At 44.0% G+C, this 57,671-nt stretch carries 53 protein-coding genes and 1 pseudogene (2 of these 54 only partly in view); 33 read left to right on the top strand and 21 right to left on the bottom strand.

The window, feature by feature from the left end; all coding sequences use genetic code 11:
• Nucleotides 1–23, bottom strand: the 5' portion of a protein-coding gene (locus Q5H80_RS09495; RefSeq protein ID WP_304564578.1) for an amidohydrolase. Its footprint begins 1,708 nt before the window's first position; 23 of the gene's 1,731 nt are visible here — the first part of the coding sequence; the start codon lies at nt 21–23; the stop codon falls past the left edge of the window.
• Nucleotides 24–345: 322 nt separating this feature from the next.
• On the opposite strand from Q5H80_RS09495, the gene Q5H80_RS09490 reads away from it, so the two are divergent.
• Nucleotides 346–864 carry a lipocalin family protein gene (locus tag Q5H80_RS09490; RefSeq protein ID WP_304564577.1) on the top strand — a complete coding sequence of 173 codons (519 nt, stop codon included), beginning with the start codon at nt 346–348 and terminating at the stop codon, nt 862–864.
• A 93-nt stretch (nt 865–957) separates the two neighbouring features.
• Here Q5H80_RS09490 and Q5H80_RS09485 read toward each other — a convergent pair whose 3' ends face one another.
• Both Q5H80_RS09485 and Q5H80_RS09480 read right to left on the bottom strand, forming a co-directional pair.
• On the bottom strand, nt 958–1,332 hold the full coding sequence (locus Q5H80_RS09485) for a hypothetical protein (protein WP_304564576.1): 375 nt from the start codon (nt 1,330–1,332) through the stop codon (nt 958–960).
• Nucleotides 1,333–1,415: 83 nt separating this feature from the next.
• On the bottom strand, nt 1,416–1,721 hold the full coding sequence (locus tag Q5H80_RS09480; protein WP_304564575.1) for a monooxygenase: 306 nt from the start codon (nt 1,719–1,721) through the stop codon (nt 1,416–1,418).
• Between the two features lie 165 nt (nt 1,722–1,886).
• Between Q5H80_RS09480 and Q5H80_RS09475 the strand changes: the two genes are divergently transcribed.
• Nucleotides 1,887–2,798, top strand: a complete 912-nt coding sequence (locus Q5H80_RS09475) for a LysR family transcriptional regulator (RefSeq protein WP_304564574.1) — start codon at nt 1,887–1,889, stop codon at nt 2,796–2,798.
• Between the two features lie 22 nt (nt 2,799–2,820).
• Here Q5H80_RS09475 and Q5H80_RS09470 read toward each other — a convergent pair whose 3' ends face one another.
• On the bottom strand, nt 2,821–3,435 hold the full coding sequence (locus tag Q5H80_RS09470; RefSeq protein WP_304564573.1) for a TetR/AcrR family transcriptional regulator: 615 nt from the start codon (nt 3,433–3,435) through the stop codon (nt 2,821–2,823).
• Between the two features lie 203 nt (nt 3,436–3,638).
• Here Q5H80_RS09470 and Q5H80_RS09465 point away from each other — a divergent pair, with 203 nt between their 5' ends.
• Together Q5H80_RS09465 and Q5H80_RS09460 are read left to right on the top strand one after the other, a co-directional pair.
• Nucleotides 3,639–4,751, top strand: coding sequence for an efflux RND transporter periplasmic adaptor subunit (locus Q5H80_RS09465; protein ID WP_304564572.1), 1,113 nt, complete (start codon nt 3,639–3,641; stop codon nt 4,749–4,751).
• A gap of 8 nt (nt 4,752–4,759) precedes the next feature.
• Nucleotides 4,760–7,858: an efflux RND transporter permease subunit gene (locus Q5H80_RS09460; RefSeq protein WP_304564571.1), complete on the top strand. Its 3,099-nt coding sequence runs from the start codon at nt 4,760–4,762 to the stop codon at nt 7,856–7,858.
• Between the two features lie 169 nt (nt 7,859–8,027).
• On the opposite strand, the gene Q5H80_RS09455 is transcribed toward Q5H80_RS09460, so the two are convergent.
• The 3 genes from Q5H80_RS09455 to Q5H80_RS09445 form a co-directional block, all read right to left on the bottom strand.
• The gene (locus Q5H80_RS09455; RefSeq protein WP_304564570.1) at nt 8,028–8,747 is read right to left on the bottom strand and encodes a lipoprotein; all 720 of its coding nucleotides are present in this window, start codon (nt 8,745–8,747) and stop codon (nt 8,028–8,030) included.
• A gap of 611 nt (nt 8,748–9,358) precedes the next feature.
• Nucleotides 9,359–10,348: an efflux RND transporter periplasmic adaptor subunit gene (locus Q5H80_RS09450; protein ID WP_304564569.1), complete on the bottom strand. Its 990-nt coding sequence runs from the start codon at nt 10,346–10,348 to the stop codon at nt 9,359–9,361.
• Nucleotides 10,348–10,989 carry a magnesium transporter gene (locus Q5H80_RS09445; RefSeq protein ID WP_304564568.1) on the bottom strand — a complete coding sequence of 214 codons (642 nt, stop codon included), beginning with the start codon at nt 10,987–10,989 and terminating at the stop codon, nt 10,348–10,350. The genes Q5H80_RS09450 and Q5H80_RS09445 overlap by 1 nt, the downstream gene beginning before the upstream one ends.
• A 946-nt stretch (nt 10,990–11,935) precedes the next feature.
• On the opposite strand from Q5H80_RS09445, the gene Q5H80_RS09440 reads away from it, so the two are divergent.
• On the top strand, nt 11,936–12,871 hold the full coding sequence (locus Q5H80_RS09440) for a LysR family transcriptional regulator (protein WP_304564567.1): 936 nt from the start codon (nt 11,936–11,938) through the stop codon (nt 12,869–12,871).
• A 19-nt stretch (nt 12,872–12,890) separates the two neighbouring features.
• Nucleotides 12,891–13,016, top strand: a pseudogene (locus Q5H80_RS09435) (EamA family transporter); the annotation flags it as partial.
• 103 nt (nt 13,017–13,119) lie between these two features.
• Here Q5H80_RS09435 and Q5H80_RS09430 read toward each other — a convergent pair.
• The 4 genes from Q5H80_RS09430 to Q5H80_RS09415 form a co-directional block, all read right to left on the bottom strand.
• Entirely contained in the window at nt 13,120–13,548 is a 429-nt protein-coding gene (locus Q5H80_RS09430; protein ID WP_304564566.1) for a MarR family winged helix-turn-helix transcriptional regulator, read from the bottom strand.
• Nucleotides 13,549–13,670: 122 nt separating this feature from the next.
• Nucleotides 13,671–14,165, bottom strand: coding sequence for a peptidylprolyl isomerase (locus Q5H80_RS09425; RefSeq protein WP_304564565.1), 495 nt, complete (start codon nt 14,163–14,165; stop codon nt 13,671–13,673).
• A gap of 238 nt (nt 14,166–14,403) precedes the next feature.
• Nucleotides 14,404–15,003, bottom strand: a complete 600-nt coding sequence (locus Q5H80_RS09420; RefSeq protein ID WP_304564564.1) for a thiol:disulfide interchange protein DsbA/DsbL — start codon at nt 15,001–15,003, stop codon at nt 14,404–14,406.
• 92 nt (nt 15,004–15,095) lie between these two features.
• Nucleotides 15,096–15,455: a hypothetical protein gene (locus tag Q5H80_RS09415; protein ID WP_304564563.1), complete on the bottom strand. Its 360-nt coding sequence runs from the start codon at nt 15,453–15,455 to the stop codon at nt 15,096–15,098.
• Between the two features lie 313 nt (nt 15,456–15,768).
• Between Q5H80_RS09415 and Q5H80_RS09410 the strand changes: the two genes are divergently transcribed.
• The gene (locus Q5H80_RS09410) at nt 15,769–16,725 is read left to right on the top strand and encodes a glycosyl transferase family protein (RefSeq protein ID WP_304564562.1); all 957 of its coding nucleotides are present in this window, start codon (nt 15,769–15,771) and stop codon (nt 16,723–16,725) included.
• A 273-nt stretch (nt 16,726–16,998) separates the two neighbouring features.
• Here Q5H80_RS09410 and Q5H80_RS09405 read toward each other — a convergent pair whose 3' ends face one another.
• Nucleotides 16,999–17,232: a hypothetical protein gene (locus Q5H80_RS09405; RefSeq protein ID WP_012604416.1), complete on the bottom strand. Its 234-nt coding sequence runs from the start codon at nt 17,230–17,232 to the stop codon at nt 16,999–17,001.
• A 287-nt stretch (nt 17,233–17,519) separates the two neighbouring features.
• Here Q5H80_RS09405 and Q5H80_RS09400 point away from each other — a divergent pair, with 287 nt between their 5' ends.
• From Q5H80_RS09400 to udp, 4 genes are all read left to right on the top strand, one after another.
• Complete coding sequence (locus Q5H80_RS09400; protein ID WP_009847166.1) at nt 17,520–17,936, top strand: CBS domain-containing protein; 417 nt, start codon at nt 17,520–17,522, stop codon at nt 17,934–17,936.
• Between the two features lie 188 nt (nt 17,937–18,124).
• A complete protein-coding gene (locus tag Q5H80_RS09395) occupies nt 18,125–19,588 on the top strand; it encodes an MATE family efflux transporter (RefSeq protein ID WP_304564561.1) in 1,464 nt (487 codons plus the stop codon).
• 175 nt (nt 19,589–19,763) lie between these two features.
• Complete coding sequence (locus tag Q5H80_RS09390) at nt 19,764–22,121, top strand: zinc/cadmium/mercury/lead-transporting ATPase (protein WP_304564560.1); 2,358 nt, start codon at nt 19,764–19,766, stop codon at nt 22,119–22,121.
• A gap of 319 nt (nt 22,122–22,440) precedes the next feature.
• Nucleotides 22,441–23,199, top strand: coding sequence for a uridine phosphorylase (gene udp, locus Q5H80_RS09385; RefSeq protein ID WP_009847163.1), 759 nt, complete (start codon nt 22,441–22,443; stop codon nt 23,197–23,199).
• A gap of 228 nt (nt 23,200–23,427) precedes the next feature.
• On the opposite strand, the gene Q5H80_RS09380 is transcribed toward udp, so the two are convergent.
• The gene (locus tag Q5H80_RS09380) at nt 23,428–24,594 is read right to left on the bottom strand and encodes a DUF1887 family protein (RefSeq protein ID WP_304564559.1); all 1,167 of its coding nucleotides are present in this window, start codon (nt 24,592–24,594) and stop codon (nt 23,428–23,430) included.
• A 195-nt stretch (nt 24,595–24,789) separates the two neighbouring features.
• On the bottom strand, nt 24,790–26,781 hold the full coding sequence (locus Q5H80_RS09375) for a methyl-accepting chemotaxis protein (RefSeq protein ID WP_304564558.1): 1,992 nt from the start codon (nt 26,779–26,781) through the stop codon (nt 24,790–24,792).
• Between the two features lie 275 nt (nt 26,782–27,056).
• Here Q5H80_RS09375 and hinT point away from each other — a divergent pair, with 275 nt between their 5' ends.
• The 7 genes from hinT (at nt 27,057) to Q5H80_RS09340 (ending at nt 34,223) form a co-directional block, all read left to right on the top strand.
• A complete protein-coding gene (gene hinT / locus Q5H80_RS09370) occupies nt 27,057–27,407 on the top strand; it encodes a purine nucleoside phosphoramidase (protein WP_009847160.1) in 351 nt (116 codons plus the stop codon).
• Between the two features lie 524 nt (nt 27,408–27,931).
• Nucleotides 27,932–29,323, top strand: coding sequence for a COG3014 family protein (locus tag Q5H80_RS09365; protein ID WP_304564557.1), 1,392 nt, complete (start codon nt 27,932–27,934; stop codon nt 29,321–29,323).
• Nucleotides 29,323–29,706, top strand: coding sequence for a YcfL family protein (locus tag Q5H80_RS09360; RefSeq protein ID WP_009847158.1), 384 nt, complete (start codon nt 29,323–29,325; stop codon nt 29,704–29,706). Before Q5H80_RS09365 ends, Q5H80_RS09360 begins: the two co-directional genes overlap by 1 nt.
• A gap of 138 nt (nt 29,707–29,844) precedes the next feature.
• Nucleotides 29,845–30,435 carry a penicillin-binding protein activator LpoB gene (gene lpoB, locus Q5H80_RS09355; protein ID WP_009847157.1) on the top strand — a complete coding sequence of 197 codons (591 nt, stop codon included), beginning with the start codon at nt 29,845–29,847 and terminating at the stop codon, nt 30,433–30,435.
• A gap of 369 nt (nt 30,436–30,804) precedes the next feature.
• The gene (locus Q5H80_RS09350) at nt 30,805–31,671 is read left to right on the top strand and encodes a phosphotransferase (protein WP_304564556.1); all 867 of its coding nucleotides are present in this window, start codon (nt 30,805–30,807) and stop codon (nt 31,669–31,671) included.
• 96 nt (nt 31,672–31,767) lie between these two features.
• Complete coding sequence (gene ycfP, locus Q5H80_RS09345; protein WP_012604408.1) at nt 31,768–32,307, top strand: alpha/beta hydrolase YcfP; 540 nt, start codon at nt 31,768–31,770, stop codon at nt 32,305–32,307.
• A gap of 626 nt (nt 32,308–32,933) precedes the next feature.
• Entirely contained in the window at nt 32,934–34,223 is a 1,290-nt protein-coding gene (locus Q5H80_RS09340) for an NAD(P)/FAD-dependent oxidoreductase (RefSeq protein WP_304564555.1), read from the top strand.
• 109 nt (nt 34,224–34,332) lie between these two features.
• On the opposite strand, the gene Q5H80_RS09335 is transcribed toward Q5H80_RS09340, so the two are convergent.
• The 4 genes from Q5H80_RS09335 to Q5H80_RS09320 form a co-directional block, all read right to left on the bottom strand.
• Nucleotides 34,333–34,878 carry a GNAT family N-acetyltransferase gene (locus tag Q5H80_RS09335; RefSeq protein WP_304564554.1) on the bottom strand — a complete coding sequence of 182 codons (546 nt, stop codon included), beginning with the start codon at nt 34,876–34,878 and terminating at the stop codon, nt 34,333–34,335.
• A 137-nt stretch (nt 34,879–35,015) separates the two neighbouring features.
• The gene (locus Q5H80_RS09330; RefSeq protein WP_304564553.1) at nt 35,016–35,783 is read right to left on the bottom strand and encodes a peptidoglycan binding protein CsiV; all 768 of its coding nucleotides are present in this window, start codon (nt 35,781–35,783) and stop codon (nt 35,016–35,018) included.
• A gap of 63 nt (nt 35,784–35,846) precedes the next feature.
• Nucleotides 35,847–39,308: a transcription-repair coupling factor gene (mfd, locus tag Q5H80_RS09325; protein WP_304564552.1), complete on the bottom strand. Its 3,462-nt coding sequence runs from the start codon at nt 39,306–39,308 to the stop codon at nt 35,847–35,849.
• A 6-nt stretch (nt 39,309–39,314) separates the two neighbouring features.
• Nucleotides 39,315–39,884, bottom strand: coding sequence for a hypothetical protein (locus tag Q5H80_RS09320; protein WP_009847150.1), 570 nt, complete (start codon nt 39,882–39,884; stop codon nt 39,315–39,317).
• A gap of 227 nt (nt 39,885–40,111) precedes the next feature.
• On the opposite strand from Q5H80_RS09320, the gene lolC reads away from it, so the two are divergent.
• Genes lolC through lolE form a run of 3 tightly spaced genes read left to right on the top strand, consistent with a single transcriptional unit; the run spans nt 40,112 to nt 43,250 of the window.
• Nucleotides 40,112–41,320, top strand: a complete 1,209-nt coding sequence (lolC, locus tag Q5H80_RS09315; protein WP_304564551.1) for a lipoprotein-releasing ABC transporter permease subunit LolC — start codon at nt 40,112–40,114, stop codon at nt 41,318–41,320.
• The gene (lolD, locus tag Q5H80_RS09310; RefSeq protein WP_086049727.1) at nt 41,313–42,005 is read left to right on the top strand and encodes a lipoprotein-releasing ABC transporter ATP-binding protein LolD; all 693 of its coding nucleotides are present in this window, start codon (nt 41,313–41,315) and stop codon (nt 42,003–42,005) included. Before lolC ends, lolD begins: the two co-directional genes overlap by 8 nt.
• Nucleotides 42,006–43,250, top strand: coding sequence for a lipoprotein-releasing ABC transporter permease subunit LolE (gene lolE, locus Q5H80_RS09305; protein WP_304564550.1), 1,245 nt, complete (start codon nt 42,006–42,008; stop codon nt 43,248–43,250).
• 200 nt (nt 43,251–43,450) lie between these two features.
• Here the strand turns inward: lolE and Q5H80_RS09300 are convergent, their stop codons facing one another.
• On the bottom strand, nt 43,451–43,963 hold the full coding sequence (locus tag Q5H80_RS09300; RefSeq protein ID WP_009847146.1) for a DUF2062 domain-containing protein: 513 nt from the start codon (nt 43,961–43,963) through the stop codon (nt 43,451–43,453).
• A gap of 17 nt (nt 43,964–43,980) precedes the next feature.
• Here Q5H80_RS09300 and Q5H80_RS09295 point away from each other — a divergent pair, with 17 nt between their 5' ends.
• From Q5H80_RS09295 to pyrF, 11 genes are all read left to right on the top strand, one after another.
• The gene (locus tag Q5H80_RS09295; RefSeq protein ID WP_304564549.1) at nt 43,981–46,284 is read left to right on the top strand and encodes a DNA internalization-related competence protein ComEC/Rec2; all 2,304 of its coding nucleotides are present in this window, start codon (nt 43,981–43,983) and stop codon (nt 46,282–46,284) included.
• A gap of 31 nt (nt 46,285–46,315) precedes the next feature.
• The gene (gene msbA, locus Q5H80_RS09290) at nt 46,316–48,064 is read left to right on the top strand and encodes a lipid A ABC transporter ATP-binding protein/permease MsbA (protein WP_304564548.1); all 1,749 of its coding nucleotides are present in this window, start codon (nt 46,316–46,318) and stop codon (nt 48,062–48,064) included.
• Nucleotides 48,065–48,078: 14 nt separating this feature from the next.
• Nucleotides 48,079–49,086 (top strand): tetraacyldisaccharide 4'-kinase, encoded by a 1,008-nt coding sequence (lpxK, locus tag Q5H80_RS09285; RefSeq protein WP_304564547.1) that lies wholly within the window; start codon nt 48,079–48,081, stop codon nt 49,084–49,086.
• The gene (locus tag Q5H80_RS09280; protein ID WP_004736429.1) at nt 49,067–49,246 is read left to right on the top strand and encodes a Trm112 family protein; all 180 of its coding nucleotides are present in this window, start codon (nt 49,067–49,069) and stop codon (nt 49,244–49,246) included. Before lpxK ends, Q5H80_RS09280 begins: the two co-directional genes overlap by 20 nt.
• Nucleotides 49,246–49,992, top strand: a complete 747-nt coding sequence (gene kdsB, locus Q5H80_RS09275; protein WP_009847141.1) for a 3-deoxy-manno-octulosonate cytidylyltransferase — start codon at nt 49,246–49,248, stop codon at nt 49,990–49,992. The genes Q5H80_RS09280 and kdsB overlap by 1 nt, the downstream gene beginning before the upstream one ends.
• Nucleotides 49,993–50,270: 278 nt before the next feature.
• Nucleotides 50,271–50,951, top strand: a complete 681-nt coding sequence (gene cmk, locus Q5H80_RS09270) for a (d)CMP kinase (protein ID WP_122046371.1) — start codon at nt 50,271–50,273, stop codon at nt 50,949–50,951.
• Between the two features lie 106 nt (nt 50,952–51,057).
• Nucleotides 51,058–52,728, top strand: coding sequence for a 30S ribosomal protein S1 (gene rpsA, locus Q5H80_RS09265; RefSeq protein WP_012604398.1), 1,671 nt, complete (start codon nt 51,058–51,060; stop codon nt 52,726–52,728).
• A gap of 121 nt (nt 52,729–52,849) precedes the next feature.
• The gene (ihfB, locus tag Q5H80_RS09260; protein WP_010439923.1) at nt 52,850–53,134 is read left to right on the top strand and encodes an integration host factor subunit beta; all 285 of its coding nucleotides are present in this window, start codon (nt 52,850–52,852) and stop codon (nt 53,132–53,134) included.
• Between the two features lie 129 nt (nt 53,135–53,263).
• On the top strand, nt 53,264–53,536 hold the full coding sequence (locus Q5H80_RS09255; RefSeq protein ID WP_304564546.1) for a LapA family protein: 273 nt from the start codon (nt 53,264–53,266) through the stop codon (nt 53,534–53,536).
• A 12-nt stretch (nt 53,537–53,548) separates the two neighbouring features.
• Nucleotides 53,549–54,724: a lipopolysaccharide assembly protein LapB gene (gene lapB, locus Q5H80_RS09250; protein WP_122046370.1), complete on the top strand. Its 1,176-nt coding sequence runs from the start codon at nt 53,549–53,551 to the stop codon at nt 54,722–54,724.
• A gap of 122 nt (nt 54,725–54,846) precedes the next feature.
• Complete coding sequence (gene pyrF, locus Q5H80_RS09245) at nt 54,847–55,542, top strand: orotidine-5'-phosphate decarboxylase (RefSeq protein ID WP_304564545.1); 696 nt, start codon at nt 54,847–54,849, stop codon at nt 55,540–55,542.
• A 106-nt stretch (nt 55,543–55,648) separates the two neighbouring features.
• Here pyrF and Q5H80_RS09240 read toward each other — a convergent pair whose 3' ends face one another.
• Both Q5H80_RS09240 and Q5H80_RS09235 read right to left on the bottom strand, forming a co-directional pair.
• Nucleotides 55,649–56,443, bottom strand: a complete 795-nt coding sequence (locus Q5H80_RS09240) for a tRNA-(ms[2]io[6]A)-hydroxylase (protein WP_304564544.1) — start codon at nt 56,441–56,443, stop codon at nt 55,649–55,651.
• Nucleotides 56,444–56,546: 103 nt separating this feature from the next.
• A complete protein-coding gene (locus Q5H80_RS09235) occupies nt 56,547–57,311 on the bottom strand; it encodes a hypothetical protein (RefSeq protein ID WP_009848859.1) in 765 nt (254 codons plus the stop codon).
• 322 nt (nt 57,312–57,633) lie between these two features.
• On the opposite strand from Q5H80_RS09235, the gene cysB reads away from it, so the two are divergent.
• A protein-coding gene (gene cysB, locus Q5H80_RS09230; protein WP_009848858.1) for an HTH-type transcriptional regulator CysB crosses the window boundary here: on the top strand, nt 57,634–57,671 show its beginning. The gene runs 937 nt beyond the window's last position; 38 of the gene's 975 nt are visible here — the first part of the coding sequence; its start codon is at nt 57,634–57,636; its stop codon lies off the right edge, out of view.

The raw sequence follows: 57,671 nt of genomic DNA, 5'->3' as shown, positions 1-57,671 counted from the left end.
GGCAAAGTGAGCTTATTGTTCATTATTATTTATTCCATGTTCCACTGTTTAGTCAGTATAGAAAGCGAGTGATAAGAATCATATCGCGAATTTTTAATAATAAAGTGTCCGTAGTTGCTCTCCTGATTAAGTTAACTTGCCGTATATTTTGCGGTGACTCCCACTTAGCACCGAACATCAATGAAACATCACTGATTCTTTCGCAGACTAAACCATTCACATAAGATTCTGAATAAATGACAGTTAGGTGAACTTTAAAAATGGATTTAACGTATTACCAAGGATGTAAGTTTATGTTTTCACAAGGCTTACTCGCATTACTAATAAAAACAAGCCGAGGTTAGGATGAAAAAAATATTATTGCTGCTTAGTGTGATTCTATTGGGTGGTTGCGTGGGCATGCCTGAAACAGTAAAGCCCGTTCAACAGTTTGAATTGGATCGATACTTAGGAAAATGGTACGAAGTGGCTCGTTTGGATCACTCGTTTGAGCGTGGCTTAGACAACATCAGTGCCGAATACAGCCTACGTGATGATGGTGGCGTTAAGGTAATTAACCGCGGCTATTCGGCTGAAGATGGCGAATGGAACGAAGCGGAAGGCAAGGCGTATTTTGTCGAAGGTTCTGAACAAGGCTATTTGAAAGTGTCTTTCTTTGGCCCTTTCTATGGCGCTTATGTGGTATTCGAGTTGGACAAAGAGAACTACCAATACGCGTTTGTTTCGGGCCCAGATACTGACTACTTGTGGTTACTTTCAAGAACACCAGAGGTTGCGCCAGAAGTGATGGAGAAGTTCAAAGCGATGTCTAAAGAGCGCGGCTTCAATACTGATGAATTGATTTACGTTGAGCACAGAAAATAAGCTGAGCACGCTAGGTTAACGATAGTTGATTGAGAAAAAGGAACAGGTGATGAGTGCATCTGTTCCTTTTTTATTGGTTTGGTTTTGTATGAACTAGCCTTGTCGACGAACCTGCAACACGCTGAGCACCGATAGTGAAATGAAGAATGCTGGGTCGCTCCAGCCAAAGCCAACAAAGATTCCTGTAAACGCTGCATACAATGTGATGATGGCGCCAAGCATATTCGTAACCACCAAACCTTGGATGAGTTTTTTAGCTGATACTCCGGGTTCAATGTCTCTAAGTAACCAGCTTATCGCGGCAATACCACCAAGGAAGATACTGGTGTGCTGAGAGAGAAAATAGGCGTGCTTATCGTTAATTTCTACGCCGTACATAGGCCACATGACCGTTGGTAGGAAAAACAACGCGAAGGCAAACCCTGCGTAAATGATGCCGTGTAGGCTTAAAAACGTTTTATTGTTCATTAGTATTCTCTCTATTTCGCGTCTTTCACTATTCTGCATTCATTGCACGATGACTATTTTCTACTCAGGAATATACAGCTGAATTAGCCGTTGATTGGGCCTTTGTTAATGGTAGTTAACGGCTGGTTTACGTCAAAAATCATGCCGTGAACTTCATCCACGCCCATCGCTTTTAAGCGTGCGGCATGCATTGTTAGGTAATTTTCTGCGCTGAGTTGGTCTTCGAAAAGGTAGACACCACCGCCCAGTTTTTTGGCTTGGTTTTCTGTCCAGATTTTCCAGATCATGCCTGGTTCATTGTTGATAGATTTTGCTAGGTCAACCAGTGCGTTCGACATCTCTTCGCCAAATGGGCCGTTAAATTCAAAGTCGACTTGTAGTAGTTTCATTGTGTTTCTCCGTTTAACAAATTCCGCTAAAAATAGGTGTTTAAGACAAACAAGCCATTCTCGTTTGTTGTTGAGATTTATATTGCCTGTTGAAATAGATATTACCTGTAAAAAACAGACAGAAAAGTTCATAATATAGTTAATAACTGTCAGGATTTTAGACCGATGAGATTGAAAACTACCCTTGACCAATGGCAAACCCTTTACGAGATTGACCGCGCAGGCAGTATTCAGGCTGCGGCACTGCAATTGAACAAGAGCCACACCACGCTGATCTATGCGCTGAGAAAGTTGGAGGATCAATTAGGCGTGACTTTAGTGCAGGTTGAAGGTCGTCGGGCTGTGCTATCGGAAGACGGAAAGTCACTGCTGCGCCGAGCGAGTAGCATGTTGGAACAAGCTCGCGAGCTAGAGTTGATCAGTGAACAACTGGCGAAAGGTGTTGAGTCTGAAATTGTGGTGGCGGTTGATCACTTGTGTTGTCTTAAACGTCTTTATCAACCGATGGCTGCATTTTTGGCGGAGAACAACACCACATCAATACAAGTGATTGAAACATCACTGTCTAAAACAACGGAAATGGTCACCCAAGAACGAGCCGATGTGGCTATCATCAACCTGCCTATTACTAATTATTCAGCAGAAGCCTTTGGTTTTACGATGATGGAGCCAGTAGTTGCTAGCTCACATCCGTTAGTAAGTGCCGTTTCAGTGTCGTTGAATCAACTGTCGTCTTTGCCACAAATAGTGGTGAGGGATTTAGGTGCTCAAGCTAACCAAGGCAGCAAAAAGCAAGGGAACAAAAAGGATGTAGGCTGGTTAAAGTCGAGTCAGCGTATTACGGTCGATAATTTCGATCATGCGTTTGGCGCGGTAGAGCAGGGAGTCGGGTATTGTCGACTACCAAAGCACATTGTTGAAAGTCGAGGAAGTGACAAGCTCACGGTGTTGAATGTGGAAAATGGCAGCGGATACCAAGTCCCGCTTCATCTCACTTTGCCAAAAGGAGCAAAGACAGGCTCTGCTGCAAAACGGTTCTACGAGTTACTTCTTGAGTCAGCTGCTCCTGCTAACTAACCTTCATTCATTTGGGCTCAAACTAGCGAGGTTGGTTGCCGTTTAAGAATAGTGCAACACATTCACGCGTGTAATTCAGTCTTTCATTATCAGACTCGCCGCTGTCGTGTCCGAAGAATGCCCAATAAGCCGACTTACCATGAAACATCAGTAACAATTGTCGTGCAGCAATGATCGGTGAACTTGATGTTGCAAGCGCTAAGTCACCCGAATCTATTTTCGACTGCAAATAATCAGCGAGTAACTTAGTGGTCTTCTGTGGCCCAGTTTCTAAATAGATTGAGGCGATCTCTGGATGCGTATTCGCTTGGCTAATGGCATTTTGGAAGGTTTGTCTAGATTGCTCATCAAGTAACAAATCTTGAAACTTCACACCAAACTTCACCAATTCTTCTTCCAAAGTGGCATTCATATCAAAGGCAGCAGGACTGAGTTCTCGCTCCGCACATCTGGTTTGCATGCAGGTTTCGAAAAGTTCGTCTTTGTTTTTAAAGTGGGAGTAGACCGTTTGCTTAGAAACGTTCGCTGCTTTGGCTATCTGATCCATATTGATCTTGAAGCCATGATCAGAGAAAAGTTGGCTTGCTGCGGTTAAGATCTGAGATCTCTTCTGTTCACTCTTGATGATTTTAGTCACGTGCTGTTTCTCGTTACTTGCTTGGTACTTGGTGTTGCTCAGTTCAATGCATTTCGTTCTGCGCTAAGCATTATGCTTTTTGTGATGGTTTTATCAATCATTAATGATGAAACTTATTTTTAACACAATCAAACTAGACAGTCTAGTTTGATTTGGTTAGTCTAAAAAAGAACATAATTGAGTACCGCATAGGAACAGTACGTATGTATAAATTGATGAAGGGAAGCGCAGTGGCAGTGGCGTTGTCGGCTTTTCTTGTTGGATGTGGCGAAAAGGAACAGGCCCAAGAGTCGGTTGATTCAACCACTGAAACGACTTCGAGCGTCCAAACCATTTTAACCGTGGAAACGATGGCCTTGGTGCAATCTTCCTCTTATGCGGTACAGCGTGAATATGTTGGTGTGGTAAAAGCAGGGCAACAGGCGAATCTTGGTTTTGAATTGGCGGGTAAAGTAAACGAGATTCTGGTGGATGTCGGTGACACAGTAACCGAAGGTCAACCCTTAATCCGGTTAGACACCCAGCTGTTGCAGACTGAATCGAGCCAACAGAAAGCGCAAGCTGAAGAAGTCAAAGCACAACTGAGCCTTGTGGCGGCAAACCTGAAACGTCAACGCTCACTGAAAGCAAAGGGCTTCAGTGCCGAGGCTGAGATTGATTCTCTTACTAGTGAACAACGTGTATTGCAGGCGAACTTGCTGCGTATTGATGCTTCAGTAAAAGGCAATCAATTGAAGCTAGTGAAATCGACAGTTCTTGCTCCTTATTCTGGCACCATCGCAACCCGTTTTGTCTCGCTTGGAGATGTGGTGAATGTAGGGAATCCAACTCTTACACTGCTCGCTTCTGAGGGCAAAGAGGCCTTCATCGGTATTCCTGCTCATCAAATGAAAAAGGTGACTTCACTTTCCGCACCAAGTATTCGAGTCGGGCGAGAGGATTTTGCTGTGAGCCTGTTGAATCCGGGCGCAATGGTCGACACACAATCCCGCAGCGTCGGCTTACGTTATCTGTTCCCCGAGCAATCTTCGGTATTGGAAGGGCAACTTGCCTATCTTCAGTTTGATGAACAGATTGATGACCAAGGTTACTGGGTGCCATTAACCGGTTTGATTGATGGTTTGCGCGGTGTGTGGAACATCTTTGTCATTGGTGAAGGCAACAAAGTTGAACGACGAAGTGTTCAGGTGTTGTTTGCTAACAATCAACAAGCGTATGTGAGTGGTGCAATCGAGGATGGCGAACAGGTGATCGCAAGTGGTTTACATCGCTTGGTTCCTGGTCAAATCGTGAAGCCAGTCAGCGTAGCTGAGTAGGTAATAGTATGAAAATTATAGAGACTATTTCCAATACGCGACTGCTCATCTTGATGACAGCGCTGCTGATGGTGAGTGGTATTTCTGCGTTCATGACGCTGCCGCGTGCAGAAGACCCGGTGATCATCAACCGTTACGCCAACATCACAACCAGCTTTCCCGGAGCCAGCGCAGAACGTGTAGAAACGCTAGTCACTGAGGTGATTGAGAACAAGTTGCGTGAGTTGAGTGAAGTTAAACTCGTGAGTTCAACCTCAAGGCCGAGCGTGTCTATTGTCACGTTAGAATTGAATGACACTATCACCGAGCCAGAACCGGTTTGGTCGCAAGCGCGTGACAAACTATCTGACATCGAATCCATATTACCTGCGGGTTCGCATTCTCCCGATCTCGACAGTGACCATACCTACGCTTTCACGACCATTGCTTCTCTGACTTGGTCTGGTGCAGGCGAGCCAGATCGATTAACCCTCGGCCGTTATGCCAAAGAGCTCGCCAAGCGATTAAGAACCTTGTCGGGCACTGAATTCGTTGATGAATATGGGATGCCACAAGAAGAGATTCAAATCAGTTTACGTACTGCGGACGCATCGGCGTTAGGGCGTTCAAGTACCAATATTGCTGAGTCGCTAGAAGGGGCCGATGCGAAAAACTCTGCGGGTGAATTGGTGAGTGCTTATTCCCGTTTTGGCTTGGAAATTGAGTCTGAACTGGACTCTATTGAGCGTATCAAGCAAGTGCCAATTGCCACCGACAGCAATGGTCACATTATCCGTATGGAAGACATTGCTTCGGTGAAACGTGGTGAGAAAACCCCTCAAGATCAGATTGCCATTATCGATGGTGAGCCGGGTGTGATTGTCGCGGCAAGAATGCATCCTGATCTGCGAGTCGATAACTGGACGTCACGAGCTAACGCTCTGATTGGCAAGTTTGAGCAAGAGTTACCAAGTAACGTTAAGGTGACAGTGCTCTTTAATCAGCAAGGTTATACCGAGACTCGCTTAGACGATTTAGGCAAGAGCTTGATGATCGGCTTTGGTCTGATTTTGGTTGTTCTGTTTGTCACTTTAGGCGTGCGTGCAGCGATCTTAGTCGCGATTTCCCTGCCGTTAACCTCATTATTAACCCTGTCAGTTATGAAAATGACCGGTCTGCCGATTAACCAGATGTCGGTGACGGGCTTAATTGTGGCGCTCGGGATCATGGTCGATAACGCGGTGGTGATGGTCGATACCATTCAAGCGTATCGTTTGAAAGGGCAGCACCGAGCGGAAGCGACCATGAATGCATTGAAGCATTTATGGGTGCCGTTATTAGGCTCAACCTTAACCACCGTATTGGCGTTTGCCCCGATTATCTTGATGCCGGGTGCATCGGGTGAGTTTGTCGGTGGTATAGCGATTACCGTTTCTTTCTCGTTGATCGGTTCTTACATTATCTCGCACACCTTAATCGCAGGCTTGGCGACTAAGCTACTGCCCAAGCAACTCAGTGATGTCGATAAGAAAGGTCAACACCATTGGTACATGACGGGCTTAAGAATCCCAGCATTAACACGTTGGTTCTCATCTTCTGTTCGATTTGGTGTGACGCATCCAATCATCACTATAGCTCTTGTGTTATTGGTACCGTTTACCGGTTACTGGAGTATGTCTCAGCTGACAGAGCAATTCTTCCCGCCATCAGACCGAGATATGTTTGAGATTCAGGTGTACATGCCGCCTCAAGCAAGCATTTATGCGACCAAGAATATCTCTGAGAAAATAGACGATATCATTCATCGCTATCCAGAAGTGGAGCGCATTGATTGGCTAGTGGGCGCTAACTTCCCATCTTTTTATTACAACTTGCAAGCAAGGCAAAACAACGCGCCGTACTTCTCGCAAGCAATGGTGAAAACAGAAAACTTTGAACAAGCCAATGCGCTAATTCCAGAACTTCAAAAGGTGCTAGATAAAGAAGTACCACAGGCGCAGATCTTGGTGCGTAAACTGAACCAAGGGCCTCCATTTACCGCGCCCGTTGAACTGCGTGTGTATGGTGAAAACCTCGATACGTTGAAAGCGATTGGTGAGGATGTGCGATTGATTCTGGCAGGAGTTCCTCATGTCACTCACACAAGGGAAACGCTGCAACCGGGTACGCCAAAGGTGTGGTTGAAGGTCGATGAAGACACCGCAAAACTTAACGGAATTTCACTCAATCAGTTTGCGGGCATGTTGCAAACCACGCTGACTGGTCGTGAAAGCGGCTCGGTAATTGAGGGCAGTGAATCTGTACCAATCCGTGTTCGAGTTGCGGATGACGCGCGTGAAAACTTGGCGCATTTGAGTAATATTCGCTTGCCGATAAGCTCTGAGGTGTACTCAACCGGTATCAATGTTTCTACTTTAGCTGAGCTTGAATTAACGACAAGCCGTGGTGCGATTACTCGTCGTAATGGGCAGCGTGTTAATACCATCGAGGGTTACATTGAAGCGGGTGTCTTACCTCAAACGGTACTTAATGAATTCCAAAAACGTTTAGAAAGCTATCAGATGCCATCAGGTTACACGATTGGTTTTGGTGGTGAATCCGCTGAACGAGATAATTCAGTCAACAGCCTGATCTCGAATGTCGCAGTCGTGGTGGTATTGATGGTGTTGGTGGTAGTGATGTCGTTCAATTCGTTTCGAATGAGCAGCATCATCTTCATGGTAGCAGGATTGGCTGGTGGTCTAGGATTGTTGTCTGTTTGGATTTTCGGTTATCCGTTCGGCTTTACGGTGATCATCGCAATGCTTGGTATTGCAGGCTTGGCGATCAATGCCGCCATCGTGATTTTGACGGAGCTGAAATTGGATGAACAAGCCTCATCAGGTAATGTGGATGCGGTAGTCGAGGCGGTAATGTCGTGTACTCGACATATCAGTTCGACCACAATTACAACTGTTGGTGGCTTCATGCCATTGATCATTGCTGGTGGTGGTTTCTGGCCTCCGTTTGCGGTCGCTATTGTTGGTGGAACCGTGTTAACCACGCTTATTTCATTCTACTTTGTGCCTGTGGTTTATCACTTGATGACCAAAAATCAACGTAAAACCATCGCGACTCAAGCTGCATAAGTTATCTTTAGCTGGCTTATTGGTGATTTCACGAAAAAGCCTTTGTAGAGACCCGTTGGATTAATAACGAAGAACACCTCCTTATGGGAGGTGTTCTTTTCTCTAACTTTATGCACACTAAATCGCGCTACACTTCATTCGATATATTGTTTCGAATAAAGAGTTACGATTATTTGGTTAGTGTATCTGTAGATTGATTGTAAGTGTAATGAATAGCAACCGCAGGAGTACTATTAACAAGAAAGTCAACTTCTTGTTTATTATAGTTATAGTTCAGGTTTATTTCATCAATATTTGTTCCTACAACAGTTAATAGTGTTGAATCTTTCTTTCTCGATAAGTTGAAATTTTGCCCCTTAAGCCCTGTAGAGGAAGCGTAATGGCCATCTGATTTGATATCGAAGTTTATATCGATTTTTTCACCATAAACGCCAACATCTGTTTTTTGGTATACACCCTCTGATTTTTCAATAACATTAATTGGCATTGGTTTGGTGATTACGTCAGAGGTTACAGACATATTGAAGCCTGATTGGTCAAATCTTGAAACAGTAACGAATATTTTGTTTCCGTCTGGCAGTGTATATTCTTTCTCTGCAGTACCATTGTCCGTAAAGTGCTTAAAGGCAAAGCCACTGTTGGAATATTTCCAAATATCTCCAATGACTGGTTTAAGATACTCAGAGCGTTCATACGTTGCGTAAATTGCAGTTCTTAACAGGTTTTCTATATCTAGAGATACGGGGTCTGCTGCGCTATTCAAAAATGTTATATCTGTGTTGTAGATTGGTGCTTTTTTCTGTTTTACCGGAGCTTTAGCTTCGTCTTTTTTGTTACAGCCAGATAAAACAGCTAGCGCTAAAGTAGCTAGTAATAATTTTCTTTTCATTTTGACTCAATGTATTCTAGATAGTTATTGTTGAATCCAGCATGTTATATCCTTTTCTGTATAAATATCAATTTGGTCACTTTTACGGATAATTAACAAATATTTAAATAATTGTTGTTTTGTTTTATCTTTTGTTAATTATTGTTGGTTTGTAATCTGAGTGTCATGAAATCCACACCTATTGTCAGTGGTTTCATCTTTTTCCTTGTTGGGTTTGGATATTTTAATTACCTAGCTTACTTTGCTTACATTGGCTACTTACTTTTCTTTACTTACGAGGTGGGTAATAATTAAATGGTTAACCAACAATCGTTTGTTTTTATATTAATAAATTATTTTTTCTTCAAGTGGTGCCATAATCCTTTACTAAGTCTACTTAAGTAATTATTTGGTACATTACTTAAGAACCATTCCGCCAGTATGAGCGTAGCCTTGATGGTAAAGAGTCTAAAGTTAAGGTTGTTGAATTCATCGTACTCTCTGGCTGTGACTGATACAAAAATGCCCTGAAATTCAGGGCATTAATTTGAAATTAGTGGCTGTTAAATGATGTAAGTATTTATCTAGTGTCTAGTCGCTACGAAGGGCTTAAATTACTAAGCGGTTAAGTGTTACCAAGCACCTAAGTATGACTTGTAAGATTGAAGGCGAACCGTTGCTGCACCGATAACATCAATGAAGCCCCAGAACGGATGTGGCTTCTCTGCCGAGATCCAAGCCGCGCCAGTTGAACCAATCGGGATGTTGTAACCTTCTGGTTCGATGATCTTAAGTACAATGGTACGGCCTAAACCATTACCGTTTCTTACTACGTGTTGGCCGACGCTTTGTGGCCCTTGAAGTGGAGAAATACTCGACTCTCCGGTACCTGCATTAAAGCTGTGTACTTTTGCTCGGAACACGTGCCCTGGATATGCATCAACGAAGAACTCAGCGAAATCTCCTACTTGAACATAGCCGTACGTTTGGTCTGAAATACGCATCTCAAGGAACTTTTTACTGGTGTTGTAGAGGTGCATGTTACCCATGACAGAACCTTCAGCGATATTCACTATCGATACCTGACCGTCAAACTCAGCTTTAACGGTTTTCTTCTCTTGCGCCCAGTTTACTTTTTGCAGATCGGCTTTCAGCGACACAAGTTCAGCGTGCAGTACACGAAGATCTGAATCGTACTTTTCAATATCACGAGCATTAAAGATCTGCGGTGATGTTTCAGCACGCTCAAGATCTCGCGTCATCTGTTTAACCTGTTCTTCTTTCTTAACAATCTCAGATTCGATCTTCGCTTTGTCAGCAGCAGAGTTTATATCGACGAGGGTGTAGATTATGTCGCCTTCTTTAACCATTTGGTTGTGCTCAACAAGCACTTTGTCGATCTGCTGGCCAAAGATAGGTGACATCACCGCGTGTGGTGCTTTCACTGTGGTTGAGTTGGTTAAATCAACGGGTGCCCACAAGCGAGAGATAACCGCTAATAGCGCAAGAATCGTTACACCACCAATGGCAGCCCATGTGTAGTTTTTGAAGTTCTTCTTAAGTGCGCCTGTCGCAAACAGTGACCATACAATTAGGATGTATGGAATCATCATCTCTTTCATTATGCGACCTCTTTTTCTGTAGGGGATGGTTTTGTTGGAGTTTTTTCTTTTGAAGACTTAGCTTTTGAAGACTGAGCTTCTGAAGATTGTTCTACTGAAGATTGCTTTGTTTGAGACGGCTCTGTTACCGATTTTTCAGGTGATACGCGGACTACGGCAGCCTCTGAATTGGTTGCGTCTTGTTTAGGCTGTACACCGCGGCGAATCACATCGCTCAGTGATTGACCAATATGTTTCCAGTTCGCCAATGCGATAACCAAGGCGATAACCCAGAATGTTTTGCTGATGAAGAGTCCGCAAAGTGACAGTGCAAACACGATTTGAACGTGTGCGCTTTTGTGCTCTTTTGCTTTATGCACACCCAGTTCATGCAACTGCCACATACCGTAAACACCGGCTAATACCACAGCAATTGTCACTGAGAATAAGTAACCAGAGAAGGACTCCATCTGGAAGAAGTTCATCATCATTTCATTGGGATGATTGTTGAATTGAGACATGTCGATGTCTTTAGAATGGATTGTGCCTAATGGTGCAAGAGCCCATGCACCAGCAAACATCACCGCCATAAACAGGCAGAATTTAATCAAGACCATCACAACGGCCCAGACTTTCTGGAAAACGATTTTAATAAAGTTCATATCTCAACCTACATCAATAAGAAGAGAGAATTTGCAGCCTAGGAGTAACCTTTAATGACATCTTAAAAAGTAGATGTCTATTATGTGGGTAGATTGGTGCGCATAATAAACAAAAGTAATAGATGGTATTTAAGTCCAGACAACCGATTCTCGGTATCAAGAAGCGAATATGCTTCCCTACAAACCAATTCTTATTGTTAGTCAGAAACGCAGGTTGAATGACTATGTACTGTTGAACGAAATATTTGACTCGTTCTTTTAGTTATTGTCTTCTTTACGTGTAATACCTCGGTTGTCGAGGGGCTCTTCCATGGCAATGACATAGTGTTGTAAAACATTTGTCAGCATTCTGTTTTGGCTAAGAATTGATTTGTTAGCAGGATAATAGGAAGAGTTTTGAGCGGTATCTACCCAGAATTACGATTTGATAATATCGTAATTACGATGAGTTACTATCACTCTAAATCGGTAAGCCGAATTGTTTGCTGGCGCTCAAATTCGGCTTTAAAACATCGTGAGTTAAATTGGTTTGGATCAATGAAATGACTAATAAAAGCATCAACAAGTAATTTGTTGAAATGAATATTTTTATGCGCTTTTTACAATAGAAAGAGTGATGAATATAAGTGAGGAGTCATATAGAGCCGATAATCAGTTTTGTCCGTCAGAAAGGCACTTCTTAGATGATTTGATGTGAAATACTGTAGCGCTAGTTACTTAAATGTATATCTTAATGACACTCAACACAGTGTCATGACAAACGACACAATTGTGCATTTTTTTGTTGTTATAGGAGAGTCACTCATCGATTAGGCCCTCCTTCAAAAGTGATCGGTATGAAGGAGGCTTACTGTCTCAACTTGCGAGGTCAAACGAGGGAATATTATTTTATTTAATCGCTTTTACGATAGCATGGAACTCATGGTCGCCTAACGAGTAATGATATATGAGCAACGAAATCCCCAACTTCAACCTACTTGCTGTGTTTTCTGCGGTGATGGAGCAGGGCAGTTTGAGTAAGGCTGCGGATCAACTCAGTACCAATCAATCGACCATCAGCACCGCATTAGCGCGCCTAAAAAAAGAGATTGGCCAAGAGCTTTTTGTTCGTAAAGGACGTGGCGTTGTGCCTACCTCTTATGCCCAAAGCTTGTATGAACAAGTTAAAGCGCCGATCAATGAACTCAATGGCGTGTTTCAATCGATGGCTAATTTTGATGATCAATCCTCTGAACGTAAGTTTGTAATTTCTTCACCTGAGCACTTACAGTGGGTACTGCTTAATAGTTTTGCGGCGCTTCCTAATCAAAACTTGTCGTTAGAAGTCTTTGATCAACCAGACAGTGATGAGCGTATTTACGAAGATCTTTTGACTCAAGAGTTCGATGCCATGATCGATATTGTGGTACCTGAACACCCTAGCATAGCTAGTGAAACCCTATATGAAGGGGAGTTTGTGATCGTGTGTCGAGCTGACCACCCGAGAATCCGAGGTGAAATCAGCGAAGCGCAATTCATGAGTGAAAAACATGCTGTATTAGACAGAACGCGACGTAAAGTTCGCAGTTTAAATCACTACACCTCTTTGGATTTATCGAAGCGCAAAATCGTGTTTCACGGGCGCTCACTGTTCAGTAATATCTTGCTATGTAGCCAATCGGATTACATCACGGTAGTGCCTTTATCTATGGCTGTGCAGTTTCAAGAAAGGTTAGGTTTACAGTTGTTTAAACCACCTTTTGAATATCAGCCTATATCCCACTATTTGATTTGGCTAAAGAAGCAGAATAATGACCCCGCTCATAAATGGTTCAGAGAACAAGTCATCAGTACATCAGATGCGATGTCGAAGACGCTAAAAAATAGGCGTTTGCGGTTTTAATTGAGAATTTAAGGGAAGCATTGGCTTGTTGCTGTCTGCTTCATTGTAGGTATGGGTGTTTGCTGTATCGGTGACAGAAAGCTTGCCGGAAGGGGCATTCATCATGAGTTTAGCGATGATCATTGCTTCACTGTTTTGCTATATAAAATGGTCGAGACGACAATAAAACACTCGGTACAAGGCCGAGTGTTGATGCATGCTTAGAAAGCACTAAACAATATGTTTGGTAAGCGATGAGTGCAGTAAAATCAGATTGCCGCGACCATCTTTTGAAGTAGCTTGATCATCTGCTGTTGTTCTTCAGCGTCCAACTCATTCATCAATTCTTTGTTTAAACGAGTAGGGATTGGAATCAGCTGTTCTTCGAGTGCTCTCCCTTTTTCCGTTAAGTAGATTCTGAAAGAACGACGACTGTTTGGATCGGCTCTGCGTTCAACCAGTTCAAGCTTTTCTAGCTTGTCCAGTGTGCGTGTCGTTGTTGAATTCTCGACTTTGGACTTTGCCGCGATATCACGCTGAGTAATACCTTCCTCTTCCCATAGGCACATCAAGGTTGGCCAGAGCGCAATGGTTAAGCCATGTTCTTTCAATTCTGTGTCGAAATCTTTGCTCGCTTTATTGGCGATCACGTTGATCATCCAACCAAAGCTATTTTGTCTATCAAATTCTTGTGACATCCGTCAGTACCTAATTCTTATGATGACATTACAACTATTGTCATCGTAACTAATACCAATGCAATTAGCACCAACATTGCTTCGTTATTTGATAAAAAAGCGAATTGACTGCTAATTTTGAATTAATCGCGAATCGTGACCTTGGTGATCACAATATCTTCGCACGGCACATCTTCGTGTCCCCAGCGAGTAGTGGTTGGTGCAAGCGCAATCTTGTTTACCACATCCATACCTGCCGATACTTTGCCAAACACTGCGTAACCCCAACCTGCGTTGCTGGTCGCGGTATGATCAAGGAAATCATTGTTGTCAAGATTGATAAAGAATTGAGCCGTTGCTGAATGGGGTGCGTCAGTGCGAGCCATCGCTACAGAACCAATCACATTTTTTAAGCCTCGGTTAGCTTCATTCACAATAGGTGCGTGTGTTGGTTTCTCTGTCATGTCGATAGTGTGTCCACCACCTTGAATCATAAAGCCTTCAATCACACGGTGAAATGTCGTGCCTTCATAGAAGCCTTCTTGGCAGTATTTAAGGAAGTTTTTTGAACTTACTGGCGCTTTCTCAAGGTTAAGTTCAATTTCGATGTCGCCAAAGTTAGTGGTCAGAATGATCATAAAGGTGCCCAATGTTTGAGTGCTAATATTTTGAGTACTACAGAGTAGTGGATGATGTAATAGGGTGCAGTATATGAGAAATAACGGCGGATGCCAGTGAACAGTGATTCTGACGTGTATTCAAGGGCGAACTGAATGACCTTCGAGCGTGCCATTGCGCATTCACTTCACTCGTAAAGACAAGAAAGCCAGCGATCAGGTCGCTGGCTTTTGAGGTTTTAAAGACTATCGCTTTTGATTAAAGCGTTAGAAGGTAATTCACCAGCTGGTTGTACTCTTCGTAGCTCTTGATTTGATCCGGTTTTACGATGTATTTGTTGTTAACCAGCACTCCAGGAACACCTGTTAGTGTGCTTTGATCAAATTCTTTATCGAAACGTTTTTGCATCGAGTTCACTGCAAAGCTGTTGTATGCCGCATCAAACTTCTTCGCATCGATACCGTTATCAATGAAGATCTGGCGAAGTTCGGCTTCGTTTCTTGGGGTCTGTTGCTTCTCGTGAATTTTGGCGAACATTGCTGGAACCATATTGTCTTCAGTATCGAGTGCAATCATGGTCGCGTAAGCTTTTGCCATAGGCACAGCCATGTCGTTGCCCATAAACGCTACGTGCACTTTTTGAAAGCTTGCTGATTTCGGTAGGTCTTTCTTTAGGTACTTAATGACGCCTTCAAATTTGTAGCAATGAGGGCAGTAAAACGAGAAGAATTCGGTAACGACTGGCTTATCTGCTTTCGCTACGTCGAGGATCTTGTAGTGAGTGCCTTCTTCAAACTGAGCGGCATTAATTGAAGCGCTCATGATCAGAGCGGCGAATAGGCTAAATAGCTTTTTCATGTGTTTATTTCCTAAATTTGGATGTCATTGTTTACAGCGATAGAGCTGTATTAGTAATACGTTGGCAAGCGTTGCCAAACAGGGACAAACAATTAAGAAATAGGAGGGCGGTAAGGAGCTTGTGGCGACATGATCGCCTTGTGTGAAGGCTCTTTCTCGATTAAAGCCAATGAACCAATTTGGGTATCAAAAGACTCTGACACAATCAACGGTGGCATTTTAAGCAAGCATACAGAGCCACAGCAGTGGTGTTCTACATTGGGTTGCGCGCTAGAATATGGGAATGAGTCACTGGTGTTGAATGAGGAATAGGTGTTCTGCGATAAGGTCGATAGATTTTGAGTTGCCTGCATAGCATTGTCGTTCGCGATACTGTCCACACTGATGGTGGCCACTAACATAGCGAATAGCATAAAAGCATGTACCCAAATTTTGTTAATCAACTTTGGCATTAAATATTAGTCTTTGTGTCTGAACTAAGGTTGGCGTGAATTACATTCCGCAGCAGTTAAGCAATAAAGGCGCAAAACAAGCGATTCAAGTTTTCTTAGACTCTGCGGTTTTACTGTCATCTGGATACATATTCAATATGTGCGATTTTGCATTAGTTAATTTTACACCAGTAAGCGTGCTTTTAGAACAGTAATCAGTGCATTGGTAATTAGAGTGATAGTACCTGAATCGCTTTGCAATGAACTGCGGGTGTCATAGAATCGAAAACGTATTCGAATTTTATTGATATCAACGGAAGAGAATAAACAATCAATGAGTAGTATTTTAGAGTGTATTCGTACAGTTGGACGAGGGGAAAGAGGCCGTAAGCCTTTGTCGTTCGAACAAGCCTACCGCATCATGGATGAGTATTTAAGCGGAGAGGTCGGTGACGACCAAATGGCTATGCTACTGATGTTGATTCGTGTGCAGAATGAAACCAATGAAGAGATCGCAGGCTTTGTAAAAGCGTTTCAATCCCGAGTGCCAGACTTAGGTGCTGATATCGATTGGCCGTGTTACGCAGGTAAGCGTAACGATAACGCCAGTGGAAAGCCTTGGAACCTGTTGGCAGCAAAAATTCTAGCTGACAACGGCTATAAAGTATTAATGCATGGCTACATGGACAAACCCAGTGGTCGTACGCATGTCGAAACGCATTTAGAATGCGTCGGCGTTCGCAGCGCGCAAGATCCGCAAGACGCAAAGCAGATCCTAGAAGCCGATGGCATTGCTTACTTACCTTTAGCGAACTTCGCCCCACAAGCTCAAACTATGATTGGTTGGAAACATCGTTACGGGTTGAGAACGCCGATTAATACTGTAGTTCGAGCATTGAACCCAGGTGGTGGTCGTTTAGGCTTGCGTGGCAGCTTTCACCCAGGATTCCCACAACTTCATGCAGAAGTCGAGCATGTGATTGGCAATAAATCCCACTCGGTGATTTCATTTAAAGGCATGAATGGCGAATCAGAATACAACCCTAAAGTGAGTCAAACTGTCTGGATGAGTTCTCCTGAGAAGGTGGAATCTTTTTACTGGGAAGGCACAATGAATGCTGAACTGCCTCTGCCTTCTGAATGTGTACTGGGCACACCACAAGATGAGATGGAGTTAATGGCGAATAGTGTTGTGGATAGTATGACGGCGATTTTATTTGCAGAAACGCATGATAAGGCTGAAGCTTACTCAAAGGCAGCGCGTTTGTGGGAAGCCTATTGTACTCGTTAGTAGCTAGTAGCTAGTAGCTACTAGCTAGTATCTAAGAGTTAAGAGTTAGCAAATAACGTATAGAGATTTAAATCGTGAATGAAGAAGGTCAGCGAATGCTGGCCTTTTTTGTGCACCTTTTTGTACATTTACCGTGGTCGGCATTCGATGGTGAATAAAGCAGGCAATCATTGTCAATGTGATTGCCTACTCAAAACATGTTGTTACAACGGTGTTCTGTGCTGTTGACCATGCTGCTTGAGCTTGCCGATCAAGACATGCGTTATGACTGCGCTATTTTAGGAATAGGCCGAAGTCGATCTCTTGTTCTCTTCCGTATTTAACCAGTTTCACTTTCAAGTTGTGTTCAGCTGCAAGATCAATAGCTAAGTTAGACATGCGCTTTATCTCATTAAAACAGCTTGAGATTAGGGGCTTTTCTTGGTTGTCGACAGTAGCGATAAGTGTGTTCTCTGTACCTTCGTTGTCTGCATAAACATACGCGTACATGTTGTTGTCGTGTTGCATAAATTACCTAAGTTGAGCTTTTTGTTATTAGTGTGGTGAAGGTTACAGTATTTATGTATTCAGGCTAGTTTATGTGAAGAATCAAAGGTAAGAGTTTGTAAGCGGTGTTTAAATTTTTTGCTTCATAGATATGCGTGCAAGCCTTCTGTTGCCTCGTTTTTTGCTTTGGTAGGTTTTGCCTATCAATAAAATTGTTGAAATCCATTTAGTAAAATCAAGATTTTAGACAACAATTAAGGTAACACGATAGAAAAATCGATAACAAAATGTATTTTAGGGAGAACGCAATGCATTCTATTAAAGTGAAAGATTACATGACGCCGCAGGTTGTGACATTCACTCCTGACATGCCGTTAAGCCTCGCGTTAGACAGAGTAATGCGCAGCCATCATATGGGCGGTCCAGTCATTGATGATAATGAGCAAGTGATTGGTTTCCTTTCTGAACAAGATTTACTCGAGAAGTTAGTGAAGGTGAGCTATTTCTGCCAAGACACGCATATTGTAGGTGATTGTATGTACCAAGAAGTTCTCTCGGTATCACCAGAATTATCCATTATTGAATTGGCAGATATGATGCAAGTTGGAAAACCCAAAGCCTACCCTGTGCTCGATAACAAAAAGTTAGTGGGGATGATTACTCGAACCGATGTTTTGAGAGCAATCGGCAAGAACTTAGATGAATGCTTCAAACATCAGGTATAGTTTTAAACATCATGTATAGTGGTGTGTTAAGAACGATTATTTTTCTCAATATCCTCAATTGAAAAGGCGCACTAGCGCCTTTTTTCTTTGTAGAGCTTTTCTTGATGGATCTTTTTTGTAGATCCCTAGTTTGTGGCTGAATAGCTTATAGAGCTTTATCTTGTGGTGTTCCAACTTTTGGAGGTTTCATGTCAAATCAAACGGCGAAGTTTGTAGAAGGTTCAACGATGCGCCACATATTGGTGATGTCGGGGGCTGGCTCTGTTGGTTTGATGGCGTTATTCGTGGTCGATTTACTCGATATGTTGTTCATCAGTATGTTGGGACAAGTCGAATTGGCCGCGGCCGTTGGTTTTGCAGGTACACTGACATTTTTCTCTACCTCCGTTTCGATCGGTACTTCTATTGCTATGGGTGCGTTGGTTTCCAAAGCTATTGGTTCAAAGAATCAAGAACATGCTCGAAACCTCGCCACCAGTATTATGCTGACCGCTTTTGTCATCAGTTCGACGATTACTGCGGTGATGTTCGCCTATATCCCAGAGCTGCTTGCTGCGATTGGTGCAAAGGGGGTTGCCGCAGAGCGGGCGCAAGCTTACCTGCAGATCTTATTGCCAAGCGGGCCATTTCTAGCGCTAGCGATGGCTGCGGGTGCAGGCTTGAGAGCCGCGGGGGATGCCAAACGTTCGATGTGGGCGACCTTGTCGGGCGGCATTGTTAACGCGATTCTCGACCCTTTGTTTATTTTTGGTTTTGGTTGGAACATCGAAGGGGCGGCTATCGCTTCTGTCTTTGCTCGTTTTTCGGTGCTCTTTTTCTCGCTTTACCCTTTGATTCGCAGTCACCAGCTGGTGGCTCCCCCTTCTATTGTACAATGGCGCATTAATATTCGACCGATATTAGCTATTGCGCTGCCTGCTATTATCACCAATGCCGCAACGCCTATCGGTAATGCGATTGTAACGACGGGGATTGCACAATACGGAGAGGATTTTGTCGCAGGCTTTGCCGTGATAGGTCGTCTGACGCCGGTTTGTTTTGCGGTTATCTTTGCTTTGTCTGGCGCCGTGGGCCCTATCATTGGGCAAAACTTTGGTGCAGAGCGAATGGACAGAGTAAAAGAAACACTCAACAATTCTTTGTTGGTTACTACTGCATACACCATCGCCGTTTGTATTCTCTTATACTTTGTCCAAGACTATGTGATCCAAGGCTTTAGCCTACAAGGCGATGCCGCAATTATTGTTGCCGCATTCTGTACCTATGTAGCGTTGACCTTCACCTTCAACGGCGCACTGTTTGTTGCTAACACGTCTTTTAATAACCTAGGTAAACCGCTTTACTCGACAGCACTGAATCTGGGTAAAGCCACTCTCGGTACATTGCCGTTCGTTTACTTAGGCTCGCAATGGTATGGCGCATTGGGTGTGCTGTATGGGCAAGCCTTGGGTAATGTTTTGTTCGGAATACTCGGTACCTTAGTGCTTCGCTATCATATTGCCGAGCTTATGCAAGGTTCCCAAGTTGATCCTGTGGAAGACGATGTGTCGATAGTCAGCTTGAATACACAACCTTTCTGTTCACATGATGCAGTTCTTATTGATGATGTATCGGCGAACAGAGAAGAGTGTACGGAGCTTAAATCTCAGTAACTCTGTACTTTCTGAATAAGATCTTTGGTTTTTGATAACTTCTTTTTTACCTAGGACAATTTGTTCTTGACCTTGGAGCTACCTCCAAGGTTTATACTTTTGATGAACTTAAGGTTTTGTTGCTGTGATTAGTCAGCAATAACCTCAAGGCTTTTGAGTATTAAGGAGATACATTATGTGCGCAAAACATGCAGCGTGCCGCTCAGCAAAAGTGGACGTTCAACCTCAAGCGACTGGAGCAAGCTGCTCTAGCCCAAAAATTTCAAGCATCACGGCAGCAGGTACTTCATCTGCATGTTGCAGCTCTTCTGTTGCTGCACCTTCTTCGCCTGGAGATGATTGTTGTGGTTCAGATAGTGGAGAAGAAGACCGGCTGCCCTTAACTGAGTCTCTTAACGCCCAATTTTCCAAAAGTTGGTTGGTCTCGGGAATGGACTGTCCAGCTTGTGCTCGAAAAATAGAAAAAGCGGTCAGTAACATCGAAGGTGTTATTGAAGCTAAAGTTTTATTCGCTACCGAAAAGCTTGTTGTTAAATTCGATAGTAAAAATCTTGCTGAAACCATCGAACAAGTCTCTATCAAAACTGGTTTCCCTCTTTCGGAAGTCGGTTCTAAGAAAGAAAAACAACAACCTGAGACTTTTTGGCAAGCTCATATCCAACCTAATTTTCAGATCATCGCGATTGCAGCGGCCATGCTGTTTGCAGCACTGTTGAAAAGTATCTCTCCTCAATTGAGCGAAGGCTTATTCACCGCCACTTGTTTGCTTGGACTTTATCCTGTAGCTAAAAAAGCCGTTCAACTTGCCCGTTCAGGTACACCTTTTGCGATAGAAACACTAATGAGTGTGGCTGCCCTTGGCGCTTTGTACCTTGGCGAAACCGCGGAAGCAGCGATGGTTCTTCTGTTGTTCTTGATTGGTGAGCGATTAGAAGCGTTTGCTTCATCCAGAGCAAGAAGTGGTGTTCAAGCGCTAATGGCATTAGTGCCAGAAAATGCCACCAAGATTATCAACGGTGAACGTGTTGAAGTTGCCGTCAGTGAACTTGTTCCAGGTGATGTGATTGAAGTGGCGGCGGGCTCTCGTTTACCTGCTGATGGTAAACTTATTACCGACGCTGCGAGCTTTGATGAAAGCGCGCTAACGGGTGAGTCTGTTCCTGTCGAACATATAGCAGGCAACAGCATCATGGCTGGCGCTGTGGTGGTGGATAAAGTTGTGCGTATCAGCATCACTTCAAAGCAGGGTGAAAATGCGATTGACCGTATCCTTCATTTGATTGAAGAAGCGGAATCTCGTAAAGCACCGCTTGAACGTTTCCTCGATAAGTTTAGTCGTTGGTACACACCGCTAATGATGTTGGTAGCTCTGTTGGTCATCATCACACCACCATTGCTATTTGCGCAGCCTTGGGAAACCTGGGTTTACCGAGGTCTAGCTCTATTATTGATTGCTTGTCCGTGTGCGTTGGTTATCTCGACACCTGCTGCAATTACTTCTGGTTTAGCAGCAGCGGCGAAACGTGGCGCATTAATTAAAGGCGGCGCGGCACTAGAGCAGCTAGGGAAAATTCAAACGATTGCCTTTGATAAGACAGGTACGTTGACTGAAGGCAAGCCTCAGGTTACGGATATTCAGCCTCTATCGGGTTGGAAGCAAGACGCTATGCTTCGTGTAGTTGGGGCGATTGAAGTCGGTTCGACTCATCCATTGGCGCAGTCGCTTGTCGCTAAAGTTAAAGAGCTGAATGTTGAGATCCCTGAATCACACAACAAGAAAGCGCTCATTGGTAGCGGTGTTGAAGGCGATGTCGACGGTGTTAAGTATCAGGTTTTATCACCGTCTAAAGTCACGTTTGCTCTTGGACCCGATGTGGTTTCTCAAGTAGAAGCATTAGAAGGTGAGGGCAAGACGGTTGTCGTTGCTCTGGAGCTGAAACAGCAAGATGGATTAACGGAGCAAACCTCGACAGAGATTGGTTTGATTGCTTGGCAAGATACGTTACGCAGTGATGCGAAGCTTGCGATTGAACGACTTAATGACTTGGGTATTCAATCTATCATGCTCACAGGGGATAACCCACGAAGCGCAGCAGCGATTAGTAGCAAGATTGGTATGCAGTACAAGGCAAGCTTATTGCCAAGTGACAAGGTGTCTTACGTTGAGGAGTTATCCCAACAATCGCATGTGGCAATGGTCGGTGATGGCATCAACGATGCGCCAGCAATGAAAACGGCGAATGTAGGTATTGCTATGGGTGGTGGTACTGATGTTGCGCTTGAAACGGCAGATTCAGCACTGACTCACAACCGTTTAACAGAGCTGCCCGCGATGATTGAACTGTCGCAAGCGACCATGAATAACATTCGTCAAAACGTAGCACTAGCGCTCGGTTTGAAAGGTGTGTTCTTGGTGACCAGTTTGCTTGGTATTACCGGGCTTTGGGTTGCCGTTCTTGCAGATAGTGGCGCGACAGCACTGGTGACACTCAACGCACTGCGTCTGCTTCGATTCAAGTCGAAAGCGGATTAAGTTAAGCTCTCAGACTCAGACATAGACACTCTTAATTTTAAAAGCGTCTTATATAAAAAGCACCTCACATAAAAGCGCCTTTAGCGGTCATTCGTTAAAGGCGTTTTTTGTCTCATTAGTATGCAACGCAGCCGTTCGGATTGCTTATTTTTGTGATGCCAATCGGTTTTTCGTGAAACCTGAAATGTTGTTGCGATCATTGGTGTGATGTTCGTCACTTCATTTCATTATGAGCTTGGTTAGAGTGTGTTCGTACCCCACGAATTTACTATGAGCTTAAATAAGGGTAAAAAGCCCAATAAGCCAAAAGGAGCGAACTATGTCTCAAGCTGTTTTCCACTTAGGTGTTACTGAAGCAGATCTTAACGGTGCTACTCTTGCGATCATTCCTGGTGATCCTGCTCGTGTGCAAAAAATTGCAGAAGAGATGGAGAATCCCGTATTTCTTGCGAGCCACCGTGAATACACGCTTTACCGCGCAGAGCTAGACGGTAAGCCAGTTGTTGTATGTTCAACAGGTATCGGCGGCCCATCTACTTCTATCGCAGTTGAAGAGCTTGCTCAGCTTGGCGTTCGTACTTTCCTACGTGTTGGGACTACTGGTGCGATCCAACCTCACGTAAACGTGGGTGACATGATTGTTTCTACGGGTTCTGTTCGTCTAGACGGCGCGAGCCTGCACTTCGCTCCGATGGAGTTCCCAGCAGTTGCTGACTTCGAAGTTGCTACAGCAATGAAAGCAGCAGTTGAAGAATCAGGCGCAGCAGTTCATATGGGCGTAACCGCTTCAAGTGATACTTTCTACCCAGGCCAAGAGCGCTACGACACGTTCTCTGGTCGCGTGGTTAAGCGTTTCCAAGGTTCTATGCAAGAATGGCAAGACATGGGTGTTCTTAACTTCGAAATGGAATCAGCAACGCTACTAACAATGTGTGCAAGTTCTGGTTTGAAAGCAGGTTGTGTTGCTGGTGTGATCATCAACCGTACTCAAAAAGAGATACCTGATCACGAGACACTAAAAGTAACAGAAGCGCGCTCAATCAAAGTGGTTGTAGAAGCTGCTCGTAAAATGCTTTAAGTCGTAACAGTACTTTTAGTTTTCAAGTGCATTAAGTTTTCAAGTGTATTAAGTCTTAAAACGACTTCAAATTTTGAAAATGGCCAAATCATTCGATGCGGCCATTTTTTGTGCAGCTTTAAAGTAATAGATAGAGAAAATAGATAAGAAAAAAGGCGAGTGACTGAATAGTCACTCGCCTTTTTAAAATTTAGTTAACAGTGCTGTGTTCAGAAAAACTGGCTTGTTTTAGCACTCTAAGTCTTCATTACCACCGGCGGCGGTAAACCATGCCGCTAGGTGTGTTTTAAGATCTTTTAATTCGTCAGGGCCAATCAATGCAAGGCCAAGGTCTTCTGCTCGTGTGATGTCATTATGACGAAGAGGGCGGAAGCTCACCAACATTGCTCGTGCTTGTAGGCCGCCTAGTAGGTCTCTGAGCGATTCCAGCTTGTACAAGGTATCATCGCCATCATCTCGCATACCTTTGGTCTTACACTCGATGATGTGCAGCTTATTATTCACTACAGAAGCAACATCAAGCTCATTACGAACCTCGCGCTCACCGAGCTGACGATAAACCTGAACATTCAAAGAGCGATCTTGAATGGTCGGCATGTCATCTTGGATCTGCTTCACTGTGCTATGAACCAATGTTTCAAGCCATTCGCCGTTTGAGAAGCGTCGTGCGTCTTCATTGGCAAACGTCAAAATACCATTGTCATAAGTGGCAATCTTAGCTTCAACCAAATCGCTCAACAGCATATTCAGCTCACGATAACCTTGTTGCTTCTCAGACAAGCCAACATCAAGCCTTTGTTCTTTACGGCAGGTCGTTGCAAGGTAGTTTAATGTCGCAAGACCTGGGCCTAATTCTAATGCGTTACTTGCCCAGCGCTCACCCAGTTCATAAAGTTTTTGGTCAAGTTGCGGAGACAGTTGTACATCGCTGAATTCACCACGAGCACCGAATACCGTTAAGTAGTCATCGATAGTGATACGGTCTTGAACTTGTGCGTCCTCTTTACCATTCGGGTAAAGCCAACACAACTTGTCACTGTTTGGTTCAACAACAAAGATCGGCCAGTGGTAAGTACGGAATACTTCGTAGACAGAAAGTAGTCGGTGACGAAGGCCACAACTTGCGTTGAGTTTTACTTCTTGACCTCGAGCCTTGAGGTCTTCGGCAAGGGTTTGGATAGATTCTTTGATTGCAGAGGTGTTTACGATAGTTGGAATCTCGAAAAATTCGCTCGTAATATCACGCTTCTGTAAAACGCTGTCTAAGCGTTGATATATACTGACTTGATTTTTGTCACCGATGAACACGATGTGAGTGCTGATCGTTCGGTTGTCGAGTAGTGGGGTGATCAACCGAATGGGGTCTTGATCGATAATGCCAACATGAACAGCCATATAAATTCCTTAATAGCGGCTCGCTCATAAAGGTGAAAGAAAACGGGAAGCAGCAAGCCTTTATAATCATATAATGACAAAGCTCATAAAAAACAAGGGCAACCCTTGATAAAAGTTGCCCTTGTTCAATTAGTTATCACTATTGGGTGAGATATCCCAACATTTTAGGTGAATATCTATTGGTTGTTCGTTTACCTATAGCTTGAATTGATGAACTAAATCGCCTTGCTGGTTTGCCAGAATTGTTAGGTTTTGGCTTGCCTCTGCAATTGATGACATCGCTTGATAACTCTTATCAGCAATTTGGTTGATGTCTTCAATGTTACGCGCGATATCACCCGAAGTTTCACTCTGCTCAGCCGCGGCTTGAGAAATGTGCGTACTCATACGACTGATTTCTAGAATCAATGCCTGAATCTCTTCCATAGCACTATTAGCACTTGAAGCTTGTTCAACCGACATATCCATATCACTCATGCAGCTTTCAATTACATTGCTTGCTGTTTTAGAGCTTGATTGTAGGTTACTGATCATGGTCTCGATTTCAGACGTTGATTGAGTGGTCTTTTGTGCCAGTACTCGGACTTCATCTGCAACGACAGCAAATCCACGACCTTGTTCACCTGCGCGCGCCGCTTCGATTGCTGCGTTGAGTGCAAGTAGGTTCGTTTGATCAGCAATACCACGAATAACATCGAGGATAGAGCCGATCTGGCTACTCATTTGTTGTAGTTCGCCTACAGCACCCACGGATTCAGTCAGACGCACCTCAAGTTGATTAATGGTGCTGATGTTGGTGTTCATAACTTGACGACCTGATTCAGAAGCCGATTCTACTTGTTGAACCATAGTTAATGAGCTTTGTGCGCTGTTTGCTACTTCTTGTACAGAATGAGACATTTGTGTCATTGCCGTTGCGACGGTTGCTGTTTGTTCACGCTGGCTGTTCAATTGAGCCTGTGTCTCAGAAGAGGTTTTTTGGTTTACGCTTGCAGTATTGGTTAGGTCATCTGAAGCGTCATTCAGTTTCACCAAAATGTTGTGCAGGTTGTCGGCTAAGGTATTGATGTGACGGCTTACTCGGCTGAATTCGTTGTCGTATCGAATATCGATACGCTGAGTCATATCTCCTTCAGTTAGACCTTCTAATGTACCGAGAATGCGCGTTAGTGGCTCTCTTACACTATGTGCAATGTGGTAACCAATTGCTGCAGCGAATACGGTGACAACAATGCCAATTGCAATTGCTTTGAATAGACCGTTGTCGTAGATGCTGCTCGCATCTGCTAATGATGAGTTGAGTTGCTCTTCCGCTGTGACGTTGAAAGAATCCAGTACCGCCATTGCTTGGTCGACTTCAACGGCTAGATTAGCAATGTTGATGTACAAGGCTTCTTTCGCTTTCAGATAGTTATTATGTTTATCTAAAACACCGCCTTTTTGTCCCACGTCTTTCGTGAAGTTTTTAACCGATTCATCGAAAACATTTTTAATCGCAGGCAATTGTGTCGCTAAGCCACGGTACGCGTAATTTAGGTGGGTAACGGCCTTTTTGTTTTGGTTAACGGCTTTTTGTACGAAGGCAACATCAGAACTTGCTAGTGCATCAGAGGTAATCACCTCGGCGTCTTGTAGTTTAATAAAGTAGCTCTTTGCCATCACTTTTACAGAGATGCTTTTTTGGTCGGCAACGTACTCTTTCATGCCAACGGTTAATTCTGAATGTAAGCGTTGGAAATCACGTGATGCTTTTTGTACTTGTTCTTGCGCCTCAAACATAGCAATGTAATTGTTCATCGCTTCACCTGCTTCGGTGAAGTAACGTTCTTCCATTGCTCTTAATTGCGTGATGCGCTCAGTGAGCGAGGTATTGTCTTGGCTTGCTGCTTCTAGGCTACCTAGCACTTCAGAAAAAGCGTTTTGTGATGCGGCAAACTCTGTACGCATTGCAGACATACGCTCAGAATTTTGTGTGGTTAAGAAGTCTTTAAATGACTTGTCAGCGGAAAGTAGTTGGACACTTGTTTGGTTCGAAAGCGCAACCAGCGGTAATGAGACTTTTGAGACGCTCTCAAAATTACTATGTATCTGATTCATGCTGCTCATCATGATGGTTATCGTGACTGCGAACATGATGATGATCAGTGCGAAACCAGCGTACATACGCTTGATCACAGATCCCTTCATGACTTTCTCCCTAAATAAATGTGGACCTAATACCAGGTCAAAACAAAACTAACAAAATTATCAGGATTCTATTGAGCTCGGCTTACGCATTTTATGACGCACACGTCAAAAATAGCCCTTTGTCCTAACCAATATGCCATTCTTGAGAGGCAAGGCGTGTTTTTTTTGATTTGAACGGTGTTTTTTATTATGCTTTAAAGCAGGTTTATTGTGGTTTGATGCGGCATAGCGCATACTCAAAGCATTAAAAAATAAATGTTTTATCGGAGAGACACATGGCTGAAGAAACCATTTTTAGTAAGATCATCAATAAAGAAATTCCAGCTGATTTGCTATACCAAGACGATTTAGTAACCGCATTTCGCGATATTAACCCTCGTGCTCCTAGTCATATTCTAATTATTCCTAACAAGCTGATTCCAACAACGAATGATGTTGAAGCGGAAGATGAAGCAATGATGGGACGTATGTTTACTGTTGCTCGTAAGTTAGCAAAAGAAGAAGGCATTGCAGAAGACGGCTATCGTCTTATTGTGAATTGCAATTCTCACGGTGGCCAAGAGGTTTACCATATTCACATGCATTTGGTTGGTGGTCGCCCGCTTGGCCCGCTTTTAATGAGTTAATTAAAAGGCTAATAAGCTAACGAAACAGTTAATGATCTCGTTAATACAAGTTAATGGTTAATTAACATAAACAGCTAGTTGGAAAATTTGTTGTTTGTATGCCAACTTTTAGTTTTATCTGTTGTCTGAATATCGGCTTCGCAAAGGCAGAGCTAATTAAGCAAGGGATTACCTTGCTTAAGATTCTTTTTACAACGTGTTTCGTTTTGATAATGAGACTAGGGTCTGTTGATCTTTCGAGCTGATTTTTGCAGCACTTTGTGGGAGATTTCTACAAGGCAGAGGCTTTGAAGTGTAGCTAGCCTACATGAGAAGCTGATAACGCAGTAGAAATGAACCACAAAGACTGCCCGAAGGGTTCGGCTAGAATCGTTTTATGCTTTGTTAAGAAGTATTAACTTAGAATGACTAGGCTACATACTCCTTGCCGCGCCTAAAACGATTCTATCTCGAACAAAATTTAACCACGAAAGGTCAACAGACCCTAACAAAGTTGGCATTTTAAACATGCACGGAGACGATAAGTGAAGCACCAGTTTAGATTCGCTTCCATTGCCCTGTTATCGGCGTTGACAGCGGGTTGTGCGAATATGTCGGCAGGGAGCCTGTTCAGTCATTACAGCGCGCAAAACAAAGAAATTTACCAAGCCGTCAAGTCTGGGGATTATTCAACGGCTCAACAAGAGTTACCAGATTACGTAGCAGGTGACATTCTTGATAACTTTGAAAAAGGTAGAATTAATCTACTGGATCAAAAATATCCTGAGAGTAAATCGTCGCTCGAACTGGCTGATCAGGCAGTAAAAGATCAGCAAAGTAAAGCGGTGATCTCTGTATCAGACAGTGCAACCAGTGTCGGCGCGTTGGCTGTGAATGACAATATTACCGAGTATGTGCCAGCCGATTATGAGTTGGGCTTTCTGCATTTATATCTTGGTTTGAATTATTTAAAGAAAAACGATTTAGAAGGTGCGGTGATCGAAATGCGTCGCGCTAACCAAGTTCAGGAGCAAGCAAAGAAACAACGTGAAGCTGAGTTAGAAAGTGCTGCTAGCGACGCAAAATCTCAAGGGTTGTCTGCCAACGTGGGTAGTATTCTTGCGAATTATCCTGATGCGGGTAAAAAGCTGCAATCTGTGCAAAATGCGTATCTGATGTTTTTGTCTGGCTTGCTTTATGAAGCATCTAACGATCTGAATAGCGCTTATGTGGACTATCGACGTGCTTTGGCTGTCATGCCAGATAACCAAGAAATCATTGATAGAACCATGGCAACAGCAGCTCGTTTAGGCATGCGACAAGATCTAGCAAAACTGGAGAAGCGCTACAAACTGTCACCTAAGTTAGGGGCAAGTGAAGGGCGAGTGATTGTGCTTCAAGAGCAAAGTGCAGTTCAAGCGATGGACAGTTGGCGATTAGATTTACCTATTTATGACAGTCGCGATCAGGGCGCAATATACTCTCTGGCGCTGCCATATTATCCGAGCCAAAGCGTAGAACGCTTTTCTGCGCTACGAATCAGCGGGCAACCGTTGTCTGAGCATTTGATTACGGATGTGAATGCGATGGCGCAGAATGATTTATCTGAACGTATGACGAGCATTGTTATTCGCCAAGCGTTACGTGTTGTCGCGAAAGACCGCATCCGTAAAGAAGCAACTCAAGGTAACGATGTCGGTAACATTTTGTTCAATGTCTGGAATGCATTCACGGAACAACCAGACACTCGAAGCTGGCAATCTTTACCTGCGGAAATAAAGACCAGCACGTTTGTAGCAAACAGTGGTCAATATACGTTAGAAGCGGGTGGTAAAATGTATGACTTTGATATTCGAGAAGGGCAGACCACTTTGGTGTGGATTTCTCGACAAGGAAACAATGCAACAATGTGGCATAAACAGCTAGGGAGGCTGTAATGAAAAAGTGGTTAGTGAGCTTAGCAGCGGTTATGGCTCTGGCTGGTTGTGCTGATAATACAGCTGGCGTAAGGGTAGATAGTCAAACTCAGAACGTTTTCTTTGGTGATAAGGTATTGGGCAGCCGCTTACAGGTTGAAGATATCCGTACTGATCTTGTCGACGGTCATACGCGAGGAATCGTGCGTTTAAACAGTAACTATAAAGGCGATCAACATATCCTTTATCGCTTTTACTGGTACGACGATGCTGGTCTTGAGGTCAACCTAAAGCAAGGCCCTTGGAAGCAAGCGATTGTTCGTGGCTTTGAAAGCATTTCGTTATCGGAAGTGTCGGTAAATCCGAAAGCGACTCAGTTCAGAGTTCAGTTCAGAGAGCAGTAAACTTTCGTTTGGAACCGCTCATATTTAGAGTGGTTCCAAGCTCTATAGCAAAAACGAGATAGAACGGGTCTAAGGATTCGAAAATACAAAATTTAAGAGAGTGGGTAACCCCGCTTAGTGATTAGTTAAGGAAACAAAATGAAAAAGAGTGTCATTGCGCTACTAGGTTTAGCGGTTATTTTAGGCGGTTGTTCAAACAAGGTAAGCTACGGTGATGCACAATCAGTAGAAACCACGACAATCGATTTCGGTTCAACTGACCTTCAAACGATTGCGGGTGAAATGGTCGATAGCATGATGGCGTCTGGTTCTGTGTCTTACATTACTCGTGAACAACGTCCAATCGTGTTCGTAGAGCGAATCAAGAACAAAACAAGTGAGCACATCGATACTGAGTCAATCACTGATACCATCAGTACTAAAATGCTGAACTCTGGTAAGTTCCGTTTCGTTGATATGGACCGTGTAGAGTCTGTTCGTGAACAATTGAACTTCCAAAATAACGATGAGCTTGTAAATCAAAGTTCAGCAATCCAATTTGGTAAAATGGTTGGTGCTCAGTACATGTTGTACGGCAACCTATCAAGCATCGTTAAGAAAGCGGGCAGCGACGAAGACGTATACTACAAAATGACCATGCGCCTAATGGATCTTGAGTCTGGCTTGATTGAGTGGGCTGACGAGACTGAAATCCGTAAGCAACAATCTAAGAGCTTACTGGGCTTTTAATCTAGTTTACTTGGCTTCTAATTAGCTTACTGAGTTTTTAATTGAGCTTATTGAGCTTCTTGAATGGCTTAGTGTGCTATTAACTTGGCTTAGTCATGCCTCAACGCAGTACATGTTATTTGCTGTGATTGGTATTTATGAAGAGGCACTGGCTTTTGGTCAGTGCCTTTTTTGTAGGGAAATTAATACCAATCGTAGTAAATAACTGGTCACCCTAGCTTGTTAAAAACCTCGATAACTTCGTTAGAATTTTTGATTGTAGAATAACTACTTATCGAAAAATTCTGCCTTGTTCTCAAGCTTTTTTCCTACGCTATGTTTGATCACTTACTTACTGTGATTGGTATAAGACGTTTATAGGGAATAAGTATGGCGATTTTTTCTTGGTCTGAAGCAAAGCTTCTTGATACCAGTTTGAGTTCTCTTGATGGTTACTTTTCTGAGCCTCCAATCAGAGCGCAGACGTTGACTGGCGGTTTGACCAATCGGTGTTGGAAATTGGTTTTAGCCGATGGCACCGCGTATGTTTGGCGTCCAATTACACCCATCACGAAAGCGTTCTTCATATCTCGCCATGAAGAGTATCAAGTATTGTCTACGATTGAACGCCTAGATATCGGCCCAAGTCCGATAGTGGTCAATGAGCAAGGCTTATTGGTTGAATGGATCGCGGGTGAGACGCTGTACGAAGGACTAGAGCTAGATGATTTACTGAAGACGCTGATCTCGGTACATTTGGTTAATACTGCGCGATTACCACTGCAATCATTCAGTTTCACAACGCGAGTCGACCACTATTGGCTGCAGCTTGATGCGGTTCATAAGACTGAAACCTGCACTAAGATTTATCAAGAGTGGCGCGCGGCCCCGAGTGTTACTAATGTCGACCTGTCTTTGTGCCATTTTGATTTAGGTGGTTATAACCTAGTGAGAAACAGTGACGGTATTAAGATTATCGACTGGGAATACGCTGCGCTAGCAGACCCTAGGCTAGATTTAACTTTGACCATTGCGGTTACTGGAGTGCAGGCCACTGAAGCGGTTGAGAAGTACTGTCAGCTGCGAGGTATCCATGATGTTCAGCCTTGGCTAGATGGTGTAGAAGCGTGGTTACCAAGAAGCCAAATGATGGCGATGCTGTGGTATTTACTTGCTCATCAGCTATGGGGCGATGACAGTTATTTGCGTGAAGCAGAGGCTCTTAGTCACACTTTATGTAGCTATGATCACGTTTAGGAAGTGAAAAATATAATTTCAGAGCTCTTCCCTTTAAAACCTTGTTTTTCGTGTTAGATTGATCAAAACGTACCAATATTCAATGGGGGAGGTACAATGATTATCTATCTACACGGCTTCGACTCAACAAGCCCGGGCAATCACGAAAAAATACTGCAGTTGCAATTCATTGATGATGACGTTCGTTTCATCAACTACAGTACTTTGCATCCAAAACACGATATGCAGCATTTGCTAAAAGAAGTGCATAAAGTGATAGAGCAATCCGATGATCCACATCCAATCATTTGTGGTGTAGGTTTGGGTGGTTTTTGGTCTGAGCGTATTGGTTTCTTATGCGGGATTAAGCAGGTGGTGTTCAACCCTAATCTGCACCCTGAGAACAACATGGTAGGTCGAATTGATCGCCCAGAAGAGTACGAAGACATCGCGACTAAGTGTGTCGCTCAGTATCGCATGAAGAACAAAGGACGCTGTTTAGTAGTACTTTCTCGTGAAGATGAAATTCATGACAATACGAAAACAGCTTCTGCTCTAGAAGATTACTACGAAGTTGTCTGGGACGAAAAAGAGAGTCATAAGTTCAAAAAGATCTCTCAACACTTGCAGGCAATGAAGGCGTTTAAAAACGCTTAATCATTACCATCATTTTTTAAAGCAGCACTCAATTGAGTGCTGTTTTTTTATCCAAATTAGCAAACGCTGCCCGAAGGGTTCAAGCTGAGCGCCCCCCGCCAAAAGTGTTTTACTCTTTGTGAGGGAGATTTGCTTAGAATGACTAGGTTACTTCCCCCTCACCGCGATTAAAACGCTTTTATCTCGAACGAAATTTAACCGCGAAAGGTCAATATGGCCTAGTCATATAGATTTTATCGATGAGTTTGCGCAAACGTTAACTAATCAGTCACGAATCCTCATTGTGGGTAAGGATTTTTGTTGCGGTCATCTTTTTGCTATATATAATGTTCCAAAGCAAAATATTTTGATAAATGTCAAAAAAAATTGAGAGCGAGTGATAAAACTTGCCCATAATTTGTGCTCTACCTCTCAGGTAGACACCTTTTCATCCACGTGAGCAAAGTGACAAACCAATGTTTGTTGCTTGTAATCCCTCTAACTACTCAGTGAGCTGCTGTTACTTATTATTACAGTCATCAAATAAGCCGCAGCCTTTGGAATTAAGGCCGAGTAGATACATAGAATTTATCGGTTGGAGTAATCGAGCCGAGCCCCATTTATTCATTTTGTAGAGGATTGTCATTGTGACAAAAATTATCGTAGTAGGCGGCGGTGCTGGTGGTTTAGAGCTAGCAACTAAGCTAGGCCGCACTTTAGGTCGTAAGAAACGTGCCCAGATTACTCTGGTAGACCGTAAAGCAAGCCACCTATGGAAACCATTGCTTCATGAAGTAGCCACTGGCTCATTGGATGAAGGTGTTGACGCGCTAAGCTACCGCGCACACGCAAAAAACCATTGCTTTGATTTCCAAATGGGCAGCCTGAACGATATCGATCGTGAACGTAAAGTGATTGCGTTGAGCGAGTTGACTGATGAGCACGGTGAGTTGCTGATGCCAAGCCGTGAACTTGAATACGACATTCTTGTGATGGCGTTAGGTTCAACGTCAAACGACTTCAATACCCCAGGCGTTCGTGACAACTGTATTTTCCTAGATAGCCCAGAGCAAGCACATCGTTTCCGTACAGAGATGAACAATCAGTTCTTAAAGCTTCATGCTAAGAATGGTCAAGGTACGGTAGACATCGCGATTGTTGGTGCGGGTGCTACTGGTGTTGAACTGTCTGCTGAGCTTCACAACGCTGTGAAAGAGCTTCGTACATACGGTTTTGGCGACCTAGATTCAAGCAAGCTTAACGTAAACCTTGTTGAAGCGGGCGAACGTATTCTGCCAGCTCTACCACCTCGTATTTCTAGCGCAGCACATTCAGAGCTAACTAAGCTAGGTGTAAACGTTCGTACTAATACTATGGTGACTCAGGCAGATTCTGACGGCCTAACGACTAAAGATGGTGAGAAGATCCCAGCACAGATCATGGTATGGGCTGCTGGAATTAAAGCGCCAGATTTCATGAAAGATATCGGTGGTCTTGAGACCAACCGTATCAACCAGTTGGTTGTCAAAAACACGCTGCAAACTACGCTTGATGACAACATCTTTGCTATCGGTGATTTGGCGCAATGTACACAAGCGGATGGTTCGTTTGTTCCACCACGTGCGCAAGCGGCTCACCAAATGGCAAGCTGCGCATTTAGCAACATCATCGCTAAGCTGAACGGTCGTGACCTGAAAGACTACATCTACAAAGATAAAGGTTCACTGGTTTCACTAAGCCGTTTCTCTACAGTAGGTAGCTTGATGGGTAACCTGACTAAAGGCTCAATGATGGTTGAGGGACGTATTGCTCGTGTGGTTTACATCTCTTTGTACCGCATGCACCAGATGGCACTTCACGGCTTAATCAAAACATCACTGATGATGTTGGTTGGTCGTATTAACCGTGTCCTTCGTCCGAACCTAAAGCTTCACTAATCAGGTAAGCCTTCTAAGGTCATTACGCTGATAATAAAAAGAGCTCTTCGGAGCTCTTTTTTGATCGTGTCGAGTACGTGTTATTACGGATTGTTACTCTATAAAGCTATTAAGATAATGGAGGTAACACAGAATAAACCACGCCATCTTTCGGTTTACCGTTAAAGATAAAACGATTCTTTGCAATGGCTTCACGTTCAGCGCCACATTTCTCGATCAGCTTCTGACTGGGTAGGTTTTCTGTATCGCAGACAATCTCCAAACGCGTCAACTTGAGCATTGCGAAGCAAAATTCAAATAGGGCAAGCATTGCTTCTTTCGCTATCCCTTTTCTCTGAAATTGATCACCCACCCAATAACCTAAACTGGCCATATTAAAGGTGTGGTAAAGCTCATTTATGGCCACCATACCGACTAATTTTTCACTTTTTTGTTCGAAGATACCAAAGCCAAACGCATCGGCTTTGACCCAGTTTAAGCGAGTCGCCAGAATGAATTTTTCGGCTTCGACGATAGAAAACTCGTCATGACACCAGTCGACCCAAGGCAGTAAGCTCGGAGAGGACTTAACCAGCTGAGAAAACTCTTGGGCGTCTGAGGCTTCAATGATTTTGAGGTTGAGGTGTTGAGTATTTATTTGAAAGTCAGGGCTCATAAGAAATACCGAATTACATATAAGTACTGAACAAAGCGAGTCAGCACAGAATAAAGATAGATAGCACTTAAGAAAACGCCCTCACTAGGAGGGCGGATTGAATTATTTATATAATTATAGCCGAATCGGTAAGTAACTTACTGCGCTACACGTCGAACTTGAATAACCATTCCAAGAAGCGGGTGGTCAAGGTAGTGAGTCTCAGTACTGCGCATACGACGTTTTTGGTCCATGCGGTAGCTCTTAAGGAACTCTTCGACTTCAACCGTCGGAGAAATCTCCGTTAGATTGCCCACTTGAACATTGCTTTCGGCGCCACTTACTGGTGAATCTAACTCGATTTGTTGCTCTTGAAGAGTTACTTCACGAACGCTTGGCGCTTTTAAATCCAATGTTGTTTCAGCGTAGAGGTAGTGCTGAACGTAGATTTGTAGCTTGCCGTCTAATTCATAGAGCGGCTTATCTATGGTCTCTTCTTTGAAGCCATCAGTATTTACTGCTGTTACTGTCCCTTTTTCTGAGCCATCAGCATTGAAGTCTTTAGAGAAGTCTTTGCCGGCCTGAATATGAAAAACCGGTGCTGAGCTCTTGCCTTGGTCGCCTTGACGCCAAGCCGTATGCATCAGAACTTCGAAGCCTGCGTGTTTTTTTAGCTTATCTTTCTGAGGCGTTAATTGGTACTCCGAGTAAGGCAGCATTTGTACGCCTTTCTTTGCTCGGTATTGGGTGTCTTGAAATGAACCAACGCGCTCAAGTGAAATCTTAGGCTGTGTGTTAGGCCAAGATTCATTCACTTTTTCTGCATCAACAGCACGCTTAAAAATGATCACTTCTATATCAAATTGTCTCTGCGCCAAACTTGGCAGTGAGACGAACAATAGTAGCAGTGGGATCAGTCTTTTCATTTTTACTCCGTCTTCCGGCCGAACTACCGGCTGGATAATTTATATGTGCAAGTGGATTGGGTCTTATGCCGAAGGCAGCAAGTTCTGTCTGAATTCGCCCAATAAATCACTAACAAATTGAATTCGTTTCCGTCTGTCGACCAATGGTATCGTAAACTTGAACTTTGTTGGTCCTTCCATTGAAAACTTTTGCGGTTGAGATTGCAACAGTTTAACAAGGTAGGTCGGGTTTATGTCAGCATCCGGGTAGAATTCTAAGAATCCACCTTTATCATGAGCCTCAATTTTCTTCGCTTTGATAGACGCCGCGGCTAATTTTAGCTCTGAAACTGACAACAAGTTCTTGGTAGCATCCGGCAGGAGGCCGAAGCGATCAATCAGCTCGACTTTCAACTCTGCCAATTCGTCCGTGTCACTCACACTCGCAATACGCTTATAAGTAGACAAACGTGTATTGATGTCTGGGATGTAGTCATCAGGCAATAGCGCGGGTAAGCGCATTTCAATTTCAGTTTGTTCACGCAGTAGGTCATCAAGCGATGGTTCTCGACCCTCTTTCAATGCCTCAACCGCTTGTTCTAGCATCTCCATGTAAAGGGTAAAGCCAACCGACTGGATTTGACCACTCTGTTCATCACCGAGTAGTTCACCCGCACCACGAATCTCTAAGTCATGGGTTGCTAGTGTAAAGCCTGCACCTAAGTCTTCAAGTGAAGCTATGGCATCTAATCGCTTAACCGCATCTTTGGTCATTGCTTTCGGGGGAGGTGTTAGCAGATAGGCATAAGCTTGGTGGTGAGATCGACCCACACGCCCACGCAATTGGTGCAACTGTGCTAAACCAAGGTTATCGGCTCTGTCCATTAAGATGGTATTGGCTGTTGGTACGTCGATACCGGTTTCGATGATGGTTGTACACACTAGCAAGTTAAAACGCTGGTGGTAGAAGTCATTCATGATGCGTTCTAGTTCGCGCTCTCGCATCTGGCCATGAGCCACGGTGACACGCGCTTCTGGAATCAGTTTCTGTAGTGACTCAGCCGTCTTTTCAATCGTGTCGACTTGGTTGTGTAAGAAGTAAACTTGACCACCACGCATGATTTCGCGAAGTACCGCTTCTCTGACGATCGCGTCATCACTCTCACGGACAAAGGTCTTTATTGCTAAGCGTCGTGCTGGTGGTGTTGCGATGATTGACAAGTCACGCATGCCGCTCATTGCCATGTTCAATGTCCGTGGAATTGGCGTCGCGGTGAGCGTTAGGATATCGACATCCGCACGCATTGCTTTCACTTTTTCTTTCTGACGTACACCAAAGCGGTGTTCTTCATCGACAACTAATAGGCCAAGGTCTTTAAATTGAAGGTCACTTGAAAGTAACTTGTGAGTACCCACCAAGATGTCGACTTTACCGTCGGCAACATCTTGCATGATCAATTTTTGTTCTTTAGCCGACTTAAATCGCGACAGTACTTCGACACGAATCGGCAAGTTGGCGAAACGGTCGCGGAAGTTTTCAAAGTGTTGCTGAGCAAGTAACGTTGTCGGTACTAACACGGCCACTTGTTTGCTGTTATCGGTACACACGAACGCGGCACGCATTGCGACTTCTGTTTTACCAAAACCAACATCACCACACACCAAGCGGTCCATGGCTTTTGCTTGGCACATATCAGACATTACCGCATTAATTGCCATCGCTTGGTCATCGGTTTCTTCAAACGGGAAGCCAGATTTGAAGGTTGCGTACTGGCCACGATCGAGCTCAAATTTGTAACCCGGCTTAAGTTCACGCTTGGCGTAAACATCGAGCAGTTCGGCTGCAACGTCACGGACTTTCTCTGCGGCGCGCTTACGAGCTTTCTGCCAGGCTTCACCGCCAAGTTTGTGTAGCGGTGCGGAATCTTCAGCGCCACCAGAGTAGCGGCCAATTAAGTTCAGAGATGCAACTGGTACGTAGAGCTTGGCATCGTTTTGATACTCAAGTGTTACGTATTCGGTTTTCATACCACCCGCTTCTAGGGTTTGCAGGCCGATGTAGCGACCAATACCGTGGTCTATGTGCACAACGGGTTGACCCGGTTTAAGTTCCGCTAAGTGACGGATTACGGTGTCGCTGTTTACGCTTTTCTTATCTTTTTTACGACGCTGAACAACGCGATCACCCAAGAGATCACTTTCACAGATGAGGGCGATGTTTTGCTCTTCGTGGACAAAGCCATGCTCAGCAGAACCTAGGGTCAGGGTGAACTTATCTTTACCTTTAATCGCCGCGTCGAGGTTTTCAACTTCGTTTGGACGAACTTTGATGCCTCGAAGCAATTCACTCAGTGCTTCACGGCGGCCTTCAGACTCAACCGAAAAGATCACTTTGCCGTCGAAGGATTCAGTGAATTTTCTTAGGTTAGACAAAGGCTCTTTATTCTGATGTTGAACGCTGAGATCAGGCAGAGACACAACCGGAAGGTTGGTACGTCCGGCTTTTTCTTCAATTGATTCTAAGCTCAGAATGACCTGTGGCTTTTGTTTGAAGTGTGCGAACAGTTCGTCTTTCTTTAGCCACAGTTGTTCAGGTTTCAGCAGTGGTCGTAATGGATCAACACCGCGCTGTTCGTATCGATGAGCAACATCTGTTAGGAATGAATCTACTGCAGTCTCGACATCACCCAGAATCAGGAGTTGCGCTTCATCGGTAACATAATCAAACAAGGTTTCGGTGTGATCGAAGAACAGCGGTTGCCAATACTCAATACCAGCAGGCCATGTGCCTTTAGAAACCTGCATATAAACCGATTCTGGTTCACGGCGCGCATCAAACTGTTGGCGCCAACGAATACGGAAATCTTCAATCGCCGTTTCTGAGGTTGGGAATTCGTGAGCAGGTAGCAGGCGAATCTCTGAGATATCTTCGATAGAGCGCTGGTTTTCAGGATCGAAAGTACGGATGGTGTCGATCTCGTCATCGAAGAAGTCGATACGATACGGGTCTTTACTACCCATTGGGAACAGGTCGAGAATAGAACCACGGCTTGCGTATTCACCCGGGCCAAACACTTGGTCAACATAGCGATAGCCCGACTTTTCGAGTTGCAGGCGTAATTTCTCTAGTGAATAGAGATCGCCTGTTTTCACCATTAACGTGTGTTGTAGTAAGAAGTCGCGCGGTGACTGGCGTTGCAATAACGTGCTGATCGGAACGATCGTGATGCCATCTTTTAGCGTTGGCAGTGCGTAAAGGCGTGCGATACGATCTGAAATGATCTCTTGGTGCGGCGAGAAGCTATCGTATGGCAGCGTTTCCCAGTCAGGAAATAACGCAACTTCATGTACCGTAAACTGTTCAATCTCAGATTGAAGCTTGAGTGCGATCTGAGGATCAGGCACTGCAAGTAAAGTATGGCCGTTATGCTGCTCCGCAAGTTTAGCGATAGTAAGCGCGAGAGATGAACCAACTAAGTTGCCGATGTGCTTTTTGTCACCGGCACCTTTGAGCTTAGGTAGTGTAAAAATGGATTGTTTTGTCATGTCTATTTACTTGTTATCTCGTTCTAGAGAGCGTTGACGTAAGAGCTTTTGTTGTTGATGGAGCGCTGCCTTGATCAACAAGTCTTGGTCAGTATCACGAAGATGAGCATATTTGAATTTGATTTCGAAGCCTGAATCTTTAGGTTCGCTAGCGAAGACCTCCGCGTAGCAATAGATAGCGGCGGCAGGGTGCTCGATAAAGAGCTTGGCTTTAACTAAGCGACCCGCTTCGATATCTGTTTTGGAAAAACAAGAGAACTGACTCGCACCAAATGAATACGTATGGGTACGAAATTGTTCATCATCTTGTTGCGATAACATAAAGCTCAACAAGAGGTTTAATTTAGAGTTCTGTGCATCCAATAAACTGATGACATTCTTCAAGTCGCTGTTTTTCAGTTCGTTGCGAGCACTGTCGGCTAATAGGTCCAATTGGCTAAACTCACTTGCAACAACAAAAGGGGCAGGTATCTCCGATTCGAACTGTATCTGAGAAGGTAAAGCGAAGTTACTGTCCATTGGCTCAATATTAGCGGTAAGGCTATGGTGAACGGTAAAAAACTCTTGTTCTGTCATGCGTTAGTTCCTTGAAGTGATCTATTGATTATCGCTATGTGGCCGCAGTAATCAAGGTCAGTTAATTGAAAGTCTCAAATAGTTGTTTGAAAGTTGGCTATTTGACAAGGTTCTGTTTTTCAAGCCTAACTAATTGAGTTAATTCACTCTATATTTTCAATTACCCCCTACACAGTAACGGCAATACCCGTTACATTAACCCGCATCTCCTCTAGATGGTTCAAAGTATGTTTCATCCTATTTCATTGTTTGTTGGCCTGCGTTATTTGAAAGGCCGTTCAGGTGATCGCTTTAGCCGTTTTGTTTCTTATATGTCGACAGCCGGAATCACCATTGGTGTACTGTCTCTGGTTACTGTTTTGTCGGTAATGAATGGATTCGAAGCGCAGTTAAAAGACCGAATTCTTGGTGTCCTTCCTCAAGCCGTCGTTTACGAGCAAGGAGGCACAACGTCACTTTCTGCTCAAGCACCTAGTTTTGCGGAGAAAATGTCGCTCAATGGTCACGTAGAACCTATTGTTCGTAGTGAAGCGGTGATCCAAAGTCCTGCTCAGTTATCTGCGGGCTTGTTAATTGGTATTGAACCCAATTCAGATGACCCTCTTCAGAATCATTTAATTGCTGGCAGACTGTCTTCACTCAAAGCGGGTCAGTATCAGCTTTTCCTTGGTCATACCTTGGCAAGAAACTTGAAAGTGTCTATGGGTGACAAAGTTCGCTTAATGGTGACCAGTGCGAGCCAATACACCCCGTTAGGGCGTATTCCAAGCCAACGAAATTTTACCGTAGCTGGCATTTTTAACACGGGTTCGGATATCGATGCTCAATTGATGGTTACCGACATCAAAGACGCAGGGCGATTGATGCGTTATAAGTCTGATACGATTTCAGGCTGGCGATTGTTTTTTGACGACCCATTTGAAGTGGCGGAACTATCAAATCAACCGCTACCGGAAGGTTGGTTGTGGAGCGATTGGCGAGACCAACGTGGCGAGCTATTCCAAGCCGTTCGAATGGAAAAAAACATGATGGGCTTGATGCTTGGGCTGATCATTGGTGTTGCTGCTTTCAATATTATCTCTGCGCTTATTATGGTGGTGATGGAGAAACAGTCCGAAGTCGCCATCTTAAAAACCCAAGGTATGCGTGATGGTCAAGTCATGGGGATCTTTATGGTTCAAGGTGCAAGTAGTGGTGTGATCGGCGCATTATCTGGTGGCATCCTGGGCGTGATTTTAGCTTCGAACCTCAATACTATTTTAGAGGCGATGGGTGTTGCTCTGTTTTCATTTGGTGGACAGTTGCCAATTTTAATTAACCCAATTCAAATCGCCGTTGTTGTGGTTCTGGCTATTGCACTTAGCTTGATTGCCACTGTCTTCCCTTCTTATCGAGCATCGTCTGTGAAACCTGCTGAGGCCCTTCGTTATGAGTAATTTTCTTCAATGTAATGATATCCGTAAAACGTACCGTGAAGGCTCGTTAGATACTGAGGTTCTCAAGGGCGTCAGCTTCAAAATAGAAAAGGGTGAGCTAGTAGCAATCATTGGTACATCCGGTTCAGGTAAAAGTACGCTATTGCATATTTTAGGGGCGTTGGATGATGCTTCTGATGGCAGCGTAAGCTTTCTCGGACAAGACTTAGCGTCTTTGAGTTCGAATAAGCAGGCCAAGCTTCGCAACCAGCATCTTGGCTTTGTTTATCAATTCCATCATCTTCTTTCTGATTTCTCAGCGTTAGAAAACGTAGCGATGCCATTACTTATTGGTGGTGAAAAGCCAGCGAAAGCGAAAGAAGAAGCACAACGTTTGTTAGATAAAGTCGGATTGAGTCATCGTGTTGATCACCGACCTTCAGAGCTTTCTGGCGGTGAGAGGCAACGAGTGGCAATTGCTCGTGCATTGGTGAACAAGCCTGCGCTAGTGTTGGCGGATGAGCCGACTGGTAACCTAGACCACAACACAGCACTTTCTATTTACGATTTAATGCGTGAATTGAACCGCGAATACGATACCGCTTTCTTGGTTGTAACCCATGATGGCGAACTTGCTGGCAAGATGGACCGTCAACTGCACATGCAAGACGGTTTACTGGTTAACGTAGAAAAAGAGGAGAGCTAAGTGTTTTCTTCTTTATCTTTATTGATAGGCGGCCGATTTAGTCGGGCGAAACAACGAGACAAGATGGTTTCTTTTATCTCTTTGTCTTCGACGATCGGTATTGCAGTCGGCGTTGCGGTGATCATTATCGGTTTATCTGCGATGAATGGCTTTGAGCGTGAACTGCAGTCACGAGTGCTTTCTGTTATCCCACATGGGGAATTCGAGGGAGTCAATGAACCTGTGACACGTTGGGAGCATGTGATCGAACAAGCGACTCAACATGATGATGTTGTAGCGGCTGCGCCTTATGTGAAAATTACCGCGCTTGCCGAAAAGGGCAAAGAACTAAAGGCGATTGAAGTCCGAGGCGTTGACCCACAACTTGAGCAACAAGTCTCAAGCCTATCGAGTTTTATCGATAAGCAAGCTTGGAGCGATTTTAAGGCAGGACAGCAACAGATTATCTTGGGCTCTGGCGTGGCTAATGTACTTGGCGCGAAAGTCGGTGATTACTTAACTCTGATGATCCCGACGGTGAATGGCTCGGTGAAGGTTCAAGCCCCCAAACGTGTTCGAGTCAAAGTCGTTGGTTTGCTGACGCTTAACGGCCAAATAGATCACAGCTTGGCTCTAATCCCGATTGGCGATGCGCAAGTCTACGCAAACCTAGGCGAGGCAGTGACAGGGGTTTCTTTAAAAGTGACCGATGTTCTGAACGCAAACTCAATTGTGCGTGAAGTTGGCAATCAGCTCGATGTGTATGTGTACCTGCGCAGTTGGCAACAGAAGTTTGGTTTCTTATACCGAGATATCCAGTTGGTTCGCACCATTATGTATCTGGTGATGGTACTGGTTATTGGTGTGGCTTGTTTCAATATTGTCTCGACGCTAATGATGGCAGTAAAAGACAGAGCATCGGAGATCGCAATATTAAGAACCATGGGCGCATCGGACGGCCTTGTGAAACGCATTTTCGTTTGGCAGGGCGTATTTTCAGGCGTGTTAGGTAGTTTGGTGGGCAGTGCAATAGGCGTGTTAGTGGCACTTAATCTCACTACGCTTATCAAAGGGCTCGAAAGGCTAGTTGAACACCAGTTCTTGTCCGGTGACATCTATTTTGTCGACTTCTTGCCATCACAACTAGATATGACGGATGTTGTTGTGGTTTCAGGTACAGCGATTGTATTGAGCCTATTGGCGACATGGTACCCAGCATCACGAGCAGCCAAGTTAAACCCTGCCTCGGTGCTTAGCTCGAAGTAATACGTTATGTAGCGTGATAGACAAATGGCATACACAAAAAAGGATCCCTGATGGGATCCTTTTTTTTGAATTCAATCTGCATTCTTTACGACTGTGGTTACATACCAATATTGCAGAGTTCTGTGGTTCATCTGACTTTAACTAGTGTGCGGTTTAAGTGAAGCGCATACAAAGATAGATTGAACGACAAGGAAAAGTTGTCAGTACCTTGCTTGACGCTTCTTCCAACTTCTTACTACTGAGTAACGCCATAACCCGCGAATACCAAAGTAGCCAATCATTGCTGAAACTACGCCACAAATCAGGCAACCCAGTAAGAAAGGAGGCCCGATCGTATTCATTTGCGCCAAGATGAAGTCCCAAGACAATTCGAAATGGAACGCTTGAGGTGGTACATGCATAACAAACGCCCCAACTTTATAAGCAAAGTAGAAGAGAACGGGCATAGTGACCGGGTTACTGATCCAAACAAGTGCGACAGCCAAAGGTAGGTTAACGCCACATGCGACAGCAAGGCCTGCAGACATAATCATTTGGCTTGGTAGAGGGACAAACGCCATGAATAACCCAACAGCAAATGCGCCAGCCGCAGAGCGACGATTAAGGCACCATAAGTTGGGGTTGTACAAAACATTGCCAAAAACTTTCAATGCTTTCTGACGCTTGATTAGCTCATGGTCAGGCATAAATCGTTTGATAAACTTTCTTGGCATAGGAGGAAGCTACTCTCTTGTTTAACACTTGGTTCTTGATTTCATTTGCTGCGACAGTTGTGTCTGCCAGCTTCTGGCCTGTGATGCCACATTGGGTCTTGGCACCATTGATGCTGTTATTACTAATCGCATCAATAAAGTATAGCGTTTTCCGAGGTACAAGAGGTCTAGCTACTGCGTTGATACTCGTTGTATGCCTAGGGAATGCGATTGAAATCCAAACAAGTCGCTTATTTCAATCAGGGCAGAATACTACCATAAATGCCTCAGTAGTTAGTCTTTTTAGTGAAAATAGCCATGGTTTTGAAAGCGTAGTAGTAGTTAGATCAATTGACGGTGAAAAATTAATCTTTCCTCAATTGATAAAATTGCGATTGTTTACGCCTTTCAAGCTCACTTTGGGTGATGACGTTCATTTGTCGGTCAGTATCAAGCCTGTTTTTGGAAAGCTTAATGAAGCTGGCTTTGATTTAGAAAAGCACCTTTTTAGCACTGGGGTTACGGCAAGTGCGAATTACCGAACGGATACTAAATATAGAATCCACTCTAGCAACCATCTACGTGCTCGGTGGTTCGAGCGCAGTCTTGATCATCTTAGCCAGCTAAACAATAACGACCTAATTGTCGCCTTGAGTTTTGGCTACCGAGAACTTATTCCTCCTTTGCGATGGGAGCTGTTGAAAAGTAGCGGCTTGATTCATCTGATGGCGATTTCAGGGCTTCATATTGGTATTGCCTTTGGTATCGGCTATCAGGTGGGGAAGCTAGTGCGTTTGTTGTCTCCTCAGTTGTTATGGTTTCCGACACTGTTTGGTTTAGGCTTCGCTTATTTTTACAGTTGGTTTGCTGGGTTTACACTGCCGACCCTGAGAGCGCTAGTGATGTGTGTCGTGGCAAGTTACTTTCTGTGGCGTGGGCAAAGCATCAGCGTGGCTCGTTATGTTTTAATCAGCTTGTGTATCGTACTCGTTATTTGGCCTTTTTCTGTGTTATCCAGTAGTTTCTGGCTATCTTTTGGCACATTGGGTGCGGTTCTCTACATTGCGTTCAATAGTAACGCCTCTTCTACAAAATCTACCTTTATTGAACGAGTGCTAAATCTCATCAAATTACAGGTCATGCTGACCTTGTTAATTGCGCCCCTTTCGATGTTGTTTTTCAAGGGCGTTAGTTTGATTTCGGTTGTCTACAATTTGCTGCTATTACCTTGGGTATCAATGGTGACGATACCTTTGCTGTTTTTGTCGATGTTTCTAAGTTTGATAGCTGAATCAGTAATTGGGGACAACGAATCAATGGCTCATTTCTCTACTCAGTTATGGATACTGGTTGATTTATCACTTGAACCCTTGGTGTTTAGCTTGCCTTTTTCTGAACAGTTTTGGATTCAGGTAGATAATCACGTAACCCTGCTGCTCGTTGCTCCTATCTTATTCTTTGGTTTTATTGCTCGATACCTTAAACATGGAGCAGCTGCTGTCATCATTTCTGTATTCCTGTTGTGGTGGGAATTTGGCAAAGTTAAACAGGACAGGTTAACTATTGATGTTTTGGACGTAGGGCATGGCTTGTCTCTCATCCTTGAAAAGAACAGTCACGCGGTGGTGTACGATTTAGGTAACGCGTGGCCAGGAGGGTCGATGGTCGAGTCACTATTGATTCCTACTTTATCGCAAAGAGGTATTGATGAAATTCAAGGAGTGATCATTAGCCATTTCGACTCTGATCACGCTGGCGGTTACCCGGCGCTGCTTGAGAACTATCAGCCTGAATGGATAAAAGCTAGCCAAAGTTTGAATCATCAAATGAGCTCAGTTGTTCAAGCATGTATGTTAGGTGAGGTGTGGGAATGGCAGAGCGTGCAGTTCGAGGTGTTGTGGCCTCCAAAACTAGTGAATAGGGCGTATAACCCACACTCTTGTGTCATACGGATTATTGAACCAGATTCGGGCTTTTCGATGTTGCTCACGGGTGATATTGAACTCGTGAGTGAGTGGTTACTTGCTCGGGAAGGCGAACAGCTAAAAAGCGATGTCATGCTCGTGCCTCATCATGGCAGCAATACGTCTTCGATCACACGTTTTATTGAGGCCGTTTCGCCTCAGTTAGCGATCGCTTCTTTGGCCAAAGGCAATCAATGGGGGATGCCGAGCGAATCCGTTATTGAACGTTATCACGACGCGGGTAGTGCTTGGCTTGATACTGGAGAAAGCGGCCAAATAACCATCAGCATTGGTCAGGAAGGTTGGCAATATCATGAGATTAGAGAACAACAAGGCAGACAGTGGTATAGGCAGATGCTTCGTAAGGGAGTAGAATAGAAAGATTATTGTGAGAAAATTAAGCGATTCTATGTCAACACAAACAGATGAAACTACCTGGGTCACATTTAAACGACTTTGGACTTATATTCGACTATATAAGGCCGGCCTTGGTGTTGCGGTTATTGCGCTTATTATAAATGCTGTCACTGATACCTACATGATTTCCTTACTAAAGCCGTTACTTGATGAAGGCTTTGGTAATGCGGAATCTGACTTTTTACGTACGCTCCCTCTCATTATCTTTGTCATGATGTTCGTTCGTGGCATCAGTGGCTTTGTTTCAACCTATTGTTTGAGCTGGGTCTCAGGCAATGTGGTCATGGAAATTAGACGTAAAATCTTTAGTCACTTCATGCATATGCCAGTTTCTTTTTTTGATAAAGAACAGACTGGTGCGCTGCTATCTCGAATTACTTACGATTCAGAGCAAGTCTCTGCGGCAACCAGTAAAGCATTAGTCAGTATTGTCCGTGAAGGCGCAAGTATTATTGGACTGTTGACGCTGATGTTCTGGAATAGCTGGCAGTTGTCTTTGGTGTTGTTCGCTGTCGCCCCTCTTGTTGCGTGGGCAATCAGTATCGTATCGAAGCGATTCAGAAAGATCTCTAAGAACATGCAAACCAGTATGGGTCACGTCGCTTCTTCGGCAGAACAAATGCTGAAAGGGCACAAAGTGGTTCTAACGTACGGTGGACAAGATCTAGAAAGACACCGTTTTGATGAAGTTAGTAACCAAATGCGTCAACAAAGCATGAAGCTAATCACTGCTCAAGCGGCCGCGAACCCAATCATTCAGATGATTGCATCACTTGCAATCGTAGTTGTTCTATTCCTTGCTAGTGTTGATTCAATTAAAGCAGAGCTTACTCCAGGTACGTTTACTGTTGTGTTCTCGGCGATGTTTGGTTTACTACGCCCACTAAAAGCTCTGACTAACGTAACGTCTGAATTCCAACGTGGTATGGCAGCGAGTACGACCCTATTTGGTTTGATGGACTTAGATACGGAACAAAATAAAGGTACGTTGAAGCCTGAAACCGTAGCGGGTGAAGTCGAAGTAAAAGATGTGACATTTACTTACCAAGGTGCAGAGAAAGCAGCGCTTGATAAGGTCAGTTTTAATATACCGAAAGGCAAGACAGTCGCACTTGTCGGCCGTTCGGGTTCGGGTAAGAGTACCATTGCGAACCTGTTTACTCGTTTTTATGACGTAGACTCTGGCTCTATCGAACTTGATGGTCACGACATTCGTGATTATGAATTGAGAAACCTACGTGAGCACTTCGCTCTTGTTTCCCAGAATGTGCACCTATTTAACGATACGGTTGCGAACAACATCGCTTACGCAGCTGAAGAACAGTATTCACGTGAACAGATCGAACACGCGGCTAAACTTGCGCATGCAAGTGAGTTTATCGAAGGCATGGAAAATGGCATCGATACGGTTGTTGGCGAAAATGGTGCGAGCCTTTCTGGTGGTCAAAGACAGCGTATCGCGATTGCACGTGCTCTATTGAGAGATGCACCTGTTCTGATCCTTGATGAGGCGACATCTGCATTGGATACTGAGTCAGAAAGAGCGATTCAATCTGCGTTAGAAGAGCTGCAGAAAGACAAAACAGTACTCGTTATCGCACACCGACTTTCTACTATCGAGCAAGCTGATGAGATTCTCGTGGTCGATGATGGGCATATTGTAGAAAGAGGTGCACATGCCGAGCTCATCGCCCTTGATGGCGCTTATGCACAACTACACCGAATTCAGTTCAGCGGATAAGATTAGGTTTTGTTGTGATCGAAAAGATTTGGTTTAACAATCACCCATTAAAATACTTTCTCTGGCCGCTATTGTGGCCATTGAGTCTGCTGTTCAAAATGATCAGCGGTCAACGTCGTGATGCTTATCTATCGGGGAAAAAAGAGACCTATCGCCCGCCTTTACCCGTGATTGTTGTTGGTAATATTACCGCTGGGGGCAATGGCAAAACACCAGTTGTGATTTGGTTGGTAGAGATGCTTCAGGCTCACGGTTTTAAGCCCGGCGTTGTTTCTCGAGGTTATGGGGCAAAAGCACCAAACTATCCGTTAGTGTTGGATGAAAACACGCCAGCAGAGCACTCTGGTGATGAGCCTCGTTTGATCCGTAAGCGAACTGGTGCGCCTGTAGCGGTTGATCCTGTGCGCGCAAACGCAGTAAAGGCTTTGCTGAGCGAAGAGGTTAATGTCATCATCACTGACGACGGCCTTCAGCATTATGCACTTGAACGCGATATTGAATTTGCTGTTATCGACGGTGCGAGACGCTTTGGTAGTGAGTGCCTAATTCCTTTGGGTCCATTAAGAGAGCCTGTGTCTCGTTTAGATGACGTAGACTTTTTGGTCAACAATGGCGGTAAAGCGCACGGGCGAGAGTTCTCGATGTCTTTGGCGCCGAGTGAAGCCGTTAATCTAAAGACTGGTCAGAAAAAGCCAGTTTCAGAATTACCAAAGCTGGTGGCTTTTGCTGGTATCGGTCACCCACCACGCTTTTTTAAAACATTGGAAAATCTTGATGGTGATGTGGTTTATACGCAGGGCTTCGCCGACCATCAAAATTTTGATAAAGATGAACTTCATGCCTTAGCAAAAAAAGGTATGAATATGATTATGACAGAAAAAGACGCTGTGAAATGCGAAGAGTATGCTCAAGACAACTGGTGGTATCTTCCAGTTTCTGCGCAGTTCAATGAAGATTCGCAACAGCAAATTTTAAAAAGAATAAAAGAGGTTATGGAGTACTATGGATCACCGTCTGCTTGAGATCGTTGCTTGCCCTGTATGTAAAGGTAAACTAACTTTTGACAAAGATAAGCAAGAGCTTGTTTGTAAAATTGATCGCCTTGCTTACCCAATTAAAGAGGGTATTCCTGTTCTTTTGGAACCTGAAGCTCGCACCGTTTCAATGGATGAGGGTAAGTAATGTCCTATACGGTTGTTATACCTGCAAGATACCAATCGAGCCGTTTACCAGGGAAGCCACTTGCTGACATTGGCGGCAAGCCGATGATTCAATGGGTATACGAACAGTCAATGAAGGCGGGTGCCGATAACGTTATTATCGCTACCGACGACGCTCGAGTTGAAAAAGCGGCCAAAGCATTTGGCGCGACCGTTTGTATGACATCACCTAATCATGAATCAGGCACTGAGCGTCTCGCAGAAGTGATTGAAGTCATGAAGATTCCTGATGATCATATTATTGTGAATGTTCAAGGTGATGAGCCACTGATCCCACCTGCGATCATTAATCAGGTGGCGAATAACCTTGCAAACAGTACAGCGCCTATGGCAACGCTCGGTGTGGAAATTACTCATGCTGACGAAGTGTTTAATCCTAACGCCGTAAAAGTTGTGACCGACAAAGATGGGTACGCCCTGTATTTTAGCCGAGCTACTATTCCTTGGGATCGCGATGCTTACGCGAACAACGGTACAGCTGCTGAATCTCCACTGCTTCGTCACATTGGCATTTACGCTTACCGTGCGGGTTTTATTAATACCTATATCAATTGGGAACCAAGTACCCTTGAGCGTATTGAGTGCCTAGAGCAGCTACGTGTACTTTGGTACGGTGAAAAAATCCACGTAGACGTTGCGGCAGAAGCACCTGCAGCTGGTGTTGATACGCCAGAAGACCTAGAAGCGGTTCGAGCTATTATTGGCTAAGCTTCTTTTAGCGACTACTTATTTGCTCTACAAAAATGCAAAATCATGAGCCTTGCTTATCGCGAGGCTTTTTTATGCCTAAAGAGAAGCGAATGACAGCCTTATCTGTCTAAGTTAACGGATATTGAGTTGGTTGCATGGGTTTCTGTATCATCACCCCGGAATTATCTGAGATTTACCTCGCTCGATTTGCAAATTTTCTCTATAATATGCCGCCTATAAAGTAGTGGCGAACCGCTAGTACAGAATAAAACTTACGACAAAACGTGGAGTAAAAGATGCCTTCTCAAAGCCCAGTGATTACGGTTGATGGACCAAGTGGTGCAGGTAAAGGTACCCTGTGTATGTTACTAGCAGATAAGCTAGGCTTTCATCTTCTAGACTCAGGCGCGATCTATCGCGTATTGGCTTTAGCGGCAATTCACCATGGTGTGGATACTGAATCAGAAGATGCTTTAGTACCGCTTGCAACTCACTTAGATGTTCAGTTTATCGCTGAAGGTGAACTAGTGAAGGTTATCTTAGAAGGCGAAGATGTGTCTGGTGAACTTCGTAAAGAAGAGACTGGCATGGCGGCTTCAAAAGTGGCTGCTTTACCTCGTGTGCGTGAAGCACTGCTTCGTCGTCAACGTGCATTCAGCACGGCGCCGGGTTTGGTTGCTGACGGTCGTGACATGGGAACGGTTGTGTTTCCTGAAGCTGAAGCGAAAATATTTTTAGATGCAAGTGCTGAAGAGCGCGCGAGTCGCCGCCTTAAACAGTTGCAACAGAAGGGGTTAGATGTTAAATTTGACGACCTTTTGAGCGAGATCCAAGAGCGAGACGATCGAGATCGTAATCGCCCTGTGGCGCCACTTCGCCCTGCAGAGGATGCTCTAGTGCTTGATTCCACCTCAATGAATATTGAGCAGGTAGTCGAAAAAGCACTACACTATATTGAATCGAAACTGGCTGGGTAATTTCGCCGAGCTAGTACGAACGTTGGTCGCAAGGATGATGACCGGCGAATTTATCAACCCCATGCGGTAGGATACCCATGGACGTTTAATTATTGAAGATTAAATAATGACTGAATCTTTTGCTCAACTCTTTGAAGAGTTTCTATCTGAAACTGAATTCCAACAAGGCAGCATCGTTAAAGGTACTGTAGTAGCTATCGAGAACGGTTACGTTCTTGTAGACGCTGGTCTTAAGTCTGAATCTGCTATTCCTGCTGAACAATTCAAGAACGCTGCTGGCGAACTTGAAGTTGAAGTTGGTGCTGAAGTAGACGTAGCTCTAGACGCTGTTGAAGATGGTTTCGGTGAAACTCAACTTTCTCGTGAGAAAGCTAAGCGTCACGAAGCTTGGATCGTACTTGAGAAAGCTTGTGAAGAAGCTGAAACTGTTGTTGGTATCATCAACGGTAAAGTTAAAGGCGGTTTCACTGTTGAACTTAACGGTATCCGTGCTTTCCTTCCAGGTTCTCTAGTAGACGTACGTCCTATCCGTGACACTGCTCACCTAGAAAACAAAGAGCTAGAGTTCAAAGTAATCAAGCTAGACCAGAAGCGTAACAACGTTGTTGTTTCTCGTCGTGCTGTTATCGAATCTGAAAACAGTGTTGAGCGTGACGAACTTCTTGAAACTCTACAAGAAGGTACTGAAGTTAAAGGTATCGTTAAGAACCTTACTGACTACGGTGCATTCGTTGATCTTGGCGGTGTTGACGGTCTTCTACATATCACAGATATGGCTTGGAAGCGCGTTAAGCACCCATCAGAGATCGTTAACGTTGGTGACGAAATCCTAGTTAAAGTTCTTAAGTTCGATCGTGAGCGCACTCGTGTTTCACTAGGTCTTAAGCAACTAGGCGAAGATCCATGGGTAGCAATCGCTAAGCGTTACCCAGAAGGTCACAAGCTTTCTGGTCGTGTTACAAACCTAACTGACTACGGCTGCTTCGTTGAAATCGAAGAAGGCGTTGAAGGTCTAGTACACGTTTCTGAAATGGATTGGACTAACAAGAACATCCACCCTTCTAAAGTTGTTAATGTTGGCGACGAAGTTGAGGTTATGGTTCTTGATATCGACGAAGAACGTCGTCGTATCTCTCTAGGTCTGAAACAGTGTAAAGCTAACCCATGGCAGTCATTTGCAGAAATGCAAGCTAAGGGCGACAAAGTTACTGGTAAGATCAAGTCTATCACTGACTTTGGTATCTTCATCGGTCTAGAAGGCGGTATCGACGGTCTTGTACACCTATCTGACATTTCTTGGAACGCTGCCGGCGAAGAAGCTGTACGTGAATACAAGAAAGGCGACGAAATCTCTGCTGTTGTTCTAGCAGTAGATGCAGAGCGTGAGCGTATTTCTCTTGGCGTTAAGCAAATGGAAAACGACCCGTTCAACGCATACGTTGCTGACAACAAGAAAGGTGTTCTTGTAAACGGTACTGTAACTGCAGTTGACGCTAAAGGCGCTACTATCGAGCTAATCGAAGGCGTTGAAGGCTACCTACGTGCTTCTGAAGTTTCTCGTGACCGTATCGAAGATGCATCTCTAATCCTAAGCGTTGGCGACAGCGTTGAAGCGAAGTTCACTGGTGTAGACCGTAAGAACCGCGTAATCAACCTATCTATCAAAGCTAAAGATGAAGCTGATGAGCAAGAAGCAATGGCTTCACTGAACAAGTCTGATGAAGGCGCGTTCGGTAACGCAATGGCAGACGCATTCAAAGCTGCTAAAGGCGAATAATAGCTTCTCATTAAGAGAATTATAGCTATCTAGCCAAGAAAGGAGCCGTAAGGCTCCTTTTTTTTTGCTTATTTTTCCTATAGGTCTATAATTTCTAAAAAGAAAACCAACGAGGGTAACTATGACTAAGTCTGAATTGATTGAAAGACTGTGCGCTGAGCAAACGCATCTTTCTGCAAAAGAAATTGAAGACGCTGTAAAAGACATTTTAGAGCACATGGCTTCAACACTAGAAAGTGGTGATCGAATCGAAATTCGCGGCTTTGGCAGCTTTTCTCTGCATTACCGTGAACCTCGTGTTGGACGTAATCCTAAAACTGGTGACAAGGTTGAGTTGGAAGGTAAATACGTTCCTCACTTCAAACCAGGTAAAGAGCTACGCGAACGAGTAAACTCAGGGTTGTAGGCTACTTATCGGAATTAAGAAAAGCGGCATACTATAATGTATGCCGCTTTTTTATGACCATAATATGGTGGTCTGATTAGTAATTTTCCTGCATAATCGTACAGCTAACTAATCAATGAGTGATGAACTATGAAAATTATAAAAATAGTCGCTGTTATCGCACTTTTCCTAATGGCACTGGCTTTAGGCTCTCAAAACCAAACAATTGTGAATTTCAATTATTTGCTAGCGCAAGGTAACTTCCACCTCTCAAGCTTGCTAGGTGTTGTATTCGTTTCAGGTTTTGCTCTTGCTTGGTTAGTCTTTGGAAATATGCACATGCGATCTCAACTAAAAATTCATCGCTTGAAGAAGCAACTCAATAAGCAATCAAAGCAGGTCGCTGCTGAAACTAAAGCTTAAAGGCCATATTTGATGTTAGAGTTACTGTTCTTACTTTTGCCCATCGCAGCCGCTTATGGTTGGTATATGGGTAATCGTAATGCTCAGCAAGAAAAACAAAAGCAATCACACCAGATCTCCCGCCAATACGTGACGGGTTTGAACCTATTACTGTCAGACCAATCTGACAAAGCGGTAGATCACTTCATTGAGTTACTTCAAGTAGACAATGAAACCATCGATACTCACTTGGCTTTGGGCAACTTGTTCCGCTCAAGAGGCGAAGTCGACCGCGCTATTCGTATTCACCAAAATCTTATCTCTCGATCTGGGCTTACCCTTGATCAAAAAAACCTCGCATTGCAACAATTAGCTAAAGACTATACGGTCTCAGGCTTTCTTGATCGCGCAGAGAAAATTTTTGAACAGCTTGTAGAAGAGCCTGATCATAAAGAAGGCGCTTTACAGCAGTTGGTTGCCATTTATCAGCAAACGCGTGAGTGGAATAAAGCGATTCATTACGGGAATATCTTAGTTAAACTGAGCAAGAAGAAAATGAAGACGCGTGCGATGGTTGCACACTTCTGGTGTGAGCTTGCGATGCAAGAACAAGCCGACGGCAACCGCCCTAAAGCGCTTCAGCACTTCAAGAAGGCCCTTTCAGAAGACCCTAAATGTGTTCGAGCCAGTATTGCTTTAGGAAAATTCCATTTAGCCAATGAAGATTATCACAAGACAATTACTTATTTAGAGTCAGTTCTCGAGCAAGATATCGACTTCATTAGTGAAGTCCTGCCAACGCTTGCTGAGTGTTACCACAAACTTGGACAAGAAGCGCAGTTGGTCGAGTTCCTTAAAGCGTGTATTCAGAAGAAAGCCGGTGTTTCCGCTGAGTTGATGCTGGCTCAACTCGTTGCCGACCATGAAGATGTTGGCTCTGCTCAAGAGCTACTGACAAAGCAGCTTGTTAAAAACCCAACCATGAAAGGTTTTTATCGATTAATTGATTATCACCTAGAGGAAGCGGAAGAAGGTAGAGCCAAAGACAGCTTAACGACGCTTCAATCTATGGTTGGTGAACAACTCAAGGTTAAGCCTCATTACCGATGCCGTCAGTGTGGTTTCTCAACTCACTCAATGTATTGGCACTGCCCTTCATGTAAGGGGTGGGGAACGATCAAGCCTATTCGTGGGCTTGATGGTGAATAGATTTGTGGTCATTTTAAGACCAAATTATTAATTGCAGCTTTCGGGCTGCATTTTTATGACTGTTATTTATGGCCTGATTGGTATAAATATTTTGTAGAAAGTTAACTGCGTTAGGAGATGAAATGAACGACCAAAAAATCATTGTAGCATTGGATTATGATAACCAAGCGGATGCGTTAGCCTTTGTCGATCGTATTGACCCAGCATCTTGCCGCCTAAAAGTTGGCAAAGAGATGTTTACTCTGTTTGGCCCTGAATTTGTTCGTGAATTACATAAACGTGGTTTCTCTGTGTTTTTGGACCTCAAGTTCCATGATATCCCGAACACATGTTCAAAAGCGGTACGTGCTGCCGCTGAGATGGGCGTGTGGATGGTGAACGTACACGCGAGCGGTGGCGAGCGTATGATGACGGCTTCTCGTGAAATTTTGGAACCATATGGTAAAGATCGTCCATTGTTAATCGGTGTGACCGTACTAACCAGTATGGAGCAATCTGACTTAGCGGGTATCGGTCTGGATCTAGAGCCACAGCAACAAGTGATGCGCTTAGCGTCTTTGACTAAAAACTCAGGCCTAGACGGTGTTGTATGTTCCGCACAAGAGGCTTCTTTGCTCAAAGGTGCACTTGGTCAGGAGTTCAAGCTAGTTACTCCAGGTATTCGTCCTGTAGGCGCTGATGTTGGTGACCAGAAGCGTATTATGACGCCAGTTCAAGCGATTCAAGCCGGCTCAGACTACTTAGTTATCGGTCGTCCAATTACTCAAGCAGCAGACCCAGCAGCAGTACTTGCTGAAATTAACGGCACGCTAGCTTAAGTTTAAGTGTATTTTTAGATAGCGATACAGCGACACGAATGAAGAAGGCCAGCAAATTGCTGGCCTTCTTGTTTGTTTGCGAGAAGCAGAGCTAGTTTGGCTTAACTTAAACCGGAGCGCCACTATGAAACTTAAAGTCGCTGTCTTCTGAAGTGATAAGTTCTGCTTCAACTTGCGCAAAATGAGCAATACGCTCAGAGATATCTTTCCCTGCGATTTGTTCCGCGAGTTCAAGATAGTCTTGATAGTGACGAGCTTCTGAACGAAGTAGAGATACGTAAAACTTTTCCATGTCTTCTTCTAAGAAAGGAGCCAGCTTAGCAAAGCGTTCACAAGAGCGAGCTTCAATAAATGCACCGATAATAAGCTTATCAACCAGAGCATCAGGCTCGTAAGTTTTAACTTGCTTGATTAAACCCTTAGCGTAGCGACCCGCCTCGATCGGCTGATAAGTCACGCCTTTTTTTACCATCAATTCCATCACTTGGTAGAAGTGATGCAGTTCCTCTTTGATCAGCAATACCATCTTATCGATCAAGTCAGTACCGTAATTACAGCCTTCTTTCGCTGTAATTTGCTTTGATACATTGCTTTTTCCACGTAAAGACTCTAAGTCTCCGATACGACGGTAAGCAAATTGCTCGTAGGGCAAGATCCATTCATTCAGTTGCTTTGCACTGTCTTTATCAACGGCGTACTTGCGGATAAGGAACAAAGCACTCTGTGCCGCCTTAAGCTCACACAGCATGTGATCGCGTAAAATGATATGAAGGTTTTCAGGCTTCTTGGCTTCGTCTATCCATGAATCTGGCGTTTCAGCTTTAAGAAAAGAGTGTATAGGGGCTAATAATTCTTGATACATGGTCGGGGCAAGTTTGTTGATAATGCGGGATTTTATCACAGCTTAAGAGATCCCCCTATACGGAGAAAGGAAATTCCACAGATACAAAAAAGGCCGCTAATTTAATTTAAATAAAGCGGCCTTTAAGTGTTGAGTTAGAGCGTTACCATTTTTTCTTCTGACCGAATAGAGCATCCATGTCATCTTCACGCTCTTTCGATTCCATCTGCTGTAAATCTTCTGCGTTTTTATTTAGGCGCTTCTGATCAAGATCGTCAAGCATCTGTTGTAGCTTGTCTTTCGCTTGATTGGAGTATGCGTCGTTTTTAGTGGCTAATGCATCGATGCCTTTGCGCAACAGTTGAATTGCTGTGCCAGGCTGTCCACGAGATATCGAGTCATTTGCACGTTTGATAACATTCTCGATGTTGATGCGAATTTGGATTGTTTCTAAGCGAGCGTTTTCAACCACAAAAGCTTGAGTATTAAAACGTCCTTTATTGTGCTCGTTACGAACCGTGTCACGCAAGCGTTTAACTAGCTTAAGCATCATGATTGCTTGTTTGTCACTACTAGGCATGCGAAAAGCGGTGCTTTCGCCCCCTTGGTGGTTCTCTTTAAGCTGAGTGATTTGTTGCTTTACGCTTTCGATGCGTTGGGCAAGCTGCTTATTTTTAGGATCGAGCTCATACATATTAACTAATGCATCAAGAATTCGATTGTTTAAGCATATAAGAAGATCTTGGCTAAACGGCATGTGGTGAGCATTGCCAATTAACTCTTCTGTTCCATCTATAATGGTTAGATAACGAGAAGCTTCCTGTTTCTTCGTTGTTTCTACCTTAACTTTGTATTGAAGCATGATGTTGTAGCCTAAAACCAACACCAAAAGCACGGCTACCAAGGCGATTATTAAACCAATATTCATATATTTGTGTCTGCTTATTGTTTTCTATAGCTAACTAGAGAGGATACACGATTCCATTGTGTATAGGCACTTGTAAATTACAATTTTTGATTATCTCTTGTTGAGCGCAATCGGCAATCAAAATTTACTAACTAATGTGTGAGAATGAGGAGTGGCTTACAAAGCGTCAGTGATATTTTTATTTGTTACGCTCTAAAAGCTCGATATTTCTGTCATTTTAGTTCTCGAAGCGTTATAACTATTAATTATATTACACGAGACTATAACGCTCTATTTGCAAATAAGTTAGCGCAGAAATGAGTAAAGGATTACGAGGTTAGATATGAAGTTACAGCAACTGAAGTACATTGTTGAGGTTCT

Origin of the sequence: Vibrio sp. SNU_ST1, assembly GCF_030563405.1 — a bacterium.
GTDB lineage: Bacteria > Pseudomonadota > Gammaproteobacteria > Enterobacterales > Vibrionaceae > Vibrio.
The sequence above is the reverse complement of the archived record's forward strand: the minus strand, read 5'-3'. Positions and strand labels throughout refer to the sequence as shown.

What these genes read in the sequence shown, in the direction of transcription:
- Q5H80_RS09490 (WP_304564577.1), top strand. Translation starts at nt 346, where the DNA reads ATGAAAAAAATATTATTGCTGCTTAGTGTGATTCTATTGGGTGGTTGC.
- Q5H80_RS09485 (WP_304564576.1), bottom strand. Translation starts at nt 1,332, where the DNA reads ATGAACAATAAAACGTTTTTAAGCCTACACGGCATCATTTACGCAGGG.
- Q5H80_RS09480 (WP_304564575.1), bottom strand. Translation starts at nt 1,721, where the DNA reads ATGAAACTACTACAAGTCGACTTTGAATTTAACGGCCCATTTGGCGAA.
- Q5H80_RS09475 (WP_304564574.1), top strand. Translation starts at nt 1,887, where the DNA reads ATGAGATTGAAAACTACCCTTGACCAATGGCAAACCCTTTACGAGATT.
- Q5H80_RS09465 (WP_304564572.1), top strand. Translation starts at nt 3,639, where the DNA reads ATGTATAAATTGATGAAGGGAAGCGCAGTGGCAGTGGCGTTGTCGGCT.
- Q5H80_RS09460 (WP_304564571.1), top strand. Translation starts at nt 4,760, where the DNA reads ATGAAAATTATAGAGACTATTTCCAATACGCGACTGCTCATCTTGATG.
- Q5H80_RS09455 (WP_304564570.1), bottom strand. Translation starts at nt 8,747, where the DNA reads ATGAAAAGAAAATTATTACTAGCTACTTTAGCGCTAGCTGTTTTATCT.
- Q5H80_RS09450 (WP_304564569.1), bottom strand. Translation starts at nt 10,348, where the DNA reads ATGAAAGAGATGATGATTCCATACATCCTAATTGTATGGTCACTGTTT.
- Q5H80_RS09445 (WP_304564568.1), bottom strand. Translation starts at nt 10,989, where the DNA reads ATGAACTTTATTAAAATCGTTTTCCAGAAAGTCTGGGCCGTTGTGATG.
- Q5H80_RS09440 (WP_304564567.1), top strand. Translation starts at nt 11,936, where the DNA reads ATGAGCAACGAAATCCCCAACTTCAACCTACTTGCTGTGTTTTCTGCG.
- Q5H80_RS09430 (WP_304564566.1), bottom strand. Translation starts at nt 13,548, where the DNA reads ATGTCACAAGAATTTGATAGACAAAATAGCTTTGGTTGGATGATCAAC.
- Q5H80_RS09425 (WP_304564565.1), bottom strand. Translation starts at nt 14,165, where the DNA reads ATGATCATTCTGACCACTAACTTTGGCGACATCGAAATTGAACTTAAC.
- Q5H80_RS09420 (WP_304564564.1), bottom strand. Translation starts at nt 15,003, where the DNA reads ATGAAAAAGCTATTTAGCCTATTCGCCGCTCTGATCATGAGCGCTTCA.
- Q5H80_RS09415 (WP_304564563.1), bottom strand. Translation starts at nt 15,455, where the DNA reads ATGCCAAAGTTGATTAACAAAATTTGGGTACATGCTTTTATGCTATTC.
- Q5H80_RS09410 (WP_304564562.1), top strand. Translation starts at nt 15,769, where the DNA reads ATGAGTAGTATTTTAGAGTGTATTCGTACAGTTGGACGAGGGGAAAGA.
- Q5H80_RS09405 (WP_012604416.1), bottom strand. Translation starts at nt 17,232, where the DNA reads ATGCAACACGACAACAACATGTACGCGTATGTTTATGCAGACAACGAA.
- Q5H80_RS09400 (WP_009847166.1), top strand. Translation starts at nt 17,520, where the DNA reads ATGCATTCTATTAAAGTGAAAGATTACATGACGCCGCAGGTTGTGACA.
- Q5H80_RS09395 (WP_304564561.1), top strand. Translation starts at nt 18,125, where the DNA reads ATGTCAAATCAAACGGCGAAGTTTGTAGAAGGTTCAACGATGCGCCAC.
- Q5H80_RS09390 (WP_304564560.1), top strand. Translation starts at nt 19,764, where the DNA reads ATGTGCGCAAAACATGCAGCGTGCCGCTCAGCAAAAGTGGACGTTCAA.
- udp (WP_009847163.1), top strand. Translation starts at nt 22,441, where the DNA reads ATGTCTCAAGCTGTTTTCCACTTAGGTGTTACTGAAGCAGATCTTAAC.
- Q5H80_RS09380 (WP_304564559.1), bottom strand. Translation starts at nt 24,594, where the DNA reads ATGGCTGTTCATGTTGGCATTATCGATCAAGACCCCATTCGGTTGATC.
- Q5H80_RS09375 (WP_304564558.1), bottom strand. Translation starts at nt 26,781, where the DNA reads ATGAAGGGATCTGTGATCAAGCGTATGTACGCTGGTTTCGCACTGATC.
- hinT (WP_009847160.1), top strand. Translation starts at nt 27,057, where the DNA reads ATGGCTGAAGAAACCATTTTTAGTAAGATCATCAATAAAGAAATTCCA.
- Q5H80_RS09360 (WP_009847158.1), top strand. Translation starts at nt 29,323, where the DNA reads ATGAAAAAGTGGTTAGTGAGCTTAGCAGCGGTTATGGCTCTGGCTGGT.
- lpoB (WP_009847157.1), top strand. Translation starts at nt 29,845, where the DNA reads ATGAAAAAGAGTGTCATTGCGCTACTAGGTTTAGCGGTTATTTTAGGC.
- Q5H80_RS09350 (WP_304564556.1), top strand. Translation starts at nt 30,805, where the DNA reads ATGGCGATTTTTTCTTGGTCTGAAGCAAAGCTTCTTGATACCAGTTTG.
- ycfP (WP_012604408.1), top strand. Translation starts at nt 31,768, where the DNA reads ATGATTATCTATCTACACGGCTTCGACTCAACAAGCCCGGGCAATCAC.
- Q5H80_RS09335 (WP_304564554.1), bottom strand. Translation starts at nt 34,878, where the DNA reads ATGAGCCCTGACTTTCAAATAAATACTCAACACCTCAACCTCAAAATC.
- Q5H80_RS09330 (WP_304564553.1), bottom strand. Translation starts at nt 35,783, where the DNA reads ATGAAAAGACTGATCCCACTGCTACTATTGTTCGTCTCACTGCCAAGT.
- mfd (WP_304564552.1), bottom strand. Translation starts at nt 39,308, where the DNA reads ATGACAAAACAATCCATTTTTACACTACCTAAGCTCAAAGGTGCCGGT.
- Q5H80_RS09320 (WP_009847150.1), bottom strand. Translation starts at nt 39,884, where the DNA reads ATGACAGAACAAGAGTTTTTTACCGTTCACCATAGCCTTACCGCTAAT.
- lolC (WP_304564551.1), top strand. Translation starts at nt 40,112, where the DNA reads ATGTTTCATCCTATTTCATTGTTTGTTGGCCTGCGTTATTTGAAAGGC.
- lolD (WP_086049727.1), top strand. Translation starts at nt 41,313, where the DNA reads ATGAGTAATTTTCTTCAATGTAATGATATCCGTAAAACGTACCGTGAA.
- Q5H80_RS09300 (WP_009847146.1), bottom strand. Translation starts at nt 43,963, where the DNA reads ATGCCAAGAAAGTTTATCAAACGATTTATGCCTGACCATGAGCTAATC.
- msbA (WP_304564548.1), top strand. Translation starts at nt 46,316, where the DNA reads ATGTCAACACAAACAGATGAAACTACCTGGGTCACATTTAAACGACTT.
- Q5H80_RS09280 (WP_004736429.1), top strand. Translation starts at nt 49,067, where the DNA reads ATGGATCACCGTCTGCTTGAGATCGTTGCTTGCCCTGTATGTAAAGGT.
- kdsB (WP_009847141.1), top strand. Translation starts at nt 49,246, where the DNA reads ATGTCCTATACGGTTGTTATACCTGCAAGATACCAATCGAGCCGTTTA.
- cmk (WP_122046371.1), top strand. Translation starts at nt 50,271, where the DNA reads ATGCCTTCTCAAAGCCCAGTGATTACGGTTGATGGACCAAGTGGTGCA.
- rpsA (WP_012604398.1), top strand. Translation starts at nt 51,058, where the DNA reads ATGACTGAATCTTTTGCTCAACTCTTTGAAGAGTTTCTATCTGAAACT.
- ihfB (WP_010439923.1), top strand. Translation starts at nt 52,850, where the DNA reads ATGACTAAGTCTGAATTGATTGAAAGACTGTGCGCTGAGCAAACGCAT.
- Q5H80_RS09255 (WP_304564546.1), top strand. Translation starts at nt 53,264, where the DNA reads ATGAAAATTATAAAAATAGTCGCTGTTATCGCACTTTTCCTAATGGCA.
- lapB (WP_122046370.1), top strand. Translation starts at nt 53,549, where the DNA reads ATGTTAGAGTTACTGTTCTTACTTTTGCCCATCGCAGCCGCTTATGGT.
- pyrF (WP_304564545.1), top strand. Translation starts at nt 54,847, where the DNA reads ATGAACGACCAAAAAATCATTGTAGCATTGGATTATGATAACCAAGCG.
- Q5H80_RS09235 (WP_009848859.1), bottom strand. Translation starts at nt 57,311, where the DNA reads ATGAATATTGGTTTAATAATCGCCTTGGTAGCCGTGCTTTTGGTGTTG.